Source organism: Mycoplasmopsis primatum ATCC 25948 (genome assembly GCF_000702785.1).
In the GTDB taxonomy this organism is placed as follows: domain Bacteria; phylum Bacillota_I; class Bacilli_A; order Mycoplasmatales; family Metamycoplasmataceae; genus Mycoplasmopsis; species Mycoplasmopsis primatum.
Window position 1 is genome coordinate 1 of the sequence record NZ_JNJV01000004.1, and the last position, 41,612, is coordinate 41,612.

A 41,612-nucleotide genomic window follows, 5' to 3' on the forward strand; every position below is an offset into this window, starting at 1 on the left:
TCATATATTTCTCCAATTTTTCTTATATCTTCATCACTATATTTTTTGGCATTTTGATTATTTGTATTATTATGACTTACAACAACTTTGCCATTTGCTTTTTTGATTTTTAATTTTCATCTTTTTATTGTTGAAATGCTAACGTCGCACATGCGCGCCAACCTTTCGTTAGTAAAATTTAAATTGTGTATTATTGCGCTAACTATTCTTTCACTTCTTGAAATTCAGTTTTCTCTATCACCTGTTTTATTCATACCAATAATTATCCCCTATTTTTTTAGAAAAACAGGTGGCTCAATTTGTTTGATAATGGAAGTAAATGAAATTTTTTCAACAAAATATGTAATTTTTGCTTTCGATATATATATATATATATAATTTGGTTTGAAATATATCTATCTTAATTAATGAAAGGAAAATATGGAAGATAATATTTTAAAAGAACAAACTAAAAAAAGTGCTAAATTAGCATTCGTATTTACATTAATAATGTTATTATGAGCAATATTTGGCATATTGGGCTCAATTCCTGTTATTGGCCTAGCTATTAAATTAGTTAGAATAATTTTTGGTGTTTTATTTTTCATTTTTTGAATAGTAGCACTTGTGTTTAACTTTAAAACATCATTAAATGCTAGAAAGGTAAAACCTGCTATTGAAGGAAACTGCAAAGTTGTGTTTGCTATGACACTTATATGAACACTACTATGATTAGTTCAATTCATTTTAGGATTTGTTATCGTGGGAATGCTTTTAGTAAATCCAGCTTTAGCAATTGCATTAGGTGTAATTAGTTCTTTACTACCATTTATAATACAAATTGTTCTTCTTGTTTTCATATCGAAAATTAGAAAAAATTTGGAATTCTAAAACAAGTTTTAAGATAAATATCAAGGCATTAACCTTGATATTTTTTTTATTGTGCTTTAGTAAATGAAATCGCAACAATAGTATTTATATAAACGAATTTTTTCATAATATATAATTAAAGTACTATGAAACAAAGACCAGATATTATTTTTATTGACTTAGATGGAACAACACTTGATACAAGAAAGAATTCTAAAAGAACAGTTAGTGATAAAAATTTAGAATACATTAAAAAAGCAAGAGAATTAGGCATTCGTGTGGTTGTTTCAACAGGCAGAAAAGTACCTGAAGAAAATAACGAAATTTTTAATTCCTTAAATTCTATGAATGATTTTATTGCTTGAAATGGTTCAGTAGTAAAACAAAATAGTAAAATAATTTTTGAAAAATGATTTGATGATCATAATGTTTCTAAAATGATTCAATATGCTGATAAAAATAATATAGTAACCATCGTTAATTCCAACAGAAATAAAATATTTTCAAATAATTGATTTATAAAATTTTTATTTAAATTAGGAAAAGCTAACGTACAAAAATACACTAAATTTAATTATAATGAAAAAGTTTATAAACTTATTTTTTGGTGTTTAAGTAAAAAGAAATTATTAAATATTTATAATCATTTAATTAAGGAATTTAATTTAGAATTTGAGATTGCTCTCACTGGAAAGAATAATAACATTATTGAAATAACTCCTAAAGGTTGTACAAAAGGGCTGGCTCAACAATTATATGCTCATAATTTAGGCATTGATAAGACGAATTGTATTCACATAGGAGATACTCTAAATGACGCATCAACTGTTGGAATAATGGGAAAAGTTGTTGCTATGAAGAATGCCAGTGAAGAATTTAAAAAAGTTGCTGATATAATTTCCCCATTTTCCTATAAAACAGCAGGTTTAGGAAAAACACTGGCGTGACTTTTAGATATAAAGTAACACAATTTTGCACAAAATTCTAATATTTATTTTTTATATATAATATAGTCTATGCAAAAATTCAAAAAACCAAAAATAATTTTTGTTGACCTTGACGGCACAACTATTGATTTAAAAGTAGATGGTCACAAAAGAATTAGCGAAGAAAATTTAACCTTAATTAAAAAAGCAAGAGAACAAGATATTGAAGTTGTTGTTTCTACTGGAAGACCGCCAACATCTGAATCTAATGTGTTTCTTGAACCAATGGGATGTTTAGACAATTTTATTGCCTGAAACGGAACCTATGCTAAACAAGATGGAGAAGTTATCTTTTTTGAAAAATTTGAAAAAGAAGTTGTTGATAAAATTTTTCAAGATATTGTCAAAAGTAAAGTTAGCGTAATTTTTAATTCTAATACAAAAGACTTAGCATTCACTAGCAACTGGTGAATCTCTTTAAAACACCGCTGAACTAGAGGAAAGGCTAAAAGATATTTTGAATTTAAAAATGACATCGAAATTAATAAAATTGTTCTTTGGCATCCAAAAAAGGACAAAATTTATAGTTTTGGTAATTTAATCAAAGAAAAATATAAAAATATTTGTGAAATAGCTTTTACCGGTGATAATGATGAAGTCCTTGAAATAACTCCAATAGGCTGCTCAAAAGGTCTTACAGAAGTCAGATATGCACTAGCTCGTGGTGTTGATCCACAAGATTGTGTTCACATTGGTGATACACTTAATGACGCTACATGCATTAACAATGTTGGCAGGTTAATAGCAATGAAAAATTCATGCAAGACCTTAAAAATGATCGCCGATACTATTTCACCATACACTAATTTGAATGCTGGTTTAGGCAAAACTATTCATCATTTCTTTTTGCCAGAAGAAAAGAATGATTAATCTTACATATATAGATGTTATATATGTAAATTAAGGAGAATCTATGTATGCGTTTTTTAAAATGCAGCTAAAAATATATTTTAGATTAATTAGTTCATATATAACACCTATTATTATCGGAGCTATTTATGTATTTTCAGTAATTTGTATGAAAATAGCTCTTAATTTTGCTGGTATAAGCAAATTGCTTAATAGCAATCAATATATTGAATTATCTGCTAATTTTTGTTTGATTGCTTCATTTATGATATGTTCGTTTGTTACACAAACGTTTTTTTACCGTTACAAACAAGAAGGCATAGAATATATCTTGTATTCTAAACCTATTAAAAGAGCACAAGTGTTTTTTACAAATGTTCTCGCTAGTTTAATCGGCTCAGTTGTCTCGATATTGTTGCTTAGTATAATGTTCTTTTTTAGTCAGCTAATAATTCCAATTAAATTCACAAGAGCAATATTATCTACCTTAACATTTTTTGCAGCCGGAATGCTTTGTTCTATCTTTTGCCTTGGTCTAGGCGCTCTTTTTCATAATTTTGTTGATGCCAAAGTTTTTCAAATTATTGTTTCAGTGATACCTATTTTATCTATTATGTCATTAGGTTTTGTAAACATTTCACAAAAAACTGACGTTATTCAATCTACATTTGAGGTAGCAAATAATTCTATCGCACTAGTGCCTAAAAACCAAGAGTCAGTAAAAGGAGCTAATAAAGCAATTGATAATTTAAATAAACGAATCACTACACAGGATGATTGATTAACTGTTGATCAATCATTAACAAAATGAGTTGAAAATAAATATCATTTGTCATTTAATCCACTAGCCAGCAAATATAAATTTCAACCTAAAAAAACATTAATTCAAAAAGTTGAATCTATTAATAACTCGTTTTATTCAAAAATTTATTGGTCTAATTTTAAAGAATATTTCTTTCCGCTTTTCGCTGCTTATGATAAAAGCTTACAAAATTTAAGTATCACAGCTGGATATAAAGATATTGTTCATACAAATTTATTTGATGAATCAAATACTAAATTCAATAAACAAGTAGTTGATTATATAAAAAATAAATATGATATTAATCTTGATGATTATGTTTTAGCAAAAACAACTAATAATGATTTATTGGCGCTTGGTTATAACATAAGAAGCTTCCGTAAAATTTTCGACTGAAGCATTTATGAAGAAGCCAACCAAGATTCTTATTTTAACTTAGGCTTTGCTGATGTTCAAGATGAAAACTTTTCACCAGTTAAAGAATTCAACGAAAAAGTTATAAAAATGCTCGTAGATAAAAACCTAATTGAAAAACTTAAACAAATACTTTTAAAACCAATGAATCTTTTAAATCCTGAAAATAGTGGCTTTTTCAACCTTGAAGAATTTTTAAATCCTAAAAATAAGGTTGTTAGGGCTACTGATATATATGAAATAATTTATACCATTACAAAAATTATTGATTATGCGCACAATAATGACTTGCCTGGGATAGAAAGTTTTCATAATGATATAGAAGCAAAAATCAAAAAAAATAAAGAATCAGGCCACATTAACGACAACAAAATTTTAGAACACTTAAAAACCAAGGTTAAAACAGCTATTAAGTGATGAAAACCATTTATTAAACGTATAGAAAAAAACTTCAATAATAATGAAGCTATAGATAATTTTATTAAAGCAAAGTTTGATACTACTCACCTAAGTGATATTCAAAAAGCAAGACTTGAATCTACGCTAAGCATAATTAAAAAACAAGCATTAAATGCATTAAATAACAGCCTATGAACTATTGCTGTTTTCAAAACTATAGGAAGACAAGATGATGGTACCTTTGCTAGCACTATTGATACATCAAATATAATTCCTTATTTATCAAAAAATGGAGATAGTTATAAAGCTTTTAGTCAATACTACAAATCAAATATTTTTCAAATTATGAAATTAAATAACAATCTAATTGAATTTGAAAGAAAAAGTTTTATTGAACCGCTTACAAGCGTTGGAATAATTTTACTATTTTCAGCAACCTTAATTGCTATTGGTTATTTAGTATTTGAAAGAAAGAACTTTAAATAATGAAAACAAATAATAAAAAAAATATTTTAGAAAAATGGAAATCGAATCAACAAATGTTTATTAATGCTAAAAATAAAAATTATTGCAAACCAAGTGACGATATTGCTATTTCAATACAACATTTAACTATGATTTTTAAAACAGGTTTTCAAAAATATAAAAAAGCAGTTGATGATTTAAGTTTTAATGTCAAAAAAGGCCAATTCCACGGTTTTATAGGCAATAACGGCTCAGGTAAAACTACAACAATTCGTTCAATTTTAGGTTTTTATCCAAGTTATATTGGCAAGATTTATATCGATGGAATTGAATCAAGAGATCATAAATGTAAAAACAAAATTGGCTATATACCAGAAGTCGCAATTTTTCCGAAAAACCTAAGCGTTAAGGAATATTTATATTGCTTTGGTGAAATGTCTAATATTGCTAAACAAGAAATTAAACCGCGAATTGATGCTTTAATTGATAAATACGGCTTTAACATTCCTGATATAAATAAAAGTCCAGCATTTATGTCTTCGGGTCAAAAGAAATCCGTTTTGTTAATACAAGCTCTACTTAATGATCCTGATATTTTAATTATGGATGAACCCGCAGCAAATTTAGATCCCACTGCGCGTATAATATTTTTTGATAACATTAAAAAATTACAAAAAGAAGGAAAAACTATATTGATATCAAGCCATATTTTAGATGAACTTGAAAAATATATAGATAGCTTTACTGTATTGCAAGACGGTAAATTACTAGATTCAGGTATGATCAAAGATAAAGTTGTAAATTATGAAATGAATACTAAATTAATTATTAATAATTCTGTTTTAATTGAACCATATATGAAATCTAATAATATTAAATATAAATTAACCCCAGAAGCAATATATTGCAATCTTGAAAACAATGAAATAAAAATTAAGTTAATTGAAGAAATTTCTAATTTAAATCTTGAAATTATTTCACTTCAACCTAATGTCTATTCACTAAGTAAAATATATTTTGATAAATCTTAATGAGCTAAGAAAAAGAACAAAAATAGGAATAATTAACAAAAATTCCTATTTTTTTACTTATTTTGAGTATTTCAACCACAATGCTATTTTTTTATTTCGAAAGGAGAAATATGAATATAAATTATGCAGAGCAATTAAAATCAATTGTTTCAGCAAAAGATAAAATGAATATTATTAGAACAATTTGCTTAATTGAAAAAGCAAAAAATAAGCTATATGAACAACAAGAAAAATCAAATAGCCTGCTTAATAAAATAGCAAATAAAAACCAGAGTAAAGAATTATCAAAACTTCAAAAAACATTTGAATTTATGGAAAAACAAAACGCAAACATGATTAAAGATTATTTCTTTAATAATAGAATAGAAGCGACAAAGGAAAATATGTCCTCATCCACTTTCTATAGATTAAGAAAAAATGCAATAGAGGAGTTTATTTATCATTATCTTACCAAATAATGTTATTAATAACATAAATCAAATACCAGAAGTTAAAAATGAAATAATTATTGATAAAAAACACTTTATAACAAAAGGTTCTGGAATTAATCCAGACGATGCTAGATATTATTCAAGTTTATCAGATTATTACACCAGTAATATTAATAACCATATGAATAATCTAAAACGTGGTGTAATTGAAATAAGAAGATTTTTTAATAGTAATAAGTTTATTTTAAGATTCTGACGGGCTAGTCTAACGTTAAGAAAACCATATAAAGATGAGTATTGTAGATTTGTATTAACAGTGAATAATAAAGTTGTAGAACAAAATGAGCATAACAGACAACAAGTTACAACTACAACCTCACGAATAGAGAAATATATCAATAACTATTACACATTTGATGGCATTCCAAGAACATCATATAATTACCAAGGTCTTGTACTTTTACAATCTATGGTTGTATCATCAGAGACATTAGGAATAACTTTCGATGAATTAAAAAGTATAACAGTGACATTTGAAAGCGAACATTATCCTAACCCACCAAAATTTGATTTCTGAGAGGTGAAAAAAGAGAATCAAGACAATAAAAATCAAACTCTTAATATTAATGATGATTATGCTAACATAAAAATACCTGAATATTATAAATTCTCATTTGACGAACAAGGAAATTCAAAAACTAAAATCGGCTACTTTAATACAAAAATTAAAATTAATCCATTAAAACAAGATAAAAGAATTCACAGCATTGGAACAATTCATTCAGAAAGCCATAGTATAAATAATGAAGAGTTATATACCAATAATGAATTACCAGAAACTTATCATGATGCTCGTTTAGGACCAGAATTGTTTAACAAAGAGGCTTTTTATGAACATATGCGGAATGCTAAAGCCATCTTTACAAGAAACCAATCTCTTGGCGAAATTAAAATTCAATCAATACATAGTGATGCATTCAAAAATATATCAAGTGATTTAACCACAGAAACTCAAAAATCTATTTATGTGGATGGTAAAGATATAAAAGAGGTCAAATATAACAACTATGTAGAATTTGACTATAAAAAAGGGGAATTAGTCCAATCACTCTCAGGTTCAGAAAGGGGTCTAATAGTTCCTTACAACTTTCATGGTGATTTAAGAACCACTTATGAATTTAATTTTAGTTTTGGACAAGGAACAAGCGGTAGAGATAATAAAACGATTAAAGTGTTTATCAACAAAAATCAACATATTAAAAAACCATTAATTGATGTTTATTCAGGCTTATTAAAATTGAAGGTTAAGACACTACTACCTGATAGCGACACTAAATTTAGATATTTATTTACGCCAAAACAAATAAAAGAAATTATTCAGACTAACAAAACACCTGGCATCGAAATATTTGAAAGGTATATAAATGAATAGTAAATCTAAAAAGATAATGTATCCCTTGTTAGGCACCCTTTTAATTGCCGCTGTAGCTACACCAGTTATAGTGATTTCAATGAAAAAATCTAATTCTAAAACAATCAACAATGTTGACTGAGAAAAAGACAAAAAACAATTAGGATCAGAAATTTTTCCAGATATTTCAGCAAATGATTATTACCAATATATAAAAATTGATAATGATAATTTGCCTTATTTTGAAAAAGATATTGTACCGGCGGTGGTTAAAGATGTGCTTAAAAATTTAGCTGAATATGATAAGAATGTGAATTTTAATTATAAGTTTATTTCAGTTCGAGATTTAATACTCGATTTTGAAATTAAATTCGGAAGCAAAATTTCGCAAAAACGATATCAACTCAACATCGTCAAGGATAACGACTACCACAAATTAATAGTATCTTAAAAAAATCAACACAGTTATTTGTGTTGATTTTAAAATCTAATTGTTAGTATTTTTCTTATTTATTGAATATAAATTTATTTCATCATCAGTAGCTAAAACAAAATGCTTATTACCGACATTATGCCAATAAGGCGCATTTTCTAAATCATATTTATGAATAGATGGATCATAAACTTGGCCTAATAAAGAACCTTTTTTATTTTCAATAGAAGGCACAGCATCTAGCAAACTCTTTGTATATGGATGATAAGCATTATTAATAATTTCATCAGCTGGCCCGATTTCTAAAAGCACACCTTTATTAATAACAGCAATTCTATCAGAAATATATTCAACCATTCTTAAGTCATGTGCTATGAACAAAATTGTTAAGTGATATTTTTTCTTTAGTTCATTAAAAATATTGATTACCTGTGCCTGTATAGAAACGTCCAATGCTGAAATTGGTTCGTCAGCTATTAACAATTTAGGGCGTAAAACAACAGCACGACAGATACCTAAACGTTGTTGTTGACCACCAGAAAATTCTAATGGGAAACGTCCAAGCACAGATTCATCAAGTCCAACTTGTTTTAAAATATCCACAACAAGAGCTTCTCTACATTCTTTTTCACTTAAATTATTTAATTTATCTCTTTCATTTTTTTCATTTTCAAATTTTTTGAAAATTAAATCATAAATATCTGGACTATTTAGGCTTCTATCTTTAATTACTTCATAAAACTTATTAAAAACGAAATCATACGATGATTCAGTTGTGAAACCATTAGCCTGATAAGTTTTCAAAGGCTCAGTATATATAATATTTTCTGGATCCTTCAATTTAATATCTTCATTAATAGCAAGAAATGTGGTTTCATCAAAAGCAGTTAAGTATATAAATTTAGAATTTTTGGTATTGCTTAAACCTTCCCCAACAGCATATTGAACATTCTTAAATGGATTCAAAGAGTTAGTAGGGTCTTGAAAAATCATTTGGACTTTGTTAACCATAAAGTCGATTAAGCTTTTATATTTTTTACTTCATTTAAAACCCTTATCTAAATTTTTAGGGATAATTCTATCTAAAATTTTAATATAACCAAAACTATGTGGGGTCAAACCAATAATAGCTCTACCAGTAGTTGACTTACCAGAACCTGATTCACCTACTAGCCCTAAAACTTCACCGTCATAAATATTTAGATTTAAATCCTTAATAGCAGAAAAAGATTTGATTCCAGTTCCATAATTAATATCTAAATGTCTTAATTCTACTAATGTATTTTTTTCAGGATATGCATTGAGCATCTCATCAGTGCCTTGAACAATTTCTCTATAAAGTTTTTTATTAAAAGGACGATTTTCAACGTAGTATTTTTTACTCATTATTCGCTCCTTCATTATCTTTATAGAACTTTTCAAATATTCAATTGATTTTTTCTTTTGTTTCTTCTAATTTTTTATTTTTAATTTTGGCGTTCTCGTCCCTTTGAGCAAGAATTTGATTTCTCTCCACAACTAATTTATCTGCTATTTCATTGTGTTTGATAGCTAATTCATTATATTTTTCAAATGTTTCATCATCAATAATTAAATTATTGTGTCCATAAATTTGATTAAGATTATCATTGTATTTTTGTCATAGATTTTTAATAATTTTCGGAGGTTCATATTTAGGTGCTTTTTCGTTTAATAAATTACTTTTAACATAATGATATGGAGAAATTTGATAAACAGGTGGTTCTTGAATAAAATCAACATTTAATGAATAATCATTACGCACAGCAAAGGCATCACCTTCAATACCATTTAAATTTGAAGGAATAGAACCACGGATAACATGCAGTTTTTCACCTTTATTATAATCAGGCATTGATGTAATTAAACCCCATGTATATGGATGCTGTGGATTATAAAGAATTTCTTCTTTTGTACCAGATTCAACAATTTGGCCTGCATACATAATATTAATAAAATCTGCAATAGAAGCTACAACACCTAAATCATGTGTAATAAAAGCAATCGCAATCTTAAATGATTCTTGCAATTCTCGAATAATATCAAGAACTAAGGCTTGCACTGTTGGGTCAAGCGCGGTTGTTGGCTCATCCATAACCAATATCTTAGGTTTAAGAGAAATAATAGAAGCTATTGCGACACGCTGAATCATACCACCAGATAGTTCATGTGGATATGCCTTCATAATTGCTTCCGGGTTATTAATTTTAGTTAGTTTTAAGTATTTCAATGCTTCTTGATAAGCCTCTTTTTTATTTTTAACAAGCTTATTAACTAGCATCCCTTCCATAATTTGATTTCCAACTTTCATGGTTGGATCTAATATAGACATAGGATTTTGAAACACAGCAGAAATTATTCTTCCGCGCAATTTGGACTTTTCTCAATTGTATGCTGTAAAGTTATGAACTTCTAAACCATAAAGTCGAATTTTCCCGCCTTCAATAATTGAATTAGCGCCCGTTAGCCCGTACAATAATGAGGTAATAACTGATTTACCTGAACCAGATTCACCAATTAATGCATGAACTTTTCCTTCATATATTTTTAAACTAGGACCTCTTAAAACTAAGTTCTTCTCCTTAGGATTAGCTGGGTTTTTAAACGTTAAATAAATATTTTCGATTTCGGCTGCTATATTGGTGTTTTCGCCAAAAACGATTTCAGATTTAGTACCTTGAAAAACATCAATTTCTTGTTTGTTTTTACCAAATAAACTATGAATTTTTTTGCCAAATTGAACTCAATAATCTTTAAAATTTCTTCAAAAGCCTTTGCCCTTTTCGTTTTTTATTTCCATCATATCTAATGGCTCAGGAATATTATTATAAACAATAGGTCTAGGAAATTGTTTTACATAACCTTGTAAGTTTTTTATATCATCATTGTTTGTTTTTTGCATAATATTCCTATCTTTGTCTTAATAAACTGTCTTGGACAGCACCAGACATTAATTGAATTGAAGAGGTTACAAGGATTAACATAAACGAAGGTATCAAAACATAACGTGGGAAAACTGTAAAGTTTTTTGAGCCTTCACTAATAAGGTTTCCTAATGTTGCAACGTTTGGTATTGATAGGCCAATAAAAGCTAGCGATGTTTCTGAAAGAATAATACCAGGTATATGAAAAACTATTTCAGTTATAAGCAATGGAATTAAAATTGGCAGATAGTTAGCTAAGATTTTATATGTAGGTGTTCCTAAAATTTTTGAAGCGCTAACTCATTCAAATGACTTAGCACGTAAAACTTGAGAACGCATTTGATTTGCTATGCCAGCTCATGAAGTAAATGAGAGAGCAAAAACCATAACTCAGAATGTTGGCTTTAAAATAATCGTAATAGTTATTAAAATAATAATTGAAGGAACATTAGAAATAATTTTAATAATAAAAGTCATTACTTTGTCAAAGAATCTAAAGTGCCCCATCATAATACCAATCACTAAACCAACAAATACCTGTATAAATGTAGCAATAAATGATAAAGCTAATGAATATCTTAAGCCATATCATAATCTAGCTCATAAATCTCTACCAAAAGCGTCAGTTCCTAAAATATGTCCATTAGTAAAAAATGTGTCGTATCTATTTTCAACATTAATAGTCAATGGGTCATGGCTAGTTATAAGAGGGATGAACAAAGATAAAAGAATTAAAGCAACAAGAGTTACAAAACCAAAAACTCCAGCAAATGATCTACTAAAACGATAGAAAAATTCTACAAAAGCATTTTGTTGTTTATGCATTCTACTGGTTTCATTATATTCAAATAAATTACCAATAATTTGTCACTCTTTATAAGCAAGCGGTCTTAAAAATTTATTAGGAGCTAAATCTTTGCCTAATTCGTTTGTAGGACTCTCATTTCTTCTTTTAAGTTTTTTAGTTAGATTTTTAAATCATTCAATCACTTTTTTCATATTAACCTCTTTTCCTTACACGAGGGTCAACAATTTGATATAACGCATCACGACATGTATATGAAAGAATTGTTAATAATGAGAATAGTGTAACCATAAATAAAATAATATTGTAATCTTTTGAAGTAATTGCATTAAGCAATAATCCACCTGAACCAGTGATAAAGAATATTTGTTCAATAAACATTGAACCAATAAAACTACCAAAAATAACAACTGGGAAGAATGTAGCAATAGGGAAAAGTGCAGGTTTAAGAGCATGAGTTCAAACAAAACGACGTTTTGTGATACCTTTTAAATAACAAAACTTGCAATGTTGTGAATTAAGTTCACGATTAAGTTCAGTTCTAATATATTTAATATATACAATAATAGAACCAAGCGATAGAGCTAAACCAGGTAGGACATATGTAGATATATCTTTTTCATTAAAAATATATGGCATATTTAACTTTCTTCCTATTAATAAGAGCCATAAAGCAAAAACCAATGAAGGAATAGATGAAAAAATCGAAACAATAAGTGTAGCAATATGATCTGGTAGCTTGTCAGGATTCATTCCAACATAAACACCTAATGGAATTCCTATTAATAAAGTAAGCATTACTGAAAATATTCCAATTAAAAAACTTTTATAAAAACGAATTCAAACAAAGTCATTAATTTTTTCACCTGGAAAAACAGAAAGCGAAATTCCAAAATCTAATCTAACTATATTTTTCAAATATATGCCATACCGCACAATTAATGGTTCATTTAGTCCATATTTTTCCTCAACAGCCTTTTTAGCTGCTTCATCCAAACCAGCAGTTAAACCTGTACCACCTGGAACAGAATTAATAAGGAAAAATGTTATAGTGATGACTATAAAAGCAACAACAATAAATTCAAATAAAATAGTAAAAGCCTTTAGCATACTTTTCACTCATGGTGAGCGTATGTTAAAAACTTGCTGATATCATTTATATTTTATTTTGTTTTTACCAGTAAAGTCGACTGGTCGGCTGACATCAACTATTTTTTGACTATTAAGTGATGATAAATCATCAACATATTCAAAATTAGCTTTTCTGTGGTATGTGTCTTCCATATTAATCTCCTATTCTTCTTTAATATCTGTTGGTAGGTATGGTTTTGGTGGATAAGCTGTATCGTAAGCAAATTGCAGTGAATATGAATACAAGTTTTCAGTTCCATTAACTCTTGATATTTCTCAATATGTATCAACTTCCATCAACGGAACAACTGGAGCACCATCACGAACTATTTTTTCAAGTGCGCCAATAATGGCAAAAGCACTTTGTTCAGTTCAACCATCTTCCACTTCTTCATTTGTAAATTGGTTAGTGAAAAATGATGTAAAACGGTCATTAAATTGAGTTAATGTTTCGTGCTTAATATTGCCTTTTTTATCTTTATACGTATGTTTAATCAATGCTAATTCAACGATTTTGTTTCAAACTTTAATATTAATTCTTAAACGTTTTCTTAATGCTTCAACTTCATTTACTTTATCAGTTACTGGAACGCCAAATTCGTCTAATTTATAGCCTAATTTAGCAAAATAATCACCATAAGTTCATGAACCAGCAGGGTTATTTCTAAAACCAGTTTGCTTAGCATTTTTACTATCAATACCGTCGGTTTTGAAAAATACTTTTACATAGCTATAAGCATCTGTTCCAAATGTATCAAAGTTTCTGTATAGTAAATCAAATTGTCCTTTTGTTCTAAAATCTTCATAAACATTTTCAGGTAGGCTTTTAATTTCAATTTCAAGAAAACCATTGAAAGCTTTTCTCATAAAATCTTGTAAAGCAATACCTGCATTTTGTTGCTCGTCAGTTGAATTTGAGATATATCTCAATGTTAATTTTTTAACCTCAGGATGATCTTTTTTAAATTGATTCATATATTGATTAGCTATATCTAAATGAAAGGCTTTATCAGTTCTATCAACGTGTTCAAAATTGTACATTTTTGAAAGGTGATCTAGATGTTTATAATTTTGAACTGGAATAGGTTTTTTAAAATTACTATCGAACTTTGTATACATTTCATCATGGTCAAATGCTATCTCAATAGCATCACCAAATGATGATGAACCTTGACCAAAGGCAGTTCATGTAATAACAGGATATGATGAGTTTCAACCAACTATATTAAGCATTTCGTTTCTATTAATAGCATAATAAATAGCACTTCTTAAATTTTCGTCATATAAATATTTAGAGTCACTGCCATTAGGTAATGTTTCATATCTCTCGCGGTCAAGATTAAATGCTAGTGCAATAGTTCCAAAACCAGAAGATTTTTTCATATATTTTCTATAGTCACTATTTGTCCAATATGCTAACTGTTGAATTGCTGGAATTTTTGTAGCAGCAATATATTTATCATCATAAAGAGCAGCATTGATATTTTGATCTGAACTGAAATAAATTTTTATTCTTTCACTAGATGTTTTGTCTGATGAGTAATAATGTGGATTTTTCTTTAACATTAAAAATCCTTGTGGACCGAGCACAACATTATCAAGCAAAAATGGACCAGTTGTTAAAAACCTATCTTGTCTTAGGCCAAATTCATTAATTCCACCATTAATCTCAACAAATTTTCTATTAATAGGAACTAAATTTGTTTGTAGATCTTGAACTGCATTAGATAAAGAAGCTGGCTCACTAGCAGAATATTCAATTCTTAATGAGTATTCATCTAAGGCTAATTCACGACTTCATCTGTAATCTTTGGTATTGAAGTTGTCTATAAAATCATTAGATAAAGTGTTTTCTTTATAAATTTTATTTACGGCTTCATTATACAATTCAACATTATTTTCATTATAAGTAACAGATAATTTATTTTTTAATGCTCTTGATTTTTTTAGTAAATTTTCAAACAAAGGACTATATTTTTGGCGTCTATCACTAAAAGCATATTTTTTAATTTTAACTGCTTTTCTTTGAGGGATATTTTTAAGTTCTTCATTAGTGTGCTTACCATATAAATAATCATAATTAGGAAGCATAATTATGGTTTCGTCAGCGTTAGGATCAAAATTAGGAGAATAAGGAACACTGGATAAAATTTCTCTATTTGAATAATTTCAATATAAACGGCCTGAATACAAGCCTAATCTATAAACAGCTTGCTTTAAGTTATCTAAAATTTTTCTTTCTTTGGTTTTTAAAGCATCAATTTCCGCGCTCGAAAGAGTTTTATCTTTAAATTTTTGACTTTTTAAAATTAAATCAATTTGAGATTTATAGGTTTCCTTATATTTAGGATTAAACACATCATAAATATATTTATTATCAACTTGTTTTAAATCAGGATATTGAAATGGGTTGTTGTATGTTATACCAAATTCTTTTATATATTCTTGTTGAGCATCAACAACAGCCTGAGCATTGTCAAACTTTCTTTGTAAAATATTTGTTAATTTTTGAGAACCTGTTGCTAAGTCAAAAATATAATGAGCTGCATCAATATAGTCATCGGCAGTTACTTCATCACCGTTGCTTCAACGACTATTACCATCATTAAGCAATATATTCATTGACTGAATCTTGTTATTGCTTTGCAAGATACTTACGGGTTGATATTGAGTTTTACTTGCTGAAAGGGTTCCTGTAGTTGTACCAAATTGATCAAGTGGATAAAATCTACGGCTTGCTTCAGCAGAAGGCTGAACATTAGCGAAATATTTGTCTGTTAGAGTCATGCCTTTTTCAATTTCTTCAGCTGTAAGTTTTTCAGTATTATTATATGCTCCCATTGGAATTTCAGGCAGACTTAATATTCTTTTAAGGGCTTCATTAGGGCCTGATTTTAAAGGTGCTTCAACTAATGAAGGAAGTATTTTATTAACTGATGCGAACTTGATGTAGTTCAATGAGTTAATTGGTTCAGACACTAAACCAAGGTCGTAGTCTCTAACCATTTTTCCGCAACTAGCAGCAATAAATGGAATAGTGAAGGAAGCTGACGCAAAAGTTCCTAATAATAGTTTTATTCTTTTTTTCATAAAGCCTCCTTTCTATTTCACACCATTAAATTGGTCATATACATAAAGTGTATGTTCATAATATTTGTTTCCGTAATTATCTGTTTTATAAGGTTTTTCAGATTTTGCAATTCTAATTGAAGCTTGTGAGAATGTCTTTCCATTTTCAGCAAGAGATTCTCATGCGCCTAGATCAGCATAAAGGATATCTTTTTTACCTTCAGCATCACTTGAGAAGTAAATTTTGTATGTATGACCAGGCAATAATAGTGCATTTCTATATTTAGACATAATAGCGTAATCACTAACTCATGATACAAAACCAGTTCCCTTGTGATGGCCATTAGCATCTGTGTAATCATATTTTTCTTGTGCTAATGTATGACGAATTTTGTTTCTCTCTTCATCATTTTTAGCTTCATTAAACCTTTTTTCATTTTCAATATGTTGTGTTTTGTAATAAAACATATTATTAGTGCTATTTTTTGTAATTTTCAATGTTTTAATTTCGCCGGTTTCTTTATCTTCAAAGGCTAAATAATTAGCTTTATCAGCAATATCGCTGCTTAGATAACCAAACATAGCAACAGCATCTTTATTAGCATCTCTTCAAATACTTGTAATATTTCTTCTTCCGACACCTTGTGATTGAATATAGTATTGTCAATATGCTCTTGCACGTGTGTTAACTATATTGCCTTCCAAGTCCTTTATTCTAATAGTATCATCTACTATTTCTTGTCCTTTATCATCATAAAGTTTGAAACCTAAGAAGTCACGATATCATCTATCCTTAAATCAACCATTATTAATTGATTGGAATTCACCAAAGTAACTATTAGTATAGTTAGGACTATCATCTAAGTTTTTATCTTGTGATAGTGCGCTTTTTCTGTATTTTAAACCAAGCGCTTGAGCTTTGTATTTTTCTTCCATATCAATTAATTCTTCATATTCACGAATAGCATTAGTAATTCCGCTTCTACCTTTTTTATCTGAAAGCTTAATGGCTTTATTTAACCATTTGCTTGTTGCTGTACCATCAACTATATATTCAAGGCCAGTATTAGCTTCACTAATACCAGATAAGAAGGCAGGCATATTACCAAATTCACTATTAGCAGGGGAATATGTTATTTGTAAGTTATCACGGTTAATAACTTCAGCAAAATTATATGTGTAGTCCGAGAACATTTCATTAAACTTACGCTCATTTTTGGTAGCAAAATAATCAATTACATCTTGCGATGGACTAGTTCAGAATGAAGCAGTAGCTAATGATGTAAATATATCAAGTAATCCAAATTTTTGCAATGCGATATTAACAAATGTTTGGTCAGTATAAGCTTGAATTTTTCCATCAAAAACCAATGAATCAAATAGGTTAAGATGACTGAGAGAGACGCCAAATGATTGTGCTAATTTGTCATAGGCCTTAATTAAACCTTTGCCATCAATTTCTCATTTTTTGCTATTAGCATCGGCAATCTTAAATTCATTTTTCTTAAATTCGCCATAGCCATGTTTAGAGTCAAAAATTCACATATAGTTTGGATTTGATTTTAACTGCTCTATGTTATAACAAGATGTAAACATTGCAAATAATGATGAACTAAATCTTCTCATAACTTCGTTAGCTCATATTTGATTTGAACTATCATCCATAGCAGTTTTGTAAAATTCTCTAAACGATGTTTTTTCAACATCAGATAATTCTGGCATAGAATCTAATTTATCTAAAACGTTTGTTTTATAGTCATTTATAAACTTATCTAAATCAATTTTTGATTTTACATAGTCTATATTTCAATTAACGGTTTTTGTATTAGCATCATAAACAGCTTCTTTAAAATCAACAGTTACAAATTTAAGCCATTCTTTATAGTTATTAAATTCTAAATTAATTCCAGTTGCGCCTGTGCTGTTTTTAAATAGTCCAAATAAACCGTTTAAAACATTATTATCTAATTGTCTTAAACCAGCTGAGTAGTTTAATCTAAGTTTTTTAACTAAATTAAAATCAGCATTTTTTAAACTAGCAAATGTTACTATTTGATTGTTATTTGACATCATATTTCAAATACCATTAGGATTATTAGCTGAGCTAATAAATGTAGGTGTATATTTTGAAAGCCATTTCATGGTTTTCTTTATTTGAAATAGTTGTAAATAATCTTTTGGAATGCTTTGTGAGAAGAATAAATCAGTATAAGCAGCATCCAACTTACTATTAGGCATAAACATATTATCTTTATCTAAATATAGTATTTGACCAGCACCAGCATTCATCATATTATTTAAATTGTTGCCCGCTGTAAATAATGTTTGTAGAACATGACTAAATTTTACATCAGCAAGTTTTCCGCCAGTAAGCAATGATGGGTTACCATAAATTAATGAACTTGGTACAGAAACAGGAAAACCACTTGTTTTATTTACAGAACCGTCAAGATTATAATATTTAATCATCAGTGGTTTTCCGCCTACAAAGTTGTATGAGCCTGTTTGAGGGTCTCTGTTAGTTACATAATTTTTGTAAATGTTAAAGAACATTTTATTAATTGTATTTGGAACAGATGAACCAAGAAGAGTCTTGATTGTGCTGTAGTTAACATCAATATATGGTTCAACGGATAATTTTGTATCAGCAGTATTTCAACCATTAATATTAAATTTATCTACGATAAGTGATTTAATTGTATTTTCAATACTTTTAATTTTTTTGTTAATAAATTCAACTGCATATGGGTCATAATTTTGATTATTTTTATCTGATAAATCAAAATTCAATGGCACATTAATAACAGGAGAGCCATCTTTATTAAACATCAATACTTTAGTAATTAAAGTATAGTTGCCTTTTGCATCTTGAATTCCTTCAACAACTTTTGGAACTAATTCAATATGACCATTTCTTTCAACTTCAGCGAATTCCACATAGTTGCCTTTTCCATCTTTAATAACACCTTTTAGCATAGAAAGAGATGCAGGCATAAATACATATTCGCCAGTATTAGCATCCTTAACCATATATTTAACAGCAGCAGCATTAGGCAGTGTGCTATTAACTGTTGGATTAAGAGTTCCTGAATAAAAGTCAATAGCATTTATAATTCACATATCAAATGGACTTAATCATTTTTCATCACCAGGAGCAGTTAAACCGTTTTGAACCCTTCTGCTTTTTACAGCTTCTAACATTCCAGCAAAGTCTTGAAGAAAACGTCTGTTTTTATTAGCCAGCGCTGCTCATAAATCTCTGCTTTCTAAATCAACGCCTCAAATATCAGAGTCTTTTTCCATTGATTTAATTACATCGCCTGGATTATCAGTAAAGACAATATTTCCTTTTTTATCTTTTTTGGCAAAGTTAAATACACCATATTCACCATAGTCTTTAATAGCACCGAATTCATCAAGCAGACGTTTAGTGCTTAATTCAACATGTGTACGTGCTTTAAGATAAAGCTCAACAGCATCTTTACTATAATAGTTATTAATATTAGGTGTTGCATTTGGTGTAAGAGCACTAACAAAAATAGGATTGCTTCCTTTATTACTTAGATCATGGGCTCCATTTAATGTAATATGGTGTCCATATTCGTGGGCTCCAACAAATTTTAGAAAGTCCGTTGAAATACCTTTAAAGTTAGGATCTGACATTTTTAAAATAGCTCACAAACCAACACGAGTATCTTTTGTAAAACCTAAATATTTACCGTTTTCAAGCACATATTCCATTACGCCATTTTCATTAACTTTTTTACTAATGTGAAGGCCTTCAAGTCATTCACCAGCATAAGGTACTTCTTTAATTAATTCATCAGTTAAGTTTTCATATGCATCAGCAAAAACATCATATGTTTTTTCTAATTTACCCGTTTCATAGTTTTTTATTTCATTTTGCTCTTTAATCAATGTTGGAGCAACTATTTTTCTATATCCGACTGTGCTAAAGAAATCGTTAATGGTTTTAGTTAAATTTTTATCTAAATTAGCATCAACAGAAAACTTAACAAATTTAGTACCAAAATTATTCTCATTAGAATAAGCGTTTTCTTTATCTATATTTTTTAATGTAAATATTAATTTAGTTTTATCTTTTTGAATATCTGCAATATCCATTTTATAAATTAAACGATCTATTTCTTCATGTGAAGCACCAGGTTTTAAGATTTTTTTCTTAGTTAATATATCAATTAACTCAATTTTTGATTTAGCGACAATTAAATCATCAGCATTAGTAAGCTGATCTGCTTGTCAATTTGCTTCATGATTTTTAGCGTCCGAAATAATTCTGAACTTACGTGTTTCAATTAATACATCAGTAGCAGTTCTTAAGTTATTCTTGTAAAGATTATAAACTTTGTGATGATTAGTTACAGAAGCAATTTGAAGATCAAATAATTTCTTAAAACCAAGTAAGTATGTTTTTAAATCTTTTAATTGATTGTCAATTTTTAATTCTGATTTAAATAATCTATCAACATGTTTATTGAACATTTCGTTAATATCAATTAAACCGCCACTATAAGGAGGAAGGGTTTCTATTTTTCCATTAAAAGGCAAGATTTCATTATAAATTTTGTCGATTTTAGCAAGAGCATTAGTTCATTTAGATAATTCAGCATCACTAATTTGACCTGCTTTATTTTTTTGGTTAATGTGAGCCAATAACTCTTTATAAGATTTATTATCATTTCTTTTTGCTAGTTGGATAAATGGCAATGTCATCCTTGCTAAATATTCTTTACGTAAATGTTGATTTAAGTATCATGCTTTATGATCAATATAACCAAAAAGAAGTGTTTTATAAGCAGAAGCCTCAGAGATAATTGTGTCGATTCTAGAGTTAATTTTTGAAAAATCATCATTAAGTTTTTTAATTTCGCTGTCAGCTATGTTTTCGGCGATAACTTGTTTTTTAAAATTATCAATTAAATCTTTTAATTGATTCATTTTTTGAATAAATAGACCACTTCTTGCATCTTTTTCGTCAATATCTTGAAGTATTGAAATAACTTTATTATTAAATTCATTCGATATGCTTTGAATAAAATGTTTTCTTTCATCATTTAAAGCAACAGATTTTTTAACTAAATTATTACTTAAAATTTGAATTACAGGTTGTATATTTAAAAAGAACTCTTTTAAAGTTGCAATTGACAATGGTTTAAGGCCGTCGATATTAGAAAATAAAGCAGTCATGAATTCTTTTCATTCATCATTAATTAAATTATCTGCATGAACTTCTTTTATTCTTTCATTAATAAAGTATTTTCTATTAGCATGATTGTCATAATCACCATTAGCTGCTTTAAATTGTTCAATAAATAAACCAATTTTAAATGTTTCGATGAATTCATTAACATTGTTGTTAAATAAATTAATTTGTTCATCATATTTCTTTAAATCATCGGTAACACCAGCATTTTTTTCACCAGCTTTTATAACTTCACTTTCCTTATTAAGCGAATAATTTGCTTCATTAATTTGTGATAAATTTTCATTAGCTTTTTTAATAATTCTATCTTGTGCCAAGATGTTTTGTGATTCTAAATACACATTGTAAAGGGCTTGTTCAATTCCACTTGGATTTGTTGGAATTTCTGTAAGTCCGTCTTTTGGAAGTATTGAAGAAATTTTATTATTACTATTTATAATTTTTTCATTAATGTCAGCAATAGCTTTTAATTTATTGTTGTATTCATCAAAAGCAGTTTTTGCATCAGCATTTGTTGAAAATTCAGTTAGTTTTGCAGAATAATCTTCTAACTTTTTGAGCTCAATATCAATACTTTTAATTGAGTTTGATAAATTAATAGTTTCTTGGTGAATTTTGAAATATTCAGACGATTTTAAATGAGTTGATAAACGATATTTAAGTGTCATAGGTTGAATAATTTCACCTAAAATTGCTTTTAGTCTATTTAAATCTGAACGAATATTTCTTTCAATAACAAGTTTTTTATCATTAATAAATTCAGCCACATGCCCTTCTAATTTGTTTAGTAGTATTAAAAAATGAAGTGCAGGAATTTGATCGGCTTGTACTTTGGTCATTATTTCATTGAATTCAGTAACTACTTCTTTATATCATTTAGCAAAAAATTCTGCTTGGTTTAAGAAATAAATTATTTGTTCAATAACTTCACTATTCTTTTTAATTTTATCTTCTAATGTATTAATTTGAGTAGTTAATTTTTCTTTTTCTTTTAAGTCAGCTGTTCCATCTCTTTGGATTTTTAAACTTTTAACTGTATTAAGAAGATTATTACTTTCACCAATAAAATTGTTTGCTAAACGACTGTAATGATTATTTAATTGTTGATATACTGATGGCGACCCATTATTAAATTCATCAACAAAATCTATAACACGTTTGGTCATTTCAACAATCATAGTTTTCATGTTTTTGTTTGAAGCAACATCATTTTCATGAGTAGCTTCAAGAGCAAGGATTAGTGCGTCTCCAACCGTTTTTAAATCATTTTGTTTAGTTGTCAAAATAGCACTATTTTGCGCTTTGCTATTATTAAGATCACTTATTGTAGTTTTAAGGTTATTTTCCTTTTCTGCTGTTTCAAAGGCTTTTTTAGCAAAAACTAAACTGAATAAATCACTTGATGCATTATTAGAAATAAAGGCTCCAAGAAGTTGATTGAATTCAAATCTTAGATTAATGTTTTCATTAGCAAGACTGTTAAATTCATTGATTTTTTGATCAAATAGTGATAAAACTTTTTTGTAGCTATCATTTAATTTTTGATTTGAAAAAGTAGGTAATTGTTTAATAAAGTTTATTTGATAAGCATATCTTTGAAGAAGTATTTCATCTTTTAATTTACTAATTAAATTATGTCTTAATTCATCGTAATTATTTTTTAATTTATTCGCGATACTTATAGATTTATTAACATCATTAATAACATTTACTAATGCAGTAAGATGAGCTATCGATACAAATCATGATTCATTTTTGTGAGCGTTTCATTGATCACTTAATAATTTAGCAGCAAACAATGAATTTGAATATGACACGATTATATCAAGAGCAGCATTCTTATCTTTAGCTTGTTCTGCTAACAATGCTGATGTTTGCAAAGCAGAAATCAATTTATTAAATTCGTCAAGATTTGATGCTGGAATGTTATTTTTGATTTTATCTAATAAACCAGTCAAACCTAACTTTTTATTTTCATTAGTTGAAGTTGATATCCCATTTAGAGCATTTGTTAAATATGTGATCACAGAATCAGGATTTGACGATCAAAATTCTTTAAATATTTGTTCATCATTAAAGATCTTGTATAAATCATTATTTCCTAATAATTTGAAATTATTTGGCAATTCAAAAGATTCCTTAAAATAAGGAGAAAGTATTTGAAAAACATTATTAACTTGTAAAACATGTGCCTGAATTTTATTATTAAATTCGGCGATCCTTTTTTCAGTTTCTTTTTGATTTTGAACAATTTTATTAAGGTTAAAATCAATACCTAAATGAGGATTATTTTTAATAAATTCATCGTTTAAGTCCTTTGTTTGTTTTGAATAAACATAAAATTCAGTTTCACCATTTTTAATGATATTTTTTCTATCGTCAGTAAATTGTTTTAAATTATAAAAATCTCTTCAATTTAATTGTGCTTTTGAATCTGCTTCGGCCAATGTTTCAACAGAAGCAAGTTCATTGACTAAATAAGCAATATCACTGAAATAATATTCTTGCTCAATAAATTCATCTTTTGGTTCTGTTCCTGTTAAAAATTTATTAACACGTTTGTTGTAATCAAAAACAGTTTTATGAACTTTTTTAATTAATGCTTCTTTTTTCTTAGATATTAATTTTTCAAAGTTTTTAGATAAAAATTTATCAATATCAACATTATTAATAAATGAATCATAAGAAGTTACAATGTCGCTTAAAACTTCAAATGTTTCCGGTTTTATATTAAATTTTTGGATTAATTCTTGTTTTAATTCAGCTATTTTTCCAGTGTTGTTTGATACATTTCATAAAGCAGTAAATCTTGTTTTATTTTTCTTTAATGTTTCAATAATAGCATTTAAAACACCATCTGATGTTTTATTATTCTGTACTTTTTCAATCACTTCTTTATCATCATTATTAAGTTGATTTACATTTTCTATTGTGAATTTAAGATTTACTAATTCCTTTTCAAGATTATATTTTAATTTTTTATCATTTTTTGCCTTATCTATCGCCTTTTCTATCGTTGCAATATTCTTTTCAAGGCTTTCAATAAATCTTTCTCTTTCTTTAATTGCTTCTTTCTTGTTGTTAATAAAAGTATTAGGATTAATTATTTTTTTAGCAGCCTTAACATCGCTTTGAGCTTTTGCTATATGTTGTTCAACATCTCTAATTCTTTTTTCCACTGCTGCAAGAGCATTTTGTAATTTTCTTTTTTCAGCAGGATCAGTAGAAGCGCCAATTTGAGATTCAATGGTTTGTTTTTGATTTTTTAGTTCTTGAAGTTGTTCATTATATTCAGTTAATGATTTTTCAAGATTGCTAATATTTTGGACTACATTGCTAAAACCTCTAACGTCTTTTTCCATATTGCTAATAGTTTGTTCAAGTGTTAATCACTTTCTAATTAACAACTGATAGTCATTAAATTGTGAAATAGATTTTTCCAATAAATCATTAGAAAATTTGTTATCTTGGAATTTTGATCTAATGCTTTCTATATAAGATGAATTAATGTCTTCAATTTGATTTTTTATTTTTTCGATAGCTTTATCAACTTGGACAAAATTGTTTAGAAGTCCAAAACTTTTTTCACCTTTAGCATTCGTTACTGATGTTAAAATTTCATTAAAACTATTATGAATAGTATAAGATGTTCCGTCATTAAAAGTGATAAAAAGTTCTTTATCAATGATTTTATTAACATCATTGTATTTATTAAAATTGATATCAGCACTACTAATAATTTTTTCTTCTAATTTAATTGTTGCAGGATCAATGTTTGAAAATATTGAAAACTTATCTACTGCTTTATATTCATCTATTTTGTTAGATAGTTTTTTTCTAGCATCTTCTTCATTTTGAGCCGCGATTATTAAAAGATATGGCGATTTATTTAACAATCTATTTTTTTCAAATGATGAAAAGGCCATTCTTTCCATATTTTTCATTCATTCATTGTTCCTTATAGCAAAAACTTTTTGACCTTTTAGATATTTAACGTTTGTGATATTTCTAAAAAAGTTTTTGTTAATTGTTTTTTCAGAAATGTTAGATAAAGCATTATATTTAGCAATATTAGCCAAGAAATTTCTTAGTTCTGGTTCTGTTAAAACTTTTTTATTAATTTTATAAGTTAAAGAGTCTTGCGCATTACCTTTACCACTAAGGCTTGAATAAATTGGGAGAGTACCAAAAAACGCATCAGGGAAAAACTTGATGGTAGTATATTCTTTGTTTTTATTTGAGTGAGACCCCAGAGTAATACTATTACCATTCATCTCAACACCTTTTACAATCGAGAATGATTTAAGAGTAATAATTTCTGGGCCTCATGAAACATTTGACATAAATCACTGAGTGAATTTATAAAATTCTTTTGGACTAACTGCTTCAATATATTGGTTATAAAAATTAAATGAACCATATTGGATATTCAAATATGGTAGTGCATGATTTTTAGCGTAATATTGATCTAAATAGTCAATAGTGTTAATTTGCTTTCCGTCCACAGTAACCAATTCGGTTTCAGGATTATATTCAACCTTTAACTTATTGTTGTGAATTTCAACAAAGCTAGTTTTAGGTTTAGCATTTCTATCGATAAAAATATTTTTTAAATCAGCACTACTTGATGGATTCTTTCTTCCAAGCTTTTCATTTGAAGTTTTTGAATAGCCATACATAGAACCTAAAGTTATAGCAGTAACACCAACAAGTGTTGCAGCAGAAATTACGTATTTATGTCATACTTGTTTTTTTAAATTTATTTTCCCCATAACTCTCCTTAACAAATAAGCAACATAATTAAACAAGAAAACAATCATTCATAAAATAAAATAATCATTAAAAAATATTAAACATATTACTTATATTAATATTAAAAATATATTGCTTAATTATATAGCAAAAAGATTAATCTTAAAATTGTGGAATTTTTAATGATGTTTTAGTTTTATTATTTATACAGGCAGTTGTATAAATTGCCTATAAAACAGTCTAATAAATAAAATATCTTTTAATTAAAAAGCATAAAAGGCAAAGGAATAAATCTATTTTTTACATATATAATTTACATATGTTAAAAATTTATGTATGCGGCCCAACAGTTTATAATGATCCACATATTGGGAACCTTAGACCAGTTATTACTTTTGATTTAAGCCTAAAAGCACAAAGAGCATTAGGAAATGATTTTATGTTTGTTCATAATATCACAGACATTGATGATAAAATCATTAATAGAGCTTTGGAACAAAACAAAAGCGAAAAAGAAATAGCTGACTTATATTTTAAAAAGTACCAAAAATTATTAAAAGATTTAAATATTGATACCATAACAAAACTTGATAAAGTAACTGATAATCTTGATTTAATTATTGACTATATAAATCAACTTATTTTATCTGAAAATGCTTATTGTGACGAAAAAGGAAATGTGTGATTTGATATCCTAAAAAATAAAGAAGCATATGGTTCAGTTTCAAAACAAAAGATTGATAACATGATTTTTGAAGACAATAGTTTGCATAAAAAATTTAAAGGAGATTTTGCCCTTTGAAAATCAACCACTATTGGAATCAAATTTGATTCTATATTTGGTTTAGGCAGACCTGGATGACACACAGAATGTTGTGCTTTAATTTATAAATATTTTAAAGATGAAGGAGTTGATATCCATGGCGGTGGCATGGATTTAACTTTTCCACATCATGAAAACGAGAATATTCAACATTATTCATTATTTAAAAAACCATTAACAAAAAAATGATTGCGTTGTGGACAAATTAATCTTGATGGAGAAAAGATGTCTAAATCATTAGGGAATGTTATCCTTGCTGATAAATTTATTAGTGAATATAATCCAACCATTTTGAAATTAATTTTTATGAATGCAAAAGTTACAGCAAACATAAATATTACTGATGAATTATTAGCTAATATGAAAATGATTGAGACAAAATATAAAAAAGTTGTTTTTAAAATATTAACGCAATTTGAATCAAAAGATCTATTATTAGACCCTAATAAAAATAGTTTTATTAATCAGTCATTACAAGCAGTAGCAAATTTTGATTTTTCCGATTTTAATTTTTTAATAAATAATGAAATTAAAAATTTTAATAAAGATAATAATATTGAGCAAGCAAGAAATATATATTTTCTACTTTCAGTTTTCCACCCAGAATTAACATCTGAAAAATTATATAAAGATGATATTAAAAATTTTAACGAATGACGCTCTTTTATAGATGAAAAAGACTATAAAAAAGCTGATGAAATAAGGGCAAAATTAATGAAAAAAAACATAATTTAGATAATTATCAACATTGTAAAAATATATGAAAAAACGGGAGTCCTTTATGAAAGAATTATATTTATGTGGTCGCAATACAGTTATAGATGCTATTAAAGCAAATTTGCCTATTAAAGTGGTTTATGTATTGTCTTCATCACACTATTCAAAAATAAAGGAGTTTTCGAAGATTAAGGTAGTTGTTAAAGACGCAGTTTTTTTTAAAGAATTTGATAACAATAATCACCAAGGTTATATCGCATTCTTAAAAGATTTTCCTATTTACGATTTAGAAACGATTAAAAGAGATAAACCTAATAAAGTTTTAGTGTTAGATCATATTCAAGACTCTCATAACTTAGGCGCAATCATAAGAACATCTAATGCTAGTGGTTTTGTTCATATTATTTTACCCAAAGATAGATCAGCAGATATTACTCCTACTGTGTTAAAGGTTAGTTCTGGTGGTTTTATTAATATTAAAATAATTAAAGTTGCAAATATTGCTTTTGCAATTGATAAATTGAAGCAATGAGGTTATTGAATATATGGCTCTGCGCTTGATGAAAAAGCGCAAATTTATAGTAATGTTATTTATAATAAACCATGTGTTTTAATTGTTGGAAATGAAGAAAAAGGAATTTCTCAACATGTTCTAAAAAGTTGTGACGAGAAAATTTATATTCCACAATTTGGAACTGTTCAATCTTTAAATGTGTCAGTGGCGACAGGAATTTTAATGTACGAAATAATTAAAAATGATAAATAGAAAAATATTTCAGTTTAAAAAATTAGTTGAAACAAATGACAAAGAAATTGAAAATTTTATTCAAAATCTTGCTGATAAAGAATTAATGCAAATTATTTATTTCTATTTGAAAGAAGATATTTTCAACACTGTAAAATATACAATTTTTTCCTATAAAAAGATTCCTATTTCAGCTGAGGATATATTTAATGAATTTCTAAGTGAAGGCGCAACAGCTATTAAAAAATACAAATACATTAAAGAGTCTAATTTTAAATATTACGTTCTAAAAGTAGTTAAGAATTTTTGCTTAAACAAAACTTCATTTTGAATGAGAAGAAAAAGATTAATGAACTCTGATATGACATCGGTGGATGATCTGTATTATGTTAAAGATGAATCAACCGAAAATAATATAAATGATGCCATTGATGAAATTGATTTTAAAAATCTGTTTTATAGGTTTTTTAGTAAAAATGATAAAGCAAATATTAGCCTAATCTTTTCAAAAGAATGATTGCCTTATAGTGCACAAAAATTAAACGACATTAAGAAGAATATCGCAAATAAAATAAGTATTTATTTTGGAAACTAATCTTTAAATGTATGCTTAGTAAAATAATTTTAAAAAATACATTATTTTATATAATAAGCATTATGTTTAAAAGAAAAGTAACATTGAGCTGTGAGCTATGTCATAATCTAAATTATGGAACACACAAAAGCACAACAAGCATTGAAAGAATAATTATAAAAAAATATTGCTCTAAGTGCAATCAACACACAGTGCACAAGGAAGAAAAATAATGACACAAACAAATAAAAAAGAACCTAAAACAGAGAAAAAGAGAAAATATTTAATTAGAAAATTTGTTAAAGAATTAAAAAGAGTCAGATGGCCTTCAGCCAAAAAAAGTTGATGATCATTTATCCAAATTATAATTTTTTCAGCTGTGTTCACATTAATTGCAATTGGCTTTGTTACATTAGTTACCTTAATTTTTACAAAATCAGGAATCAAAACAGGAGGGAAATAAGTATGTCACATTTTCAATGATATATGATTAGTACAGTTTCAGGCAAAGAAGATAAAGTAGTTGAGGCTTTAAAAAACCGTATTGTTAGTGAACAAGTTGAAGAAAGTTTTAATCACGATGCAACACCAGATGGAGCATTTAAAATTTTCAAAAAACCTGTATTAACAGCTAAAGAAGCAGAAAAAAAAGCTTTAGGTGAGCCATATAAAGTTAAAATGAATAATATGTATGGCGGCTATATTTTTATAAATATGGATATGACTGATAAGGCATGATTTGTTGTGCGTAATACTCAATATGTGACTGGTCTTATTGGTTCAGCTGGTAAAGGTACAAAACCAACACCTGTTAGCAAAAAAGAAATTGATTTAGCTTTTGAAAAAGAAAAACAACTTTTAGATGATTTTAACAATGGGAAAGTTGTCGAAAAATTCAAAATTGGCGAAATAGTAGAAATTACTGATGGGCCATTTAAAGGTACAACAGGAAAGGTTTTAGAAGCCTTTGATTCAACTCAAAAAGTAACTGTCGAAGTTGAGCACTTTGGTAAAAAAGTTCCTACTGATTTTGATTATTCAATTGTTGAAAGTCAAGAAAAATAATTTCAATTAAAAAACACAATATAAACATTAGCTCGAAATTATTATTTTGAGACTTTTTTAATAAACTAAATAGAGAAGATTTTTTGCATCTTATTAGATTATTTTAAAATTTAATAAATAGAAAAATTATTTAATAATGCCAGAGGAGGTGATTAATAAAATGGCCAAATATACAGGTATTGAGTTATTTGCTGGAGCTGGTGGCTTAGCCTTGGGTTTAGAAAAAGCAGGTATTGAAAGCAAATTACTAGTTGAAATAGATCCAAAAGCATGTCAAACATTAAAAAAAAATAGACCCAATTGAAATGTTATTGAAGATGACATAGCAAACGTCAATTTTACTAATTTTCATGGAAAAATTGATGTTGTTAGTGGAGGTGCTCCTTGTCAAGCTTTTTCCTATGCGGGAAAAAGATTAGGCTTTGATGATGATAGAGGAACTTTATTTGCTCAATTTGCAAGGTGTGTAAGAGAAACTAAACCTAAGATGTTTTTATTTGAAAATGTTGCTGGAATGTTGACCCATGATAATGGGCAAACATTTCAAACTATAACGAATCTTTTTAGGTCGTTAGGTTATATACTAATTCATAAGATACTAAATGCTGCTTATTATGGTGTGGGTCAAAAAAGAAAAAGATTGATTATCGTAGGAATCAGAGACGATTTAAAAGACAGTATAAGTTTTGAACTTCCACACGCTGATAAAAAAATGACAGTTCTAAAAGATGTTCTAAAAGATGTGCCCAACAGTCCATATCAACCATATAGTGAAAATAAAAGAAAAGTTATAGAGCTCGTTCCTCCTGGTGGTTGCTGGGTGGATTTACCAGAAGATGTAGCTAAAAAATATATGGGAAAAAGTTATTTTTCACATGGAGGAAAAAGAGGTATAGCGAGAAGAATTTCATGAGATGAACCTAGTTTAACATTAACCACATCTCCATCACAGAAACAAACTGAGAGATGCCATCCATCAGAAACAAGGCCTTTTACTGTTAGGGAATATGCTAGAATTCAAAGTTTTCCAGATGATTGAAACTTTTATGGTAATTTAAACGACCAGTATAAACAAATTGGAAATGCTGTTCCGGTAGAGCTAGCTAAGAGAATAGGGCTAGAAATAATAAAAGCATTAGACATGGAGTTTTTAAATGCAATGAACAATTAATTTTATAAATCAAAAAGACTTTAAACAACACATAAAAAACACAATCAAACACTATGGCGATAAGCTGATAGTCTATAATCTTAAAAAATTTAATAAAAATTTAATCGATCCTATAAAAATGATCTTTGATAAAGCAGTTTATAATGCTGAATGGGAAACAATTATTGCAAATGAAATATTTCGACAAAGAGACAAGTCCAATACAAATGAAATAGGCTATTTTCATCAAAGAATTTTTAAATATATTAAAAATTGCCATGTGCCTGATAATGGAAAAGAAGGTGGCTGAGATATTATTGTTGAAAATGAAAACGGATATTTATTAGATGATGGTAATAAAGTAGCAAAGATATTTGTTGAGCTTAAAAATAAACATAATACAATGAATTCTTCATCTGCTAGTAAAACATATATGAAAATGCAAAATCAATTGTTGCATAATGATAATTGTGCCTGCTTTTTAGTTGAAGTTATTGCAGCCAAAAGTCAGAACATTACTTGACAAACTATTGTCGATGGGCAAAAAGTATCACATAATCGTATTAGAAGAGTAAGCATTGATAAGTTTTATGAAATAGTGACAGGTCAAAGTGATGCTTTTTATCAAATTTGTAAAGTTTTACCAAAAATAGTAAATGAAGTCATTGATGAAGAAAATGAGATAGGTGTGCCTAAGGATAAAGTCTATAGTGAGATAAAAAATATGGCTAGTGGTTTTGTTGGAACGGATGAAAATATGGGCATGATATTATCCATGTATATGTTAGGTTTTAGTACCTATAATGAATTTAATTTTATAGCCGATAAAAATCCAAATATTAAGTAATTTCTTAGGGAATGAATTATCTATTTTTTCTATAATATAAACAAATATAGAAAAATATACAAGTATTGTAATTTCTTAAATATTGTTAAAATTTAAATATGAATGAAAATTTTAATAGTAAATTAATGCAATTTAAACTTTGGATTAAAAATGCAAAAAGAATTGTATTTTTCAGCGGCGCTGGTGTTTCCGTAGCTTCTGGCTTACCAGATTTCCGTGGAACAAACGGACTATATAACAAAAAATTTAATGGTTATAACCCAGAGAATATTTTAAGCCATTCATTTTTTGTTAGCCATCCAAAAATGTTCTATGAATATTATTATTCTCAAATGTTTAATAAAGACATTAAACCAAATATTATTCATAAGACAGTTGCAACTTGATGTAAGGACAAAGATTCTAAAAACATTGTCATTACACAAAATATTGATAATTTAGACCGCTTAGCAGGCAATACCAATGTTATTGAGATACACGGAAATGCTAATATCAATTATTGTACTAAATGTTCTGCTAAATATGATTTCATAGAAACTAAAAAACTAGCAATGCTTAATGATTTTATCCCTCTATGTTTAGACTGTAAATCTATTATAAAACCAGATGTTGTATTATATGAGGAACCACTTAATTCCGATTCTATCAATAAGACTATTGAATATATTTCAAATGCAGATTTATTGATTGTAGCCGGCACAAGCTTAAATGTTTATCCAGCCTCATCCTTTTTACAGTTTTATAATGGTAAAAAAATTGTCGTTTTAAATAAAGAAGACATTCAACAAAAAGTGATTTATAAAAATGATTTAGATGTAGATTTAATCTACTTTAATGAGGATATAAAATATGTTTTTGAAAACTTATAAGTATAATTAATAAAGATTTATTATGAATAATAATTTATATACCAACAAAAATGTAAAAGCGATGAATAGAAAATATAACAAAGAGTTGAAAAACTCTTGTTTTAATAAAAATATTATTTCCATTAATTATCGAAAGAAATCTTTTATAGAATTTATTATTAAATTTTTTATAAAAATAATAATGCTTATTGCTGTTTCTAAAACAGTTAACAAAAACAAAACCAAAATGGATGAATTAGTTAATAGAGTTTATAAAAGATTTACAGGCAAGGACTTTGCTTTTATTCCTATATCATTTGCATTTTATTTACTTATTTCTTTTATTCCAATCGTTATGTCTGTTTATGTAATGCTTAATTTATTGCCTATTAATCTGAAAACCTTATTTAAAGAGGAAGTATTACAAAAAATTATTCCAGGTCTCGAATCATTTATTGATTCTATGCCTAAAACATGAGACACAGGAACATACGCTGTTATTATCCCCCTTTTTCTTGCTTCACTATGAGTGTCATCAGGCGGGTTTTCTAAATTTATATATAGTATTAACTATATTTATAGACATGAAACCACCGGTAATTGATTTATTAATAGATTAAAGGGCTTTATAGTTGTTTTATGTATCACTGTTTTTATTTTCTTATCTATGTTTATTTATCTTTCATTTTTTAAAATGATTAATATGGATAAAGCATCTGAAACCAATAAAAATATATATTTTTACATTGTATTTTCAATTTACTTAATGGCAAACTTATATTCTGGCTTTTCTATACTTTTAAAATTTACTCCTGCCTTTAAAATATCATGGTCATTAGTTACACCAGGAGTTTTGATTGCTTCTGTTCCTACGATGATTTTTGTCACAATATTTGGATATTTAACCTCATTAATTAATTACAATAAATTTGGTATTTTTGGTGTCTTTATGTATATAGCTTTATTAGTTTCAAATATGGCATATTTTATTTATCTTGGCATAATAGCAAACGAGGCATACTATAAAACTTTTCACTCAAGATACACCATATCTAAAAAAATTTGATTTAAAAAATTCTTATAAGCTGATTTTTTCCTTTTATATCTATAAAACAACTATTTTATTTAATTTTAATTATTTTTTTATTCAACTTTTACCATAGATATTTTCAGAACTATTTAAAACAAAATCGCTCCTTTTTTTGTTCTGCTGAGTCGCGATATTGTTATAAAAATAGTGATTTTTAATTTTTATTTTATAATTTAATAATACATATATAAATAATTATATTATAGAGGGCTAATGAAAAAGAAATATAAAAGGATTTTAATTAAACTTTCAGGCGAAGGATTAGTTAATAAAGAAAAAAGCCTAGCGATTGACTATGAACTCGTTGGGGACATTGCAAGGCAGCTTAAAAAAATATCAGACAAAGGCATACAAATATGTATAGTAATTGGCGGCGGAAACTTTTTCCGTGGTGCTAGTGCTGAAAAGAATGGAATACCTAGAAATAGAGCTGATTATATTGGTATGCTGGCAACAATTATGAATGGTTTAGCGTTAAAAAGCGGCTTTGAAAAAGCAGGTTTAAAAGCCAGAGTTCAATCGTCTCTTGTGGTCGATCAAAAAGTAGCTGAAAATTACATTAATGAAAAAGCTGATAAATATCTTAACGAAGGCGAAATTGTAATCTTCGTTGGCGGAACCGGTCGTCCTTATTTCACAACTGACACAGCTGCAACTCTTTTTGCTTCCGAAATTAAAGCAGAAGTTATATTAATGGGCAAAAATGGTGTTAATGGAATTTATGATTCTGATCCTAAAATAAATGCTAATGCTAAAAGGTTTGAAAATATTTCATATGATGAAATACTTGAAAAAAAATTACAAGTTATGGATCTCACTGCTACAAGTATGGCAAAGGATAACAACATAGATTTAATAGTTTTTAATATTAAAGAAAAAGATGCTATTGTACGTGCTATTGATGGCAAAATAGAATATACTGAGGTTAAAAAATAATGGACTTAGATTTATATATTTTACAATTAGAAGAAGAATCTGAAAAAGCAATTAATCACTTAACTTTTGAGCTCTCTAAAATTTCAACAGGTAGAGCAAATCCTCAAATTATTAAAGGAGTAAAAGTCAACTATTATGATTCGCTTACTCCGCTTGAAGAATTAGCATCAATTAGTGTCCCTGAACCACAACAACTATTAATTAAACCGTTTGATATTTCAAGTGTTAAAGATGTAATTAAAGGTATCACAAATGCATCATTAGGTATTAACCCTGTTGATGAAGGAAGTCAAATTAGAATTACTTTTCCACCACTCACAACTGAAAGACGTAAAGAATTAACAAAAAATTTATCAAAACATTCTGAAAATGCTAAAGTGGGCATCAGAAACGCTCGCCAAAATATTAACAAAGCTATTAAATCTAATGAAGAATTATCAGAAGATGATCAAAAACATTTCTTAAATGAAGTTCAAAAAGTGGTTGATAAAAAAATAGCTATTGTTGATGAAATTGTGAATAAAAAAGAAAAAGAAATTATGACAATTTAAGCCCTCAATATTCATTTTTCCATTTATGGAATTTTAAAAATAGAATATAATACTTTTGATATTTTTCTGGTCTTTACTTATTTATGGCACCATAGCCAAAAGGCCAAGGCACGAGTCTGCAAAACTTTGATTACCGGTTCGAGTCCGGTTGGTGCCTCCATATTTATGCGCCCATAGCTCAATTGGACAGAGTGTTTGGCTACGGACCAAAAGGTTAGGGGTTCGACTCCTCTTGGGCGCGCCAGTTCAATGAAAATTGACCAAAATTAGGCAAGTCCTAATTTTTTTATTTTACACAAGCAATATATGAATATTCCGTAAAATCACAGTGCGAAATTTAAACCTATTATAGTTCATGGTATTTGAAGGCTGATTGGAATTATGATTGATATTCTAATTAAAAAATCTAAAAAAATATCAAAGGCGTAATAAAGTGAATTAAGAAAATCAACGCTCCAAAAACACATTATTGAGATTATATAAATTAGCTCAAAAATTGGTGTTAAAAGTATTCCAAAAATAATAGCAAACAAATTAAAATATTTATTTATTTTTAAAACAATTGGCAAATTAAACAAAAAAATCAAACCTAAAATTAATAAGTTTTTAACTCATGTTCTCTTAAATTTAACCACTCTATTAAGAACCAATATTAAAAGCGAAGATGAGAATGAAAATATAAAAGTATATGAGAAAATAGAATTAAAGTTGATGAAAAAAACTACAAACAATGAAATAAGTCAACCATCAAGATATTTAAATTGGTAGCTTCTAACCCTTTTTTGTGTCTTAGTAATTTGCATAATCAAACTTCTTATTCCGGAAATGTAATTTGACAAAAGAGCTATATATCAAAACATAATAAATCAAATTACATAGTTAAATTTGGTAAATTTTTTTGTAATAGGTTTGAAGAATATACCTATAACAAAGAATAATATGTCAAAATGCAATCCAGAAATAGCTAGCAAATGAGGTACATTAATTAACATAACCTTACTGCTTGCTATTTTGTCATTAATAAAACCAAAAACAATAGTTTTTCAATATCTTGAAAAATAAATAAAGTTATCACCATAACATTGAATCATTAAATTGATACTTCTTGTTGGATAGACTATTTTTTCAACATATGGCTTATTTAATAAGTATGTAATTGAGTTGGATATAAAAAAATTATTATCATAATTTAATTGTTTTATATCTGTTGTAAGGAAACCGGAGACATTTACTGTAGCGCCTGGAATAACTTTCATAGGTGAAACAAATAAATTAGTAAAAACTAGAATATTATGATTATTATTACTGATTATAAAATAACTATTGGTTGCCTTCGAAACTACCCCCTCAATAATATATTTTCCATTTTCAACATTTTGATAATTTAAGTGATGAATAATGAATGAAATGTAAATTAAAATTGAAAAAATACCTATTGCTAATACAGGCCAATTTTTAATATTAATAAATAAAATTATCGAGATGTAAATTATGATTCAAATAAATTTTGTTTTCACACTGAAAACGGCTAAGTGCACCAATATAGGCAAGCACAATGCAAGCAAGTTTAAATTTACAGAATTAAAATTTTCTTTAATTTTGCAAGTGTTTTTGATCCAATTCCTTTTAAGTGCGCTATATCATTTCATGTAATATTTATTTTTTCTCTCCTTAATTGAAACAAAAGAGTGGATATTTTATTTGACAAACCCATATTTAAAAGTTGATTTTTGTCTTTTATATTTATTCAACTTATTTTAGAAAAAGGTCTTTTTTCGACATTAGATTTTAGATAAGGAATGTAAATTTTACAGTTGGTTTCATATGATTGGTCAAGATTAATGTTCGATAAATCAGCGTTTTGGAGTTTTACAACATTTAATATTTCTTTAAGCGAGATGCCTTTTTTGAAATAATGTTTGCCTTGAAAAAGTACTGCCCCATGTATATCAACAGATATTGTTTGGTTATCGTCAGATTGTTTTCTAAAAACTGTTTTGTTGCTTTTAAAAGCAATTGTAGCAGATATTGATGCACCACAAATAACCATTCCTAAACCAATTAAAATATTTTTTCATTTCATTTCATAATTTAAAATCAAAACTTCTTATTCATGTAAAAAAAAGCGAATAAAAATGAGAAAAATCATTTAATTTTCTCATTTTTGTATTTAATTAAATATATGTGTTTATAAAATCTAATAATTTTTTTGGTTCTTTTTCATGATATAAAACATCAATAATACTCCATAAAAATGGTGTTTTAATATCTTTCATAGTAAGTAAAATTTCTTCTAAAATTTTAGCATTGTGGTAGCCTTCCACTGTTTTTTGGTTATTAGCTAAAACATTTTTTAAACCATTTTTTGCTACTTCATAACCAAATTGAAAATTTCTACTTTTTAGACTAGAACAAGTCAAAAATATATCACCAATGCCCGCTAATTCAAAACCAATTTTATAACTTCCGTGTGGCATAAATTTTTGATAAATCTTATGGATTTCTTTAACGCCAATTGATAATAATGCAGCTTGTGGATTTTGAAAAGGCATCATATAATTAATCATCCCTATACCAATAGCTAGAACATTTTTCAATGCTGCATATAATTCACTTCCTGTTTCGTTGGGATTTAGCACAAGTCTAAAATAGTCATTATTGAAAATTTTAGTAACATCCATTAAGTAGTCCAAATTAGGCCCAACAATATTAATCATAGTTAGTTTATTAGCAAATACTTCGACAGCAAATGAAGGACCAATAATAGTACAATAGTCTTCAATATTTTCGCGGAATTCATCATTTATAACGCTTGAAAAAAACTTCTTACTTTTAGAATCAATCCCTTTAGCCACATTAATAATTTTAATTTTACGGTTGCCAATGATATCTTTTATCTGTTTCAAAACGCTAATGATAGCATTTGATGGAACGGCCAAAACTAGAAAATCAAAATGTTCGAGCGCTTGTTTTAAATCTTTTGTGGCACGAATATTTTGAGGATTGTTAAACTTTTGATCACCGAAGTATTTTGAATTAATTCCATGATTAATATCATTTACTTCCTTATCATCAATGCCTCATAATGTTACTTGATGATTATTATAAGAGAGAACACTTGCAAGACCGCTGGCTCAAGCTCCTGAGCCAATAAATGTTATGTGTTTTTTCATAGGTTCCTTTTCTAAAAATGCTGTTTTATAGACTAATTCAATAATTTATATAGTTCTAAAATTGTTTCTAAATTCAGTTGTTGAATTCTTATATTCTCATTTAGATTTAATGTTTTAAATACATTTATTATAAGGCTTTTATCATATTTTGTTTGTAAAGATCAAAATAACTTTTTCCTTCTTGCTAAAAAACAAAGCTTAAAAAAATCTTTTAAATTATCATAATTATCATTAATATTTTGATAAAAATCAAAAGACACAATTGCTGAATCCACTTTTGGTGTAGGAGTAAAGTTACTTTTGCTTACAAACAACTCTTTTTTTACTTTAGCGACATATTGGCAAGTTAAACTAAGTTTAGAATATGAATCAGTATTAGGTTGAGCCACAATTCTGTCCGCAACTTCTTTTTGTACCATCAAAATAGCCCTTTTAAATAAATATCTATTTTCGATAATTTTTAAAATTATTTCGCTCGTGATGTAATATGGAATGTTTCCTATAATTGTAAAATTTGAGTATTCTGTTAAATTTGTAGTTAAAAAATCCTGTTGTATTAATAGCTTATTATCATTGTTAAAAATTCCTAGATTAGACAAATGATCGACCATATCATGATCAATTTCAAAACAAATAAGGTTTGTGGTTATATTAACTAATTCCTTGGTGAGGGCGCCTTTGCCAGGCCCTATTTCTATAATGTTTTTTTCATCAACCATTAGTAGCCCAATAATTTTTTTAATTATTGATGAGTTGTTTAAAAAATTTTGACCAAATTTCTTCTTAGCTTTAATGTTTTTTTGCAAAGTTTATACCAAAGAGTTCTTTTGCGTTTTTTAAAACTTGGTCAGTAAATTTTTCTATTGAAAGATTTTTAATACCAGCAATATAGTTAGCTGTATGAATTACATAATTAGGATAATTTTTTTCACCTCTCTTAGTTGCTGGTGGTAAATAAGGTGCGTCTGTTTCAGTTAAAATCCTATCAATAGGCATTCATTTTAATACTTCCATCAATTGTTTGTTATTTTTATAAGAGACAATAGCACTAAAACTAAAATAACATCCTAATTCATAAAATTTTTTAGCTCAATATAGGTCTCCACTAAAAGTATGAATCATAAAATCAACATCAGGAAATTCATCAATTATTTTATATAAATCTTCATATGAATCACGCATATGCACCACCACAGGTAAATTGTGTTTTTGTGCTACTTTAATTTGTGCTTTAAACGAAGCAATTTGTTTTTCCTTATTTGTTTCAGGATAATAATAATCCAAACCAATTTCACCAATAGCTATAACATCTGGTGTTATCTGCGAATTAATAATTTCACCATCATCAGTACCGGTTGATAAATTAGGATGCACACCAATAACAGGATAAGTGTAATCAAAATGTTTACAAATGTTTAGCACTTCTAAATTTTCAACAGGATCACAGCCAGTTACAAGCATTGCCACTAAGCCTTTGCTGTGCGCTTTTTCAACAACGTGAAAATTATTCTCATAATACATTTTAATTGGATGTGTGTGACAATCGATATATTTAATAGCCATATTTTCTCCTTATTTTCCTAAGCAAAAATTTTTAAACATTTCATCAAGTAAATCTTCATTATCAGCCCTACCTGTGATATCAGCCAAGCTAGATCATGCCTGTCTTAGATCAATTATTGTGACGTCAAAATCATAATGGTTATCAATTGCACTAAGTGCGTCATTAATTGATTGATATGCTTTTTTAATTAATGCTAATTGACGTGCATTATTAACATAGTTATAGGAATTAATATTTATATTAGCAAATGCAGAAGCCAATTTTTCTTTTAGTATGTCTATGTCGTTATTTTTTGCACTAACATAAACGGCATCTTTATTTTTACTACTTGACTTTGTAATTAAATCTTTTTTATTAATTATTGGCATATAAACTTTATTTAATTTAATTGCTTCCTCTTTTATTTTTTTATCAAAGTCATCATTTTTTTGCAAAGGGTCAAAAATATGTAAAACAATATCAGATTTAGATATTTGTTCAAATGATTTATCAATACCTATTTGTTCAATTTTTTGCTTTGTTGCTCTAATCCCAGCTGTATCAATAAATTTAAATAGAAAACCTTTATATTGCCATTGAGCCTCAATAACATCTCTTGTTGTGCCTGCTATATTTGTAACAATCGCCTTATCTTCTTCTAAAAAAGCATTTAGTAATGAACTTTTACCAACATTTGGCTTACCCACAATAGCCACTTTAATACCATCAAAAATAATTCTTGAAGACTCACTTAGTTGAATTGCTTCTTTTATTTTTGAACTAATTGCTTTCAATCTTTGCGGCAAAGCATTATTAAACGGGTTATCAAAATCATATTCTGGATAATCAATTGAAACTTCCATTTCACCTATTAAATAGACCAATTCGTCTTTTAGCTCTTGAATAAATATTGAAGTTTTTCCGTCAAATTTTTTAATAGCTATTTTACTTTGTACTAATGATTCAGCATGAATTAAATCATTAATAGCTTCTGCTTTAATTAAGTCCATTTTTCCATTTAAAAAACTTCTACGACTAAATTCACCAGGCTCAGCCAATCTTGCACCATTAGCTATTAATAATTCTAAAATTCTATTAGTGATTATAATTCCACCGTGACAATTAATTTCCACAGTGTCTTCGCCAACAAAGTTATTTGTTCCTTTATATCACATACATAAAACTTCATCAATAATTTCACTTTCATTAGTTGTATCAATGATTTTTCCAAATGTAATAGTTTGATTCTTGCCAACTTTACCAGTAAAAATTTTTTTAACAATTTCAAAACTTTGGAAGCCACTAACTCTAATAATTGATATGGCTTGATTGATTTTTCCACCAGAAGAGATTGCTGCTATTGTATCATTTATCATAATAGTTTTAATTTTACAATAATTGAAACGAATATTAACTTTCTAAAAGTGTATAAAAATGAGAAAAGCAGGCTTCGTATATTATTTTTTTCCGCATTCATTTTTTTCAATTTGCAACATGTTTGTAAAAATATGAATATTAAAGATAATTTTTTAAATTTATTTGTTAAATACATATTAT

Annotated in this window: 33 protein-coding genes and 2 tRNA genes; 22 read left to right on the forward strand and 13 right to left on the reverse strand. The window is 27.5% G+C overall.

Translation table 4 applies throughout. The features are described from left to right. On the reverse strand, nucleotides 1-254 hold a 254-nt coding region (locus T386_RS04260), incomplete at its 3' end, for a hypothetical protein (RefSeq protein ID WP_036459833.1). A gap of 166 nt (nucleotides 255-420) precedes the next feature. Between T386_RS04260 and T386_RS0100745 the strand changes: the two genes are divergently transcribed. The 8 genes from T386_RS0100745 to T386_RS0100780 all read left to right on the forward strand — a co-directional run bounded on the left by T386_RS0100745 (nucleotide 421) and on the right by T386_RS0100780 (nucleotide 8,088). After that, nucleotides 421-870, forward strand: coding sequence for a hypothetical protein (locus T386_RS0100745; RefSeq protein ID WP_029513267.1), 450 nt, complete (start codon nucleotides 421-423; stop codon nucleotides 868-870). A gap of 125 nt (nucleotides 871-995) precedes the next feature. Further along, a complete protein-coding gene (locus T386_RS0100750) occupies nucleotides 996-1,814 on the forward strand; it encodes a Cof-type HAD-IIB family hydrolase (RefSeq protein WP_029513268.1) in 819 nt (272 codons plus the stop codon). A gap of 51 nt (nucleotides 1,815-1,865) precedes the next feature. Continuing rightward, nucleotides 1,866-2,705: an HAD hydrolase family protein gene (locus T386_RS0100755; protein ID WP_029513269.1), complete on the forward strand. Its 840-nt coding sequence runs from the start codon at nucleotides 1,866-1,868 to the stop codon at nucleotides 2,703-2,705. A gap of 43 nt (nucleotides 2,706-2,748) precedes the next feature. Continuing rightward, complete coding sequence (locus T386_RS0100760) at nucleotides 2,749-4,785, forward strand: ABC transporter permease (RefSeq protein ID WP_029513270.1); 2,037 nt, start codon at nucleotides 2,749-2,751, stop codon at nucleotides 4,783-4,785. Next, the gene (locus T386_RS0100765) at nucleotides 4,785-5,795 is read left to right on the forward strand and encodes an ABC transporter ATP-binding protein (protein ID WP_029513271.1); all 1,011 of its coding nucleotides are present in this window, start codon (nucleotides 4,785-4,787) and stop codon (nucleotides 5,793-5,795) included. Before T386_RS0100760 ends, T386_RS0100765 begins: the two co-directional genes overlap by 1 nt. A gap of 110 nt (nucleotides 5,796-5,905) precedes the next feature. Further along, on the forward strand, nucleotides 5,906-6,253 hold the full coding sequence (locus tag T386_RS0100770; RefSeq protein WP_029513272.1) for a hypothetical protein: 348 nt from the start codon (nucleotides 5,906-5,908) through the stop codon (nucleotides 6,251-6,253). A 154-nt stretch (nucleotides 6,254-6,407) separates the two neighbouring features. Next, nucleotides 6,408-7,658 carry an MHO_1580 family protein gene (locus T386_RS0100775; protein WP_029513273.1) on the forward strand — a complete coding sequence of 417 codons (1,251 nt, stop codon included), beginning with the start codon at nucleotides 6,408-6,410 and terminating at the stop codon, nucleotides 7,656-7,658. Beyond that, entirely contained in the window at nucleotides 7,651-8,088 is a 438-nt protein-coding gene (locus tag T386_RS0100780) for an MHO_1590 family protein (protein ID WP_029513274.1), read from the forward strand. Before T386_RS0100775 ends, T386_RS0100780 begins: the two co-directional genes overlap by 8 nt. Nucleotides 8,089-8,124: 36 nt before the next feature. Here T386_RS0100780 and T386_RS0100785 read toward each other — a convergent pair whose 3' ends face one another. From T386_RS0100785 to T386_RS0100810, 6 genes are read right to left on the reverse strand one after another with little or no spacing between them, the layout of a single operon-like run. After that, nucleotides 8,125-9,456 carry an ABC transporter ATP-binding protein gene (locus T386_RS0100785; RefSeq protein ID WP_029513275.1) on the reverse strand — a complete coding sequence of 444 codons (1,332 nt, stop codon included), beginning with the start codon at nucleotides 9,454-9,456 and terminating at the stop codon, nucleotides 8,125-8,127. Further along, the gene (locus tag T386_RS0100790; protein ID WP_029513276.1) at nucleotides 9,449-10,990 is read right to left on the reverse strand and encodes an ABC transporter ATP-binding protein; all 1,542 of its coding nucleotides are present in this window, start codon (nucleotides 10,988-10,990) and stop codon (nucleotides 9,449-9,451) included. Before T386_RS0100790 ends, T386_RS0100785 begins: the two co-directional genes overlap by 8 nt. Before the next feature lie 7 nt (nucleotides 10,991-10,997). Beyond that, a complete protein-coding gene (locus T386_RS0100795; protein WP_029513277.1) occupies nucleotides 10,998-12,011 on the reverse strand; it encodes an ABC transporter permease in 1,014 nt (337 codons plus the stop codon). Between the two features lies 1 nt (nucleotide 12,012). Further along, entirely contained in the window at nucleotides 12,013-13,101 is a 1,089-nt protein-coding gene (locus T386_RS0100800; RefSeq protein ID WP_029513278.1) for an ABC transporter permease, read from the reverse strand. Nucleotides 13,102-13,110: 9 nt separating this feature from the next. Beyond that, complete coding sequence (locus tag T386_RS0100805) at nucleotides 13,111-16,038, reverse strand: ABC transporter substrate-binding protein (RefSeq protein WP_029513279.1); 2,928 nt, start codon at nucleotides 16,036-16,038, stop codon at nucleotides 13,111-13,113. Between the two features lie 12 nt (nucleotides 16,039-16,050). Further along, complete coding sequence (locus T386_RS0100810; protein ID WP_029513280.1) at nucleotides 16,051-26,013, reverse strand: PDxFFG protein; 9,963 nt, start codon at nucleotides 26,011-26,013, stop codon at nucleotides 16,051-16,053. A gap of 299 nt (nucleotides 26,014-26,312) precedes the next feature. Between T386_RS0100810 and T386_RS0100815 the strand changes: the two genes are divergently transcribed. From T386_RS0100815 to T386_RS0100875, 14 genes are all read left to right on the forward strand, one after another. Then, a complete protein-coding gene (locus T386_RS0100815) occupies nucleotides 26,313-27,551 on the forward strand; it encodes a class I tRNA ligase family protein (RefSeq protein WP_029513281.1) in 1,239 nt (412 codons plus the stop codon). A 46-nt stretch (nucleotides 27,552-27,597) separates the two neighbouring features. Next, complete coding sequence (rlmB, locus tag T386_RS0100820) at nucleotides 27,598-28,299, forward strand: 23S rRNA (guanosine(2251)-2'-O)-methyltransferase RlmB (protein WP_029513282.1); 702 nt, start codon at nucleotides 27,598-27,600, stop codon at nucleotides 28,297-28,299. Then, entirely contained in the window at nucleotides 28,289-28,873 is a 585-nt protein-coding gene (locus tag T386_RS0100825) for a sigma factor (RefSeq protein ID WP_029513283.1), read from the forward strand. The genes rlmB and T386_RS0100825 overlap by 11 nt, the downstream gene beginning before the upstream one ends. A 62-nt stretch (nucleotides 28,874-28,935) precedes the next feature. Then, nucleotides 28,936-29,085: a 50S ribosomal protein L33 gene (gene rpmG, locus T386_RS04480; RefSeq protein WP_084274147.1), complete on the forward strand. Its 150-nt coding sequence runs from the start codon at nucleotides 28,936-28,938 to the stop codon at nucleotides 29,083-29,085. Continuing rightward, on the forward strand, nucleotides 29,085-29,315 hold the full coding sequence (locus T386_RS0100830) for a preprotein translocase subunit SecE (protein WP_029513284.1): 231 nt from the start codon (nucleotides 29,085-29,087) through the stop codon (nucleotides 29,313-29,315). Before rpmG ends, T386_RS0100830 begins: the two co-directional genes overlap by 1 nt. Nucleotides 29,316-29,317: 2 nt before the next feature. Beyond that, a complete protein-coding gene (gene nusG, locus T386_RS0100835) occupies nucleotides 29,318-29,917 on the forward strand; it encodes a transcription termination/antitermination protein NusG (protein WP_029513285.1) in 600 nt (199 codons plus the stop codon). Nucleotides 29,918-30,077: 160 nt separating this feature from the next. Beyond that, nucleotides 30,078-31,088: a DNA cytosine methyltransferase gene (locus tag T386_RS0100840; protein ID WP_029513286.1), complete on the forward strand. Its 1,011-nt coding sequence runs from the start codon at nucleotides 30,078-30,080 to the stop codon at nucleotides 31,086-31,088. Next, entirely contained in the window at nucleotides 31,072-31,914 is an 843-nt protein-coding gene (locus T386_RS0100845; RefSeq protein WP_029513287.1) for an Eco47II family restriction endonuclease, read from the forward strand. Before T386_RS0100840 ends, T386_RS0100845 begins: the two co-directional genes overlap by 17 nt. A gap of 125 nt (nucleotides 31,915-32,039) precedes the next feature. Beyond that, nucleotides 32,040-32,783, forward strand: a complete 744-nt coding sequence (locus T386_RS0100850) for an NAD-dependent protein deacylase (RefSeq protein WP_235732236.1) — start codon at nucleotides 32,040-32,042, stop codon at nucleotides 32,781-32,783. Between the two features lie 22 nt (nucleotides 32,784-32,805). Beyond that, nucleotides 32,806-33,846 (forward strand): YihY/virulence factor BrkB family protein, encoded by a 1,041-nt coding sequence (locus T386_RS0100855; protein ID WP_029513289.1) that lies wholly within the window; start codon nucleotides 32,806-32,808, stop codon nucleotides 33,844-33,846. Nucleotides 33,847-34,065: 219 nt separating this feature from the next. Continuing rightward, the gene (pyrH, locus tag T386_RS0100860) at nucleotides 34,066-34,788 is read left to right on the forward strand and encodes a UMP kinase (protein WP_029513290.1); all 723 of its coding nucleotides are present in this window, start codon (nucleotides 34,066-34,068) and stop codon (nucleotides 34,786-34,788) included. Continuing rightward, nucleotides 34,788-35,339 (forward strand): ribosome recycling factor, encoded by a 552-nt coding sequence (gene frr / locus T386_RS0100865; RefSeq protein ID WP_029513291.1) that lies wholly within the window; start codon nucleotides 34,788-34,790, stop codon nucleotides 35,337-35,339. Before pyrH ends, frr begins: the two co-directional genes overlap by 1 nt. Before the next feature lie 85 nt (nucleotides 35,340-35,424). Next, nucleotides 35,425-35,499: transfer RNA gene (locus T386_RS0100870), tRNA-Cys, on the forward strand. A 7-nt stretch (nucleotides 35,500-35,506) separates the two neighbouring features. Then, nucleotides 35,507-35,583, forward strand: a tRNA-Arg gene (locus T386_RS0100875). Between the two features lie 22 nt (nucleotides 35,584-35,605). Here the strand turns inward: T386_RS0100875 and T386_RS0100880 are convergent. From T386_RS0100880 to mnmE, 6 genes are all read right to left on the reverse strand, one after another. Further along, complete coding sequence (locus tag T386_RS0100880; protein WP_029513292.1) at nucleotides 35,606-36,988, reverse strand: MAG0480 family ComEC-like protein; 1,383 nt, start codon at nucleotides 36,986-36,988, stop codon at nucleotides 35,606-35,608. Then, the gene (locus tag T386_RS0100885; RefSeq protein WP_029513293.1) at nucleotides 36,913-37,422 is read right to left on the reverse strand and encodes an MAG0490 family ComEA-like DNA-binding protein; all 510 of its coding nucleotides are present in this window, start codon (nucleotides 37,420-37,422) and stop codon (nucleotides 36,913-36,915) included. Before T386_RS0100885 ends, T386_RS0100880 begins: the two co-directional genes overlap by 76 nt. Before the next feature lie 91 nt (nucleotides 37,423-37,513). Beyond that, complete coding sequence (locus T386_RS0100890; protein WP_029513294.1) at nucleotides 37,514-38,512, reverse strand: NAD(P)H-dependent glycerol-3-phosphate dehydrogenase; 999 nt, start codon at nucleotides 38,510-38,512, stop codon at nucleotides 37,514-37,516. A 32-nt stretch (nucleotides 38,513-38,544) separates the two neighbouring features. Then, nucleotides 38,545-39,318, reverse strand: coding sequence for a 16S rRNA (adenine(1518)-N(6)/adenine(1519)-N(6))-dimethyltransferase RsmA (gene rsmA / locus T386_RS0100895; protein WP_029513295.1), 774 nt, complete (start codon nucleotides 39,316-39,318; stop codon nucleotides 38,545-38,547). Next, nucleotides 39,302-40,075: a TatD family hydrolase gene (locus T386_RS0100900; RefSeq protein WP_029513296.1), complete on the reverse strand. Its 774-nt coding sequence runs from the start codon at nucleotides 40,073-40,075 to the stop codon at nucleotides 39,302-39,304. The genes rsmA and T386_RS0100900 overlap by 17 nt, the downstream gene beginning before the upstream one ends. 9 nt (nucleotides 40,076-40,084) lie before the next feature. Further along, nucleotides 40,085-41,431, reverse strand: a complete 1,347-nt coding sequence (gene mnmE, locus T386_RS0100905) for a tRNA uridine-5-carboxymethylaminomethyl(34) synthesis GTPase MnmE (RefSeq protein WP_029513297.1) — start codon at nucleotides 41,429-41,431, stop codon at nucleotides 40,085-40,087. Between the last annotated feature and the right edge of the window lie 181 nt (nucleotides 41,432-41,612).